General features: G+C 59.7%; 53 protein-coding genes and 3 tRNA genes (2 of these 56 cut by a window edge). 33 read left to right on the top strand and 23 right to left on the bottom strand.

Annotation, left to right across the window (positions count from 1 at the left end; translation table 11 throughout):
- From FBY12_RS03400 to FBY12_RS03360, 9 genes are all read left to right on the top strand, one after another.
- A protein-coding gene (locus FBY12_RS03400) for an autotransporter (RefSeq protein ID WP_145251193.1) crosses the window boundary here: on the top strand, positions 1–2,328 show its 3' portion. 111 nt of this gene lie to the left of the window's left edge; only the last 2,328 of its 2,439 coding nucleotides appear in the window; its start codon lies off the left edge, out of view; it ends in the stop codon at positions 2,326–2,328.
- Between the two features lie 161 nt (positions 2,329–2,489).
- Positions 2,490–3,554, top strand: coding sequence for a nitronate monooxygenase family protein (locus tag FBY12_RS03395; protein WP_145251190.1), 1,065 nt, complete (start codon positions 2,490–2,492; stop codon positions 3,552–3,554).
- Positions 3,555–3,855: 301 nt separating this feature from the next.
- Positions 3,856–4,623: a molybdate ABC transporter substrate-binding protein gene (modA, locus tag FBY12_RS03390; protein ID WP_145251187.1), complete on the top strand. Its 768-nt coding sequence runs from the start codon at positions 3,856–3,858 to the stop codon at positions 4,621–4,623.
- On the top strand, positions 4,624–5,304 hold the full coding sequence (gene modB / locus FBY12_RS03385; RefSeq protein ID WP_145251184.1) for a molybdate ABC transporter permease subunit: 681 nt from the start codon (positions 4,624–4,626) through the stop codon (positions 5,302–5,304).
- 3 nt (positions 5,305–5,307) lie between these two features.
- A complete protein-coding gene (modC, locus tag FBY12_RS03380) occupies positions 5,308–6,387 on the top strand; it encodes a molybdenum ABC transporter ATP-binding protein (RefSeq protein WP_145251181.1) in 1,080 nt (359 codons plus the stop codon).
- Positions 6,388–6,462: 75 nt separating this feature from the next.
- Positions 6,463–7,503 carry a DNA topoisomerase IB gene (locus FBY12_RS03375; protein ID WP_145251178.1) on the top strand — a complete coding sequence of 347 codons (1,041 nt, stop codon included), beginning with the start codon at positions 6,463–6,465 and terminating at the stop codon, positions 7,501–7,503.
- A 163-nt stretch (positions 7,504–7,666) separates the two neighbouring features.
- Positions 7,667–9,322 carry an ABC-F family ATP-binding cassette domain-containing protein gene (locus tag FBY12_RS03370; protein WP_145251175.1) on the top strand — a complete coding sequence of 552 codons (1,656 nt, stop codon included), beginning with the start codon at positions 7,667–7,669 and terminating at the stop codon, positions 9,320–9,322.
- Between the two features lie 72 nt (positions 9,323–9,394).
- A complete protein-coding gene (locus tag FBY12_RS03365) occupies positions 9,395–9,616 on the top strand; it encodes a hypothetical protein (RefSeq protein ID WP_145251172.1) in 222 nt (73 codons plus the stop codon).
- 109 nt (positions 9,617–9,725) lie between these two features.
- Entirely contained in the window at positions 9,726–9,956 is a 231-nt protein-coding gene (locus FBY12_RS03360; RefSeq protein WP_092269087.1) for a hypothetical protein, read from the top strand.
- Between the two features lie 33 nt (positions 9,957–9,989).
- On the opposite strand, the gene FBY12_RS03355 is transcribed toward FBY12_RS03360, so the two are convergent.
- The 5 genes from FBY12_RS03355 to FBY12_RS03335 form a co-directional block, all read right to left on the bottom strand.
- Complete coding sequence (locus FBY12_RS03355) at positions 9,990–10,208, bottom strand: hypothetical protein (RefSeq protein ID WP_092269090.1); 219 nt, start codon at positions 10,206–10,208, stop codon at positions 9,990–9,992.
- A 301-nt stretch (positions 10,209–10,509) separates the two neighbouring features.
- Positions 10,510–10,932, bottom strand: a complete 423-nt coding sequence (locus tag FBY12_RS03350) for a hypothetical protein (protein WP_145251169.1) — start codon at positions 10,930–10,932, stop codon at positions 10,510–10,512.
- 30 nt (positions 10,933–10,962) lie between these two features.
- Positions 10,963–11,049 (bottom strand) — tRNA-Leu (locus tag FBY12_RS03345).
- Positions 11,050–11,312: 263 nt separating this feature from the next.
- Positions 11,313–11,750 carry a DUF3757 domain-containing protein gene (locus tag FBY12_RS03340; protein ID WP_121730673.1) on the bottom strand — a complete coding sequence of 146 codons (438 nt, stop codon included), beginning with the start codon at positions 11,748–11,750 and terminating at the stop codon, positions 11,313–11,315.
- Between the two features lie 252 nt (positions 11,751–12,002).
- Positions 12,003–12,076: transfer RNA gene (locus tag FBY12_RS03335), tRNA-Cys, on the bottom strand.
- Between the two features lie 280 nt (positions 12,077–12,356).
- Between FBY12_RS03335 and FBY12_RS03330 the strand changes: the two genes are divergently transcribed.
- Complete coding sequence (locus FBY12_RS03330; RefSeq protein ID WP_145251163.1) at positions 12,357–13,202, top strand: GNAT family N-acetyltransferase; 846 nt, start codon at positions 12,357–12,359, stop codon at positions 13,200–13,202.
- A gap of 289 nt (positions 13,203–13,491) precedes the next feature.
- Here the strand turns inward: FBY12_RS03330 and FBY12_RS03325 are convergent, their stop codons facing one another.
- Positions 13,492–14,403 (bottom strand): AraC family transcriptional regulator, encoded by a 912-nt coding sequence (locus FBY12_RS03325; protein WP_178111710.1) that lies wholly within the window; start codon positions 14,401–14,403, stop codon positions 13,492–13,494.
- Between the two features lie 241 nt (positions 14,404–14,644).
- Between FBY12_RS03325 and FBY12_RS03320 the strand changes: the two genes are divergently transcribed.
- A complete protein-coding gene (locus tag FBY12_RS03320; RefSeq protein WP_145251160.1) occupies positions 14,645–15,418 on the top strand; it encodes an L-iditol 2-dehydrogenase in 774 nt (257 codons plus the stop codon).
- 79 nt (positions 15,419–15,497) lie between these two features.
- Positions 15,498–15,929 carry a hypothetical protein gene (locus FBY12_RS03315; RefSeq protein ID WP_101208790.1) on the top strand — a complete coding sequence of 144 codons (432 nt, stop codon included), beginning with the start codon at positions 15,498–15,500 and terminating at the stop codon, positions 15,927–15,929.
- A gap of 60 nt (positions 15,930–15,989) precedes the next feature.
- Here FBY12_RS03315 and FBY12_RS03310 read toward each other — a convergent pair whose 3' ends face one another.
- The 4 genes from FBY12_RS03310 to FBY12_RS03295 form a co-directional block, all read right to left on the bottom strand.
- Positions 15,990–16,643 carry a peroxiredoxin gene (locus FBY12_RS03310; protein WP_121730670.1) on the bottom strand — a complete coding sequence of 218 codons (654 nt, stop codon included), beginning with the start codon at positions 16,641–16,643 and terminating at the stop codon, positions 15,990–15,992.
- A gap of 105 nt (positions 16,644–16,748) precedes the next feature.
- Positions 16,749–17,591 (bottom strand): ammonia-dependent NAD(+) synthetase, encoded by an 843-nt coding sequence (nadE, locus tag FBY12_RS03305; RefSeq protein WP_145251157.1) that lies wholly within the window; start codon positions 17,589–17,591, stop codon positions 16,749–16,751.
- 1 nt (position 17,592) lies between these two features.
- Positions 17,593–18,822 carry a nicotinate phosphoribosyltransferase gene (gene pncB / locus FBY12_RS03300; RefSeq protein WP_145251154.1) on the bottom strand — a complete coding sequence of 410 codons (1,230 nt, stop codon included), beginning with the start codon at positions 18,820–18,822 and terminating at the stop codon, positions 17,593–17,595.
- 10 nt (positions 18,823–18,832) lie between these two features.
- A complete protein-coding gene (locus tag FBY12_RS03295) occupies positions 18,833–19,480 on the bottom strand; it encodes a nicotinamidase (protein ID WP_145251151.1) in 648 nt (215 codons plus the stop codon).
- Positions 19,481–19,656: 176 nt separating this feature from the next.
- Here FBY12_RS03295 and FBY12_RS03290 point away from each other — a divergent pair, with 176 nt between their 5' ends.
- The 3 genes from FBY12_RS03290 to FBY12_RS03280 all read left to right on the top strand — a co-directional run bounded on the left by FBY12_RS03290 (position 19,657) and on the right by FBY12_RS03280 (position 21,374).
- A complete protein-coding gene (locus FBY12_RS03290; RefSeq protein ID WP_145251148.1) occupies positions 19,657–20,211 on the top strand; it encodes an adenylyltransferase/cytidyltransferase family protein in 555 nt (184 codons plus the stop codon).
- Complete coding sequence (locus tag FBY12_RS03285; RefSeq protein ID WP_145251145.1) at positions 20,204–20,926, top strand: NUDIX hydrolase; 723 nt, start codon at positions 20,204–20,206, stop codon at positions 20,924–20,926. The genes FBY12_RS03290 and FBY12_RS03285 overlap by 8 nt, the downstream gene beginning before the upstream one ends.
- A gap of 193 nt (positions 20,927–21,119) precedes the next feature.
- Complete coding sequence (locus FBY12_RS03280) at positions 21,120–21,374, top strand: DUF6555 family protein (RefSeq protein ID WP_145251142.1); 255 nt, start codon at positions 21,120–21,122, stop codon at positions 21,372–21,374.
- 175 nt (positions 21,375–21,549) lie between these two features.
- On the opposite strand, the gene FBY12_RS03275 is transcribed toward FBY12_RS03280, so the two are convergent.
- Together FBY12_RS03275 and FBY12_RS03270 are read right to left on the bottom strand one after the other, a co-directional pair.
- The gene (locus FBY12_RS03275) at positions 21,550–22,479 is read right to left on the bottom strand and encodes a ZIP family metal transporter (RefSeq protein WP_145251139.1); all 930 of its coding nucleotides are present in this window, start codon (positions 22,477–22,479) and stop codon (positions 21,550–21,552) included.
- A gap of 261 nt (positions 22,480–22,740) precedes the next feature.
- The gene (locus FBY12_RS03270) at positions 22,741–23,625 is read right to left on the bottom strand and encodes a manganese catalase family protein (RefSeq protein WP_121730663.1); all 885 of its coding nucleotides are present in this window, start codon (positions 23,623–23,625) and stop codon (positions 22,741–22,743) included.
- Positions 23,626–23,991: 366 nt separating this feature from the next.
- Here FBY12_RS03270 and FBY12_RS03265 point away from each other — a divergent pair, with 366 nt between their 5' ends.
- Positions 23,992–26,118 (top strand): TonB-dependent receptor domain-containing protein, encoded by a 2,127-nt coding sequence (locus FBY12_RS03265; RefSeq protein WP_145251136.1) that lies wholly within the window; start codon positions 23,992–23,994, stop codon positions 26,116–26,118.
- A gap of 539 nt (positions 26,119–26,657) precedes the next feature.
- Positions 26,658–27,497 (top strand): glutathione-dependent disulfide-bond oxidoreductase, encoded by an 840-nt coding sequence (gene yghU, locus FBY12_RS03260; RefSeq protein WP_145251133.1) that lies wholly within the window; start codon positions 26,658–26,660, stop codon positions 27,495–27,497.
- Here the strand turns inward: yghU and FBY12_RS03255 are convergent.
- From FBY12_RS03255 to ligD, 3 genes are all read right to left on the bottom strand, one after another.
- Complete coding sequence (locus tag FBY12_RS03255) at positions 27,430–30,399, bottom strand: EAL domain-containing protein (RefSeq protein ID WP_145251130.1); 2,970 nt, start codon at positions 30,397–30,399, stop codon at positions 27,430–27,432. The genes yghU and FBY12_RS03255 overlap by 68 nt on opposite strands.
- A gap of 180 nt (positions 30,400–30,579) precedes the next feature.
- Positions 30,580–30,804 (bottom strand): DUF2188 domain-containing protein, encoded by a 225-nt coding sequence (locus FBY12_RS03250; protein WP_145251127.1) that lies wholly within the window; start codon positions 30,802–30,804, stop codon positions 30,580–30,582.
- 13 nt (positions 30,805–30,817) lie between these two features.
- Positions 30,818–33,373 carry a DNA ligase D gene (gene ligD / locus FBY12_RS03245; protein WP_145251124.1) on the bottom strand — a complete coding sequence of 852 codons (2,556 nt, stop codon included), beginning with the start codon at positions 33,371–33,373 and terminating at the stop codon, positions 30,818–30,820.
- 190 nt (positions 33,374–33,563) lie between these two features.
- Between ligD and FBY12_RS03240 the strand changes: the two genes are divergently transcribed.
- From FBY12_RS03240 to FBY12_RS03230, 3 genes are all read left to right on the top strand, one after another.
- Positions 33,564–34,742, top strand: coding sequence for a GGDEF domain-containing protein (locus tag FBY12_RS03240; RefSeq protein ID WP_145252298.1), 1,179 nt, complete (start codon positions 33,564–33,566; stop codon positions 34,740–34,742).
- 79 nt (positions 34,743–34,821) lie between these two features.
- Positions 34,822–35,322 (top strand): PaaI family thioesterase, encoded by a 501-nt coding sequence (locus FBY12_RS03235; protein ID WP_145251121.1) that lies wholly within the window; start codon positions 34,822–34,824, stop codon positions 35,320–35,322.
- A 55-nt stretch (positions 35,323–35,377) separates the two neighbouring features.
- Positions 35,378–37,798, top strand: coding sequence for a hypothetical protein (locus tag FBY12_RS03230; RefSeq protein ID WP_145251118.1), 2,421 nt, complete (start codon positions 35,378–35,380; stop codon positions 37,796–37,798).
- On the opposite strand, the gene uvsE is transcribed toward FBY12_RS03230, so the two are convergent.
- Positions 37,795–38,817: a UV DNA damage repair endonuclease UvsE gene (gene uvsE / locus FBY12_RS03225; protein WP_145251115.1), complete on the bottom strand. Its 1,023-nt coding sequence runs from the start codon at positions 38,815–38,817 to the stop codon at positions 37,795–37,797. The two genes, FBY12_RS03230 and uvsE, sit on opposite strands and share 4 nt — an antisense overlap.
- 98 nt (positions 38,818–38,915) lie before the next feature.
- Positions 38,916–39,524, bottom strand: coding sequence for a MarR family transcriptional regulator (locus FBY12_RS03220; protein ID WP_145251111.1), 609 nt, complete (start codon positions 39,522–39,524; stop codon positions 38,916–38,918).
- A gap of 70 nt (positions 39,525–39,594) precedes the next feature.
- Between FBY12_RS03220 and FBY12_RS03215 the strand changes: the two genes are divergently transcribed.
- The 4 genes from FBY12_RS03215 (at position 39,595) to ycaC (ending at position 41,680) form a co-directional block, all read left to right on the top strand.
- The gene (locus FBY12_RS03215) at positions 39,595–40,338 is read left to right on the top strand and encodes a hypothetical protein (protein ID WP_121730657.1); all 744 of its coding nucleotides are present in this window, start codon (positions 39,595–39,597) and stop codon (positions 40,336–40,338) included.
- Complete coding sequence (locus tag FBY12_RS03210) at positions 40,335–40,598, top strand: DUF2024 family protein (protein ID WP_145251108.1); 264 nt, start codon at positions 40,335–40,337, stop codon at positions 40,596–40,598. Before FBY12_RS03215 ends, FBY12_RS03210 begins: the two co-directional genes overlap by 4 nt.
- Before the next feature lies 1 nt (position 40,599).
- The gene (locus FBY12_RS03205) at positions 40,600–40,878 is read left to right on the top strand and encodes a Rho-binding antiterminator (RefSeq protein ID WP_145251105.1); all 279 of its coding nucleotides are present in this window, start codon (positions 40,600–40,602) and stop codon (positions 40,876–40,878) included.
- 169 nt (positions 40,879–41,047) lie between these two features.
- Positions 41,048–41,680 (top strand): isochorismate family cysteine hydrolase YcaC, encoded by a 633-nt coding sequence (gene ycaC, locus FBY12_RS03200; protein ID WP_092269171.1) that lies wholly within the window; start codon positions 41,048–41,050, stop codon positions 41,678–41,680.
- 117 nt (positions 41,681–41,797) lie between these two features.
- Here ycaC and FBY12_RS03195 read toward each other — a convergent pair.
- From FBY12_RS03195 to FBY12_RS03175, 5 genes are all read right to left on the bottom strand, one after another.
- A tRNA-Gly gene (locus tag FBY12_RS03195) sits at positions 41,798–41,873 on the bottom strand.
- Between the two features lie 63 nt (positions 41,874–41,936).
- Positions 41,937–42,497, bottom strand: coding sequence for a CDP-diacylglycerol--glycerol-3-phosphate 3-phosphatidyltransferase (gene pgsA / locus FBY12_RS03190; protein WP_092269174.1), 561 nt, complete (start codon positions 42,495–42,497; stop codon positions 41,937–41,939).
- Between the two features lie 33 nt (positions 42,498–42,530).
- The gene (gene uvrC, locus FBY12_RS03185) at positions 42,531–44,354 is read right to left on the bottom strand and encodes an excinuclease ABC subunit UvrC (protein WP_145251102.1); all 1,824 of its coding nucleotides are present in this window, start codon (positions 44,352–44,354) and stop codon (positions 42,531–42,533) included.
- 2 nt (positions 44,355–44,356) lie between these two features.
- Complete coding sequence (uvrY, locus tag FBY12_RS03180; RefSeq protein WP_082356623.1) at positions 44,357–44,998, bottom strand: UvrY/SirA/GacA family response regulator transcription factor; 642 nt, start codon at positions 44,996–44,998, stop codon at positions 44,357–44,359.
- A 104-nt stretch (positions 44,999–45,102) separates the two neighbouring features.
- Positions 45,103–45,570 (bottom strand): N-acetyltransferase, encoded by a 468-nt coding sequence (locus FBY12_RS03175; protein WP_145251099.1) that lies wholly within the window; start codon positions 45,568–45,570, stop codon positions 45,103–45,105.
- 161 nt (positions 45,571–45,731) lie between these two features.
- On the opposite strand from FBY12_RS03175, the gene FBY12_RS27765 reads away from it, so the two are divergent.
- The gene (locus FBY12_RS27765) at positions 45,732–45,860 is read left to right on the top strand and encodes a hypothetical protein (protein WP_256663252.1); all 129 of its coding nucleotides are present in this window, start codon (positions 45,732–45,734) and stop codon (positions 45,858–45,860) included.
- A gap of 338 nt (positions 45,861–46,198) precedes the next feature.
- Entirely contained in the window at positions 46,199–47,272 is a 1,074-nt protein-coding gene (locus tag FBY12_RS03170; protein WP_145251096.1) for a 3-deoxy-7-phosphoheptulonate synthase, read from the top strand.
- A gap of 58 nt (positions 47,273–47,330) precedes the next feature.
- On the opposite strand, the gene FBY12_RS03165 is transcribed toward FBY12_RS03170, so the two are convergent.
- Positions 47,331–48,368, bottom strand: a complete 1,038-nt coding sequence (locus tag FBY12_RS03165; protein ID WP_145251093.1) for a hypothetical protein — start codon at positions 48,366–48,368, stop codon at positions 47,331–47,333.
- A gap of 339 nt (positions 48,369–48,707) precedes the next feature.
- Between FBY12_RS03165 and FBY12_RS03160 the strand changes: the two genes are divergently transcribed.
- From FBY12_RS03160 to FBY12_RS03130, 7 genes are all read left to right on the top strand, one after another.
- Positions 48,708–49,589 carry a triacylglycerol lipase gene (locus FBY12_RS03160; protein WP_092269191.1) on the top strand — a complete coding sequence of 294 codons (882 nt, stop codon included), beginning with the start codon at positions 48,708–48,710 and terminating at the stop codon, positions 49,587–49,589.
- A gap of 113 nt (positions 49,590–49,702) precedes the next feature.
- On the top strand, positions 49,703–49,984 hold the full coding sequence (locus FBY12_RS03155; protein ID WP_092269195.1) for a peptidylprolyl isomerase: 282 nt from the start codon (positions 49,703–49,705) through the stop codon (positions 49,982–49,984).
- A 136-nt stretch (positions 49,985–50,120) separates the two neighbouring features.
- Complete coding sequence (locus FBY12_RS03150) at positions 50,121–51,989, top strand: extracellular solute-binding protein (protein WP_145251090.1); 1,869 nt, start codon at positions 50,121–50,123, stop codon at positions 51,987–51,989.
- On the top strand, positions 51,989–53,050 hold the full coding sequence (locus tag FBY12_RS03145; protein ID WP_101208747.1) for a microcin C ABC transporter permease YejB: 1,062 nt from the start codon (positions 51,989–51,991) through the stop codon (positions 53,048–53,050). The genes FBY12_RS03150 and FBY12_RS03145 overlap by 1 nt, the downstream gene beginning before the upstream one ends.
- On the top strand, positions 53,050–54,072 hold the full coding sequence (locus tag FBY12_RS03140; protein WP_101208748.1) for an ABC transporter permease: 1,023 nt from the start codon (positions 53,050–53,052) through the stop codon (positions 54,070–54,072). The genes FBY12_RS03145 and FBY12_RS03140 overlap by 1 nt, the downstream gene beginning before the upstream one ends.
- 14 nt (positions 54,073–54,086) lie before the next feature.
- Positions 54,087–55,661 (top strand): ABC transporter ATP-binding protein, encoded by a 1,575-nt coding sequence (locus tag FBY12_RS03135; protein WP_145251087.1) that lies wholly within the window; start codon positions 54,087–54,089, stop codon positions 55,659–55,661.
- A 138-nt stretch (positions 55,662–55,799) separates the two neighbouring features.
- Positions 55,800–56,313: the start of a sigma-54-dependent Fis family transcriptional regulator gene (locus tag FBY12_RS03130; protein ID WP_145251084.1), read on the top strand. Its footprint extends 902 nt past the window's final position; only the first 514 of its 1,416 coding nucleotides appear in the window; the start codon lies at positions 55,800–55,802; its stop codon lies beyond the right edge, outside the window.

The following is a 56,313-nucleotide window of genomic DNA, read 5'->3' as shown; positions in this document are numbered from 1 at the left end:
AGCTGGCCGCAGGTACTGAATGCTGGCAGCACCAAACTGACGATCTACCAGCCGCAACTCGACAGTTGGGACGGTTACACCTTGCAGGCGCGCGCCGCCGTCGAAGCCACCGGAGCTGACGGCAAAGCCACTTACGGCATCGTCCAATTCAGCGCACATACCTTGGTAGACAAAGCCACACGTTGGGTGGCGCTCGATCAGTACACCTTGATCAAAGCCGATTTTCCGTCCAGCGCGGCGCAGTCCGACAGTTGGATCGCGGCGCTGAAACAGGACGCGGCCAACCGCAAGAAAACCATTTCGCTGGATCAACTCGAAGCTGCCCTTGGCGTGCTGGCCGCCGAACAGAAATCCAGCGGTGAACCGATCGAAAACACCCCGCCGACCATCATCACCTCCGAAGTCCCGGCGCTGCTGGTGTACATCGATGGCGAGCCGGCGTATCGGCCGGTCGAGGGCACGGGGCTGCAACGCGTGATCAACACGCGACCGCTGTTGCTCAAGGATGCGCAGGGCAAACATTATCTGCATGTGTTCGATGGCTGGATGGTCGCTGATAGCCTGAACGGCCAGTACGCGCCACTGCGCTCGCAGACGGCGGATCTGGAAACGGCCAAAAAAGCCGCGATTCAGAGTCGGCAGGTTGACCTGCTGACCGGCCAAAGCGATCCAAAAGACAAAATTCCTACACTGGCCAAGCCGCCCTTCCCACAGATCCATGTCGCGACAACCCCTACCGAATTGATCGTCACCGACGGCGCGCCGCAATGGCAGCCGATCCAGGGCACGCAGCTGTTATACGTGACTAACACCACCGGGCACCTGTTCAAGGAAATCGGTGACCAGAACAGTTACGTACTGATCTCCGGGCGCTGGTTCAAAGCCGCCGATATGCAAGGGCCTTGGGCCTTTACGCCGGCAGATAAATTGCCCGCCGACTTCGCCAATATTCCCGACGACAGTGCCAAGGAAAACGTCAAAGCCTCGGTTGCCGGCACACCACAGGCGCGCGAGGCAGCAATTGCGGCGATTATCCCCCAGACCTCGGCGATCAATAAAAGCCAAGTGAACATGACTGCACCGCCATTCGATGGCGAGCCGCAACTGAAGGCAATCACCGGCACGCCGCTGCAATATGTGGTGAACACGCCAACGCCGATCATCCGGGTTGACGCCAAGAGCTGGTACGCGGTCGAGAACGGCGTCTGGTTCAGCGCAGCCTCGGTGCAGGGGCCGTGGACCGTGGCGACTGCGGTGCCGGCGGTGATCTATTCGATCCCGCCGAGTTCGCCGATGCACTACATCACCTACGTCAAAGTCTACGAGGCCAACGGCGATACGGTGGTGGTCGGTTATACGCCGGGCTATCAGGGTTCCACCGTGGACCCGGCCAGCGGCGTGGTGGTTTACGGCACCGGTTACCCGTATACGCCGTGGGTCGGCACGGTTTGGTATGGGCCGCCGGTGACTTACGGTTTTGGCGTGGCGATTCGCTATACGCCGTGGACCGGTTGGACGTTTGGTTTCGGTTTCGGCTGGAGTTGGGGCGGCAGTACTGTCGCCACGGGTTGGGGCTGGGGCGCCTACCCATGGTGGGGCAATTACGGCTGGGGGTATGCGTGGGGCCCGCGTCTGTACCCGGCGCCAATGCCGTGGGGCGGCGCGGCGTATGGTTACCATGGCGGCGCGGTGGCCTGGGGTCCGGGCGGTTGGGCGGGCAATACCGGCAACATTTATCGACAGTGGGGAGATCGCGCAACGGTCAGCCGTTATGGCGCCGGTTACAACGCCTGGACCGGCAATCGCTGGGCGGGTCAGGTCGGATCTTCCTACAACTCGCGCACCGGCATCGCTACTGCCGGCCAGCGCGGCGCGGTGCACAACGTCTACAGCGGAAATTACGCCGCCGCACGTAGTGGTGCCATCGCCGGGCCGGGAGGTGGCGCCATTGCCGGCGAAAAAGTCACCGCGGGCAATGTGCGCAACGGCGCTCAAGTCACGGCCAATCGTGGCGCGGTTTACAACCCGAACACCGGCAACACCACACAATACGGCGGCATCCGTGGACGCAACAGCGGCGCCGCGCGGGTCGGCGACAACGTTTACGCCGGGCATGACGGCAACGTCTACCGCAAGACCGACGATGGCTGGCAATCAATGGTCAAGGGTGGCGCGACGCGGGTTAATCCAGCCAATACTGCGCAGTTGCAGAACCTCAATCGCGAAGCAGCGGCGCGCTCATTCGGCAATCAGCGCTTCAACAATTTTCATGATTCGTCACGGGTGATGAATCGCTCGTTTGGCGGCGGCGGATTGCATCGGCGGTGAAGGATCAATGGCCTATCCACAAAAGCCGCGTTTCACAAAAGCTGCATTTCACAAAAACAGACGCCACCGTTCAGAAAAACCCACTGGCCTGAGACTGGCGATAGCTGTTACAAAAACGCCATAACCTCCCTGCCCCGTTTTGACGCCGGAGAAGCAAGCACATGAGCCAGTGGCCAGATACGCGCATTCTTGACCTGCTCGGGATCGAGCTGCCGATTATCCAGGCGCCAATGGCCGGCGCGACCGATTCCGCGATGGTCATTGCTGCGAGCAACGCTGGCGGCCTGGGTTCGATGCCTGCGGCGATGCTCAGCGTCGAGCAATTGCGCGAAGAGCTGAAAACCATTCGCCAGCAGAGCCAGCGCCCGTTCAACGTCAACTTCTTTTGCCATCAACCGCCGGCGCCGGACGAGCAAAAGGCTGACGCATGGAAAAATCTTCTGGAGCCCTACTACCGCGAATTGGGCGCCGATTTCGATGCGCCGACGCCGGTGTCCAATCGCGCGCCGTTCGATGCAGCGGCGTGCGCCGTGATCGAAGAGTTTCGCCCCGAAGTCGTCAGCTTCCACTTTGGCCTGCCGGAGAAGTCGCTGCTGGAACGGGTCAAAGCCACCGGCGCGAAAATTCTATCCTCGGCCACCACTGTCGAAGAGGCGGTGTGGCTGGAGCAGCACGGCTGCGATGCGATTATCGCCATGGGTTACGAGGCCGGCGGCCATCGCGGGATGTTTCTCAGCGATGACTTGAGCAGCCAGGTCGGCACGTTCGCGCTGTTGCCGCAGGTAGTCGATGCGGTGAAGGTGCCAGTGATCGCCGCTGGCGGGATCGGCGACGTGCGCGGGATTGTTGCAGCGTTTCACCTCGGCGCCTCGGCAGTGCAATTGGGCACGGCGTACCTGTTTACCCCGGAAGCCAGAATCAGCGCCGCGCACCACAAGGCGTTGCGCACGGCCAAAGAAAGCGAAACAGCGGTGACCAATCTCTTCACCGGGCGGCCGGCGCGGGGGATTCTCAACCGGGTGATGCGCGAGATCGGGCCGATGAGCGACAAGGCACCTGCGTTCCCATTGGCCGGTGGCGCGCTGCTGCCGCTGCGGGTGAAGGATCCGGCGGACTTCGCCAATCTTTGGGCTGGGCAGGCGTTCACATTAGGTATCGAGCTGACCACGGCAGAACTGACCCGGCGTTTCGCCGAAGAAGCATTGGCCAGACTGACCCACCACTAACCTCCTCACCCAACACATCACCTGTAGGAGTGAGCCTGCTCGCGATAGCGGACTGTCAAACAGCCAAGATGTCGGATGTCCCGACGCCATCGCGAGCAAGCTCAGCTCCCACCAAGCTCCTTCCCACCAAGTCCAGCTCCCACCAAGCTCGCAGCTACTAAGCTCAGTTCCCACCAAGCTCAGCTCCCCCCTAGCCCGCTCGCACATTGAGCACAAGTTAAAACCGGCAAGTTCCGTTTACAGACGTTTCGCTATATATTCCGCTATATAGCGTTTACCCCAATAACAACGGAGCCGTTTCATGACCATTCGTGCCTCACGTTTTGCCCCTACTTGCCTTGCCAGCCTGCTCGCGGTATTCGCGTTCGGCTCGGCCCAGGCCGATGAAGTCCAGGTCGCAGTAGCCGCCAACTTCACCGCGCCGATTCAGGCAATCGCCGCCGATTTCGAAAAAGACACTGGGCACAAACTGGTCGCAGCCTATGGCGCAACCGGGCAGTTCTACACCCAGATCAAAAACGGCGCGCCGTTCGAAGTGTTCCTCTCGGCGGATGACAGCACCCCGCAAAAACTCGAAAGCGAAGGCGAAATCGTCAAAGGCTCGCGCTTCACCTACGCCATCGGCACCCTGGCGCTGTGGTCGGCCAAAAAAGGTTACGTCGATGCCAAGGGCGAAGTGCTGACCAATAACCAGTACCAGCACTTGTCCATCGCCAACCCGAAAGCTGCGCCATACGGCTTGGCCGCTACTCAGGTGTTGGCCAAAAAAGGCCTGACCGACAAGGTCAAAAGTAAAATCGTCGAAGGCCAGAACATCACTCAGGCTTATCAATTTGTTTCCACCGGCAACGCCGAATTGGGTTTTGTAGCCTTGTCGCAGATCTACAAAGACGGCAAAGTCACCAGCGGCTCAGCCTGGATCGTTCCGGCCGAATTGCACGACCCAATCAAACAAGACGCGGTGATCCTCAACAAAGGCAAGGACAACCCGGCCGCCAAGGCACTGGTTGACTACCTCAAGGGGCCAAAAGCTGCGGCTGTCATCAAGTCCTACGGTTACCAACTCTAAATGACGCTGACGAGTGCCGATTTTTCCGCCATTTGGCTGACCCTGAAACTGGCGTCCCTGACGACTGTGATCCTGCTGGTCATCGGCACTCCGATTGCGCTGTGGCTGTCGCGCACCCGCTCGTGGTGGCGCGGCCCGGTCGGGGCCATCGTCGCCCTGCCGCTGGTATTGCCACCCACGGTAATCGGCTTCTATTTATTACTGGCGCTCGGACCGCATGGCTTCATCGGCCAGTTCACCCAAGCGCTGGGGCTCGGCACGCTGACTTTCAGTTTTGCCGGATTGGTAATCGGCTCGGTGCTGTATTCAATGCCGTTTGTGGTGCAGCCGCTGCAAAACGCGTTTTCCGCCATCGGCACCCGTCCGCTGGAAGTCGCCGCAACGCTGCGCGCCAATCCGTGGGACACATTTTTCAGCGTGATCCTGCCACTGGCGCGCCCCGGTTTCATCACCGCGGCGATCCTCGGTTTTGCCCACACGGTCGGCGAATTCGGCGTGGTGTTGATGATCGGCGGCAATATCCCGGACAAGACTCGTGTGGTTTCGGTGCAGATCTACGATCACGTCGAAGCCATGGAATACGCCCAGGCGCACTGGCTGGCCGGGGCGATGCTGGTGTTCTCATTCCTGGTGTTGCTGGCGCTGTATTCCAGCCGTAAAACCAAAACGGCCTGGACCTGATTGATGATTCTCACGCGCCTGAAACTCAGCTATTCCGGTTTCGCCCTCGACGTCGACCTGCAATTGCCCGGTCGCGGCGTCAGCGCGCTGTACGGCCATTCCGGCTCGGGCAAGACTACGTGCCTGCGCTGCATCGCCGGGCTGGAGCGCGCCGAAGTGGGCTTTATTCAGGTCAACGATGAAGTCTGGCAGGACAGCAGCCAGAATATTTTCGTCCCGCCGCATAAACGCGCGATTGGTTACGTATTTCAGGAAGCCAGCCTGTTCGCGCACTTATCGGTGCTGGCCAATCTCGAATTCGGCCTCAAGCGCATCGCCAAATCGCAGCGCCGCGTCGACATGGCTCACGCCACCGAACTGCTCGGAATCGGGCATCTGCTCGACCGGCATCCGCAGAATCTGTCCGGCGGCGAGCGCCAGCGCGTCGGCATCGCCCGTGCCCTGCTGACCAGTCCGAAGCTGCTGCTGATGGATGAACCGCTCGCCGCCCTCGACAGTCAGCGTAAAAACGAAATCCTGCCGTACCTGCAACGTCTGCACGATGAACTGGACATACCCGTGCTGTACGTCAGCCACTCGCAGGATGAAGTGGCGCGGCTGGCCGATCACCTCGTGCTGCTGAGCGACGGCAAAGCCCTGGCCAGCGGACCGATTGGCGAAACCCTGGCACGGCTCGACTTGCCGCTGGCCTTGGGCGACGACGCGGGCGTGGTGATCGAGGGGCATGTCAGCGCTTATGACGCCGCCTATCAATTGCTGACCCTGCGACTGCCGAATACCAAACTGAGCATCCGCGTCGCGCATTCGCCGATGGCCGACGGTCAGGCGCTGCGCTGCAAGGTTCAGGCGCGCGATGTCAGCCTTAGCCAGCACGGCGTCGAGCAAAGCAGCATTCTCAATCGCCTGCCGGTGACGGTGGTCAGCGAGCAACCGGCCGACAACGCGGCGCACGTGCTGATTCGCCTGGACGCTGGCGGCTCGCCGTTATTGGCGCGCATTACGCGGTATTCGCGCGATCAGTTGTGCATCCATCCCGGGCAGCAACTCTGGGCGCAAATCAAGGCCGTGGCCGTCCTCGCGTAAATCCGTCGGCACCAACCGCAATCGCGCGCGGTCAATCCTGTACATGCCTTCTTTTTGTTGCCCAGGACTACTGCCATGCCCGATACCGCGCTGACCGATGTGTTGCCACCCGATTTGCATTATGTCGATGACACCCAGCCCGGTATCACGCGCAAAATCCTGCGCGGCAAGTTCTGCTATTTCGATCCCTCGGGTCAGCGCATCAAGGATCCCGACGAAATCAAACGCATCAACGCCCTCGCCGTACCGCCCGCCTACACCAATGTGTGGATCAGCGCCGACCCGCGCGGCCATCTGCAAGCCACCGGGCGCGACGCGCGGGGCCGCAAGCAATACCGTTATCACGCGCGTTGGCGCGAGGTGCGTGATGCCGACAAATACTCGCGCCTGCGCGATTTCGGCATGGCCCTGCCGAAGCTGCGCAAACAACTGGAAGCCCTGCTGGAGGCACCCGGTTTCAGCCGTGACAAAGTCATGGCCACGGTGATTACCTTGCTCGACGCGACGTTGATCCGGGTCGGCAACACGCAATATGCCCGCGATAACCGCTCGTATGGATTGACCACGTTGCGCAACCAGCATGTCGAGGTCAACGGCAGCGCGATCCTGTTCCAGTTTCGCGGCAAGAGCGGCGTCGAACATCAGATCACCGTGAAAGACCGTCGCTTGGCGCGGATCATCAAGCGTTGCCTGGAAATCCCCGGGCAAAACCTGTTCCAGTACCTCGACGAAAACGGCGAGCGCCACACGGTCACGTCTTCCGACGTCAACGCGTACCTGCAAACCCTCACCGGCGGCGATTTCACCGCCAAGGATTACCGCACTTGGGCGGGCAGCGCGTTGGCGTTGTCGGTGCTGCGCGAGTTGCATTGGGAGCCGGAATCCGATGCCAAGCGGCATGTCGTGGAAATGGTCAAGAACGTCGCCAAACAGTTGGGCAACACCCCGGCCGTGTGCCGCAAATGCTACATCCACCCGGCGGTAGTCGATGGCTTCCTGCTGGGCTCGCTGGCCGAATTGCCACGCTCGCGAGTGCGCAAAGGCCTGCGAGCAGAGGAAGTCGGGCTGGCGATTTTCCTAGAGAAAATGGTCGAAGCCGCGGCAAAAGCTTCATAACCGCACTGTTCGAGGACTTGCTCGAACGCGAGTCCTCGTCTAGCCTGACGACCTTTCCTTCTCGCAGGACGACCGCCAACGTGAACAACTAAGCCTTCCAAAATGTTCCCGCGACAAGCCGCTACGGCGCTTGTTGGTTTTTCGACATTTTCCGGAGGTGCCGATGACTCACGTCTCGCGTCTGCCTGCTCTCGTCTCCCTGAACCAACTGGGTTTCCAGTTTGCCAACGGCGAGGCACTTTTCGATTCACTGAACCTCAGCTTCGACCGAGTCCCCAGCGCTATCGTCGGGCGCAACGGCGTCGGCAAAAGCGTGCTCGGACGCTTGATCGCCGGGCAACTCACACCCACCGCCGGCAGCCTGACTCGCCAGGCCAGCGTCGCTTATGTCGCGCAAACGTTTCCAATCATTGAAGGGCAAACCGTCGCCGAATCCACCGGTTGCGCCCCAGCGCTGCACGCCCTCGCGCGTGTGAATCTCGGGCACGCCTCCAGCGAGGATTTCGACACCTTGGCTGACCGTTGGGATTTGCCCGAGCGGCTGCGGCAGTTGCTGGACGAGGCTGGTCTTGCGGACATTGCTTTTGAGCAACTGACGCAACAGTTGAGCGGCGGCCAGCAAGCCCGCATCGCACTGATCGGCGCCCTGCTTGGGCAGGCGCAGCTGCTGGTGCTGGATGAGCCGACCAACCACCTCGACGCAGCAGGTCGGCGTTGGCTGATGCGCATGCTCGATATGTGGCGCGGCGGTTTGATCGTGATCAGCCATGACCGGGAACTGTTGAGCCGCATGCAGCGGATTGTCGAGATAACACCGCGTGGGGCGAGCGTGTTCAGCGGCGATTACTCGGCGTTTCAGCAGCAACGCACTGTCGAAAACGCTGCCGTGCAACGAGTCCTTGATCAGGCTCGCAGCCAACGCACCCGTGAGCGCAGCCGGCTGCAGCGTGAACACGACACAGTGCAGCGCCGCGCCGCGTCCACGCGCAAAAAGGCTGATGTGGCCAATGTCTCCGGTTTTGAACGCGCGCGGATAAAAGGCGCGGCGGCGGACGCCATGGGGCCGGTGCGCCAAACGCATCAATCGCGCAAAAACGCGCTTGATCAGCAGGTGCGACAGGCACACGCCAAGGTGTTGCCGGATGAATGCGTCGTGGTCAATCTGCCCGGCACCGAGGTACCGGCGACGCGTCAGGTGCTGACGCTGATCAACGCGCAATTACCCTGGCTCGCCGCCGACCAACCCGCCACGTATGTGAGCCTGAACATTTGTGGCCCGCTGAGGATTGCGGTCAGCGGTCCGAATGGCTGCGGCAAATCGACTTTGTTGCGAATGCTCGCGGGCGAACATCCGCCGAGCAGCGGTGAATGCATTGCGCATGTGCCGAGCGCGTTTCTCGATCAGCAATTGGCGTTGCTGGACGATCGGCGTGCAGTGGTCGAGCAATTGGGCTTGCTGGACACGCCGCTGGCGGAAGGCCTGTTGCGCAGTTATCTGGCGAATCTGCAACTCGACGCCAGCCGAGTCACCCGGCCCAGCGGTTCATTGAGTGGTGGTGAACGGCTGAAAGCGGCGCTCGCCATCGCCTTATGGCGCAAGGTGCCGGCGCAGTTGTTGTTGCTGGACGAACCGACCAATCATCTGGACCTGCAATCCATCGAGGCATTCGAGCACGCCTTGCGCAGCTTCCCCGGCGCGATCATCGCGGTGTCTCACGATCCGGCATTTCTCGCGGCGCTGGACCCGAGCCACACGCTGCAATGGAAGGCGTGTGGCTGGCAATTGCAGCCGGCCACGCGCAACCAACCGACGAACTGACCTGTGCATTTTTTGCACGATAGCCAAGGGCTTCTATAGTTGATGTGAACACGAATCAGCCACGGTGGTGCCATGGAAGACATTTTCGTCGTGAAGCGCTGCAACAAGATCATCATCCATGGCCGCCGCGCCGGAGAAGTCAGCCACACGCCGCCCGAAGCGACGGTCTGGTTTCGCATCGCCGACACCCGCACCCGTGGTTTTATCGGCGACGGTTTTGATCTGGAAGAAGACGCGCGACGTGAATGCCGGCAGCTTAACGCCAAGTCGCAAGTCACGGCCCGGCAAGGCTGAAACGCGGGTCTACACTTATTGGAGCTGAACGACCAGCAACGCCACCGGCAGAGCTCGCACATGCGGGCTTTTGTTGCATTGCCAGGTTTTCTCTCAACGGAGGTGTGTCATGTCCGAAAAAGAGTCCATCACCACCCTGCTCACCCTGCTTGACTCCCGTCAGGCGCGTCTCGCTGCAGCCTGCAAAGAAATTGCCGACTGGGTTGATCACCAGGGCGGGCACCCGACCGCGCTGAAAATCCGTGATCGCCTGAACGACATCGAAAAGGACACGCCGCTGATTCGCAGCACGCTGTCTTCGTTGCGTCCAGTTGAGCGACCACTGCCACGGTTCAGATAACTTGCCCGCCGCGCATCGCTCGACGGGCAGTATTCAGTTGGCCGGCGGCACCTCAAGCGGTTCGTCGCCGTCGCGACTATTAATAAACGCGTTCCAACGCACGTAAGCGTCGTGTTGGCGTTTGACTGCGTCCTCCCAAAGCGGGCCGGACACTGAGCGGGATGAAATTAATTGCATCATTTCTGATGTTGCAGCATCCAGATTCATCAAAAGCTCGTGTGATTTGATCCGGAAATCATCGACTGATGTCATTTATATCAACCCCATCTGACTTGCTCGCCGACGGCGAAGCAATTGCGTGTGATGGAATTGAGTCGGGAACATTTGAATGATTCCTGTTAGCCGATAACCGGTAGCGCGCCAGGTGAATCGCTTGAGCGCTCGCGGCCGGGACTTTTCTTGCACATCCCTTTCACATTGCGTTCACAACCCAAGCTCTACTGTGGAACCACTCCTTTTGATAAATCCCCTTGGCCCGCCCGCATGCGGGCTTTTTTTTGTCTGGATTTTGAGCAGCGAATTGAAACGCCGCAATTACCAGATGTAATTCAGTTCACTGCCAGAAACGCTTGGGCGGCTTCATGAATGAACACATCAGGCCAAGCGCTGCTCGTCCAGTCACGTCCTGTTCCATTGGGTCTTGAGCCAGGCGAATTTCTTTTTGATACTCCGGCGATTTTTCGGCGAGCAGTGCTTCTTCACCCACCTCGGCGGGTAACTGCATTTCAGGGTCATCGATGGCGTTCTGAATTGTGAATTCGATGCCTGGATAGACGTGAGTACATGCTCTCTGCGCTGCGACGAGCGTCACTGCCATTTCTCGTTCGGTCATTTCCTCTGCCGAGGAAGACGGGACAACACTTAAACCCATAACCGCGACGCCGAATCCAAAAACAGTCTTTTTCATCATTGAAATCAAAACTGGAGCTCCTTGCTGGTGATAAATCGCGAACCCGGAAACGACAAAGGCCTGCATGAGAAACCTCATGCAGGCCTTTGATAAATATGGTGCCCGAAGCCGGAATCGAACCGGCACGCCCTTACGAGCGGGGGATTTTAAGTCCCATGCGTCTACCAATTTCGCCATTCGGGCGGTAGCGCGGTGAAGCGGTCTGAGCGTCGCGACAGCTGTTTGGCTGGGCGACAGTTCTGACGCTGGTGCAGCGGAGGTGGAAATATATACATCCCTCCCCCGTGAAGCAAGTTCGCATATGCACTTTTCAAGACTAAATGCCTCAATGCGGCGCAAAGAAAAAGCTTGGTAGATCAAAGGACTACGAAATACGGCAGGGAAGAAGGTCGAAGTCGGCGCAGCAACAGAGTGAAAAGCTTGAATCGCCGCACCCGACCCCGTGCTCACTCCAGATAAAACGCGCAGCCCGCGGCTGCTTTACTGTTGCATTCAAGTATTGACGATGACGCAACGTCGGCAGATTTGCTCCACTGCGAGGCCATTTCGATCCACATCCCTTGTTGGAAGTTCTTGCCCAAGTCCAGACGCATTGCCAAGAATTGCCCTCCCGACAATTCATACATGCAGCTACTCAGAACCCCGAGGCCGTTGTATTCGTCCTTGGTCAGCACGAACAAGCCTTTGTGGAAGTTCTTGACCCGATCATTTTGGCCATCAACCACGGCTCCGATCCATTCAACGCCATCAGTACTCGCGGGCGCGGTAAAGATCCCTGCATTGTTGTGAATATCCTCTGGCAGCGGGCATGATTCCTCGCTGTCCGGCCACATTGAAATACGAAAATATTGACCTTGCGCAGTTGCGGAGATCGAAAGGAGCATCGATGACAAGCAAACAAGCCTCACAAATATCAATCTGAGCACAACTGCCGTCCGATCAGAAATGGGGAAGGAAGCTTAGATATCATTCGCAGGTTTTTTAATCTGTAGGACTTATCCGAAACTTCGTAGGAATCTACGCGGACTTGGATCGGAAGGTTCTCTGAACAATGCCAGACGATGTCGCGTTGGCGATACTTTCCAGCGCGCATAAAAAAAGCCCCGTAGATCATTGATCTACAGGGCTTTTAAAAGTGGAGGCCGAGGTCGGAATCGAACCGGCGTAGGCGGATTTGCAATCCGCTGCATAACCATTTTGCTACTCGGCCTCAAACATCGGATGTCAGTAGCACGACACCAGACGCATACAAACGTTGAGTTTCGAGACAATTCAATCACTCTCTAACTCTTTGAAAACATTGAGCTTTTTCAGCGGTCAGTGCTTTCGATGGCGTGAATTATGTACTGAATTGCCGAGGGTGGCAACCCCTTGATTTCAAAAAAAATTCTCTCGGGTTGAAGACAGCGCGGCAGGAAGGTTTTCATCCAGGCTTCGCACAGGCACCATCACTGCGGCCGTTCACGCCCATTCTTCAACGGAGATTTGCCATGTCCGCCACTGTTGTTTACCGCCCGATGACCGATGCCGATCTGCCGGCCGCCCTCGCCCTGTCCGAGCAATTGAAGTGGCCACATCGGCTGGACGACTGGGCGATGCTGCTGCGGCTCAGCCTCGGTTTTGTTGCGCTGGATGACGAGCGTCTGATGGGTACGGCATTCACCTGCCCTCAAGGTGATTACGCAACGATTGGCCTGGTGATTGTCAGCAGCGATTACCAGGGCAAGGGCATTGGCCGCGCGTTGATGGAACTGGTGCTGGACGCTTGTCAGACGCGAACGCCAATTCTCAACGCCACCCGCGCTGGTGCGCTGCTGTATGTCAGCCAGGGTTTTGTCGAGTTCGGGCAGATTGCGCAGCATCAGGGCTTGGCGCACGTCCCTGCCCTGCAACCATTAGTGGGCGCTAAAACCTGCCGCCCGTTGCGTGATGCCGATAAGGCGAATGTGCTGGAACTGGCGAATGCCGCGACAGGCATGGAGCGTGGCGCTGTGATCAATGAATTGCTCGGTATCGCCAAAGATTCGGTCGGCATCGAACACAATGGTCGTTTGTGCGCATTTGCGATGTTGCGGGTTTGTGGTCGTGGTTTGAGCATTGGTCCGGTGGTTGCGGAGAATCTCGATCAGGCTCGTCATTTGATTGGGGTTTTGCTCGCGCAGGTGCCGGGCGAGTTTGTGCGCGTTGATATTCCGGCCGATTGCGGGTTGGGTGATTGGCTGGAAACTGTCGGCCTGATGGCAGTTGATAGCGTTACGCAGATGGCTCACGGCGGCCCACCGCGATTAACCGGTGATGTGCGTCAGTTTGCGCTGGTGAGCCAGGCGATTGGTTGAGCACAGTAGCCCTTTGAAGTGGGCCTGCTGCGCAGTCCAACGCGAGCAAGCTCGCTCGCCACAGGATTTTTGCTGGCCACAGGACTTTTACTGGCAACTGGATTCTTGCTGGCTACAGGACTCTTGCTGGCAACTGGATTCTTGCTGGCTACAGGACTCTCGCTGGCAACTGGATTCTTGCTGGCTACAGGACTCTCGCTGGCAACTGGATTCTTGCTGGCTACAGCAATGGTATTTGCTCGACACAGGAACCTGACCTGCCCCAGGCATTTCGTTTGATTGGGCAGCTCTATAAACCTGCAGCCGCGCTTCCCCGCAGCCGCTGCCGATATTCGCTCGGGGTTTCGTGCATTTCGTGGCGGAAGTGCCGGTTGAAATTCGACAGATTCGCGTAGCCCACTTCAAAACAGATATTCGAGACGCTGAGGCCGCTCTGTGCGAGCAATCGGCAGGCGCGCTGCACGCGCAGTTTGCGGGTCAGGTCGACGAAAGTGTGGCCGGTCGAGCGTTTGAAGAATTTGGAGAACGCCGGATCGCTCATCTGCAGACGCTGGGCGATCACCGACAGGCGCAGTTCATCGCCAAGGTCGTTGAGGATGTAATCGAAAACGATGCTCATGCGCTCGGCAGTCAGGGCATCGAGCATCGGCGCGTAGTGCGGGCTGGCGAGGGTTTTGCGTTCGCGTTCGGGCGCTGCGGCCAGCACTTGCAGCAACGAAAGGAACAGGCATAGCCGCTCAAACCCCTGGCTCTGGCCGATCTGCTCAAGCAACTGCGCGGCTTTCGCACGCGTGTCCCCGTTGAACTCGACGCCTTGCGCCGCTTGGCGAAACAGACTTTGCAGCTCGCCGAGTTCAGGCACCAGATTGCGCAGTTGCATCATCGCCTGACCGTCGAACTGCAACACCACGTCGCGCCCGGCAATCAACTCGCCTTTGCCCAGGTCGCTGATCCAGTCGTGGGGCAATCCCGGACCGATCAGCGCGACGTGCCCCGCCTCGAACAGCCCAATGTAATCGCCCGCAAGCAAGCGACCGCTGCCCTCGCGGATCAGGTGAATTTCGAACTCGGGATGATGATTCCAGCGCGCCAGATCAAACGGATAGTCGTGCTGATACCAGCGAAAGCTGTGCTGCGGCTCGTTGAGAATCACTTCGAGCGCCGCTGGTTTTTCCGCCATGGTGCGGGTGGTCGAGCTCATCACGATCACGCCTTGGTTATTTTTGTGGTTCGGCAAGAATCCCACTGCTATGCGGGCCTTGGCTAGCTCGACATTCGGCGGCGACTGATACTTTTTTTCCTTCGGCCAGCGCGGTTAAAAAAGTACCAGTCAAGTGTAGGCCGCTGATTTGTGAGGCGCTGGTCGAGCTGCTGTAATCGGCTCGCCATTGCGGCTGACAACAATAAATTCCTGCTGCCGACGCTGCAGAGCGGAGAACACCATGAAACGTTTGCAAGGTAAAAGTACGCTGATCACCGGTTCGGCGCGCGGCATTGGTCGCGCCTTCGCCCAAGCCTATATCGACGAAGGCGCGACCGTGGCCATCGCTGATATCAACCTCGAACGTGCGCAAATCACCGCCGACGAACTGGGCCCGAATGCCTACGCCGTGGCAATGGACGTCACCGACCAGACCTCTATCGACGCCGCCATCGCCACGGTGGTCGGCAAGGTCGGCAAGCTCGACATCCTGATCAACAACGCCGCGCTGTTTGACCTCGCGCCCATCACCGAGATCACCCGCGACAGCTTTGATCGACTGTTCTCGATCAACGTCGCCGGTACGCTGTTCACCCTGCAGGCCGCCGCGCGGCAAATGATCGCCCAGGGGCATGGCGGCAAAATCATCAACATGGCCAGTCAGGCCGGGCGGCGCGGCGAAGCGTTGGTGGCGGTGTATTGCGCGAGCAAAGCAGCGGTGATCAGCCTGACCCAATCGGCCGGGCTGAACCTGATCAAGCACCGGATCAACGTCAACGCGATTGCTCCGGGCGTGGTCGATGGCGAGCACTGGGACGGCGTCGACGCGCTGTTCGCCAAGTACGAAAACCGCCCGCTCGGCGAGAAGAAAAAACTCGTCGGCGACGAAGTGCCGCTGGGGCGCATGGCGACGGCGCAAGACCTGGTCGGGATGGCGATTTTCCTCGCTTCGGCGGAAAGCGATTACATCGTCGCGCAGACCTATAACGTCGATGGCGGCAACTGGATGAGCTGATCGAGTACCCGCGCAGCCGGTTCGGCTGGTATTGTGCAGCGCTGTGAAAATACGCCGCATGACTGTGAGGGAATTGACGTTGAGTAATGATGAAAAGTTGACTGGCGACCTGTTCGAAGTCGATAAGCGCCTGGGCCTCAAACCCGTGGTCGACTTCAACAACTATCTGCGGATGGCCTTCGGTGACGGCCAATGCACGTGCATCCGTTGCGTCGAAACTGCCGGGGACCAGACCGACTACGAGTATCAGCACACCTTCAACCTCGACGGCCAGGTGCTCAACCGCCGCTTCGCTTCCACCGCCGGCAGCGACGTTTTAATGGTGTTGAAGAAGGCCTGGCTGTCGTATTCCAAAGCGGAGCTGGAGGTTTATGGCAACCTGGCCCTCGACACGGTCAAGGAATTCGTCGAGCCACAGCTGCACAAACGCTTGCAACCGTTGTTCCTCGCCAGCGGTCTGGTCAAGGACGTCGACGGTAACCTGCAATTGCAACAACAACTGGCTGCCTGACTCGGCACCGGGGGACACCAAAATGCCCCCGATGCTGCCAGTTGCGAATCCCTGAACGGATTACTTGGGCTGGGCCACGGTGCGCAGATAAGGTTTCACCGTGGTGAAACCTTCGGGGTATTTCTTGCGTGCGTCCTCATCGGAAACCGAAGTCGGGATGATCACGTCGTCGCCCGGACGCCAGTTAACCGGGGTCGCCACCGTGTGTTTGGCGTTCAGTTGCAGCGCGTCGAGCAAACGTAATACTTCGTCAAAATTGCGCCCGGCGCTCATTGGGTAAATGAGCATTGCCTTGACCTTCTTGTCCGGGCCGATGATGAACACCGAGCGCACCGTCGCGTTGTCCACGGCAGTGCGCGCGCCGCCGCTGGCGTTCGGATGGATCATGTCGTAGAGCTTGGCGACAACCAGATTCTCGTCGCCGATCATCGGGTAATTGACCGCGTGGCCCTGGGTCTCTTCGATGTCTTTGGCCCAGCTGGCGTGGTTGCTGACCGGGTCGACGCTGAGCCCGACGACCTTGGTGTTGCGCTTGTCGAACTCCGGTTTGAGCCCGGCCATATAGCCCAGTTCAGTGGTGCAGACCGGGGTGAAGTCCTTCGGATGGGAAAACAGAATCGCCCATTTATCGCCGATCCATTGGTGGAAATTCAGTGTGCCTTCAGTGCTTTCAACGGTGAAGTCCGGTGCCTCGTCGCCAATACGGATTGCCATGATGATCTCCTTACGGTGAGGTCGTGGGGGAGCCCAACAGCCTTCGCCAACGGCGTTGAACCTGTCAACGCGAGACAGTATAGGAGACGGTTTGCGACCTGCCGGTTACTCGCAACCTGCGGTAACAGGAACCCTTGGCAAGGCGCGTTTGTGTGCGGTTTTGCTGTAGGCATTTTCGATAATCTGCCGCGCCTGCGCCGACACCGTTTCGCCCATCAGGTAAGCGTCGATCTCCTCATAAGTGCAGCCATACGCCGCTTCATCGAGCTTGCCCGGCGCCAGTTCTTCGAGGTCGGCGGTCGGTGGTTTGCGCACTAAATGCGCCGGGGCTTGCAGGGCATCGGCGAGCAGGCGCACCTGGGTTTTGGTTAAGCCCGACAGCGGCGCCAGATCGCAGGCGCCATCGCCGAATTTGGTGAAGAACCCCATCAGCGCTTCGGCGCCGTGGTCGGTGCCGACGACTAGCCCGCCGCTGAAATTGGCGATCGCATATTGCGCGAGCATCCGCGCCCGCGCCTTGACGTTGCCCTTGGCGAAATCCAGCAATTGGGCCGAAGGCTGCAAGCCGTCGATGGCGATGTTGGCCATCAAGCCGTCGACGCACGCGGCGATATTGGCGGTGGTGATCAGGTCCGGGCCGATGAAGTCGAGTGACGCCTGAGCATCTTGTTCATCGGCCTGGGTTTTGTAGGGCAGGCGCACGGCAATAAACCGCGCCTGATAGTGTTCGTCGCGCAATTGCTCGACCGCCATTTGGCACAAGCGCCCGGCGGTCAGCGAATCGACGCCGCCGCTGATCCCCAGCACCAAAGCCTTGCAACCGGACTCGCGCAACACCTGTTTGATGAAGTCGATGCGCCGGGCGATTTCTGCGCTTTCGCCTCCCTTTTTCAACTGACGATCGATGCCCAATTCCCGGGCAATAATGCCTTGCTGTTGTGTGCTCATCTCAGGCTCCCAGTTGCGGATTGATCAGCGTGACGTTGAACACTTGCGCCGCGTAGCGCAGGAACGAGGCGTCTTCGCAGACGTTTTTGATCGGGTCATCGGAGAACTTCACCACCGGTTCGCCGTGCACGCGCACCAGTTTCATGACGATGCTCAGTGGTTCGACGCCTTCAACGTCGCACGCCAGGCTGGTGCCCATGCCGAAGCCGAATTTGGCCTTGCCGCGAACGTGGCGCAGGATCGGCAGGCATTTTTCAAAGTTGAGACCGTCGGAGAACATCAGGTCCTTGGTTCGCGGGTCGATGCCCAGCTCTTTATAACGGCCCAGCACTTTGTCGGCCCAGACGATCGGGTCACCGGAATCCTGACGCAGACCGTCGTAAAGCTTGGCGAAGTACAGGTCAAAATCCTTGAGGAAAAAGTCGGTGCTGATGCAGTCGGTCAGCGCGATCCCCAAGCGGCCACGGTACTCGTGCACCCAGTTTTCCAGCGCGGCGTTCTGGCTCTCGCGCAACCGCCCGAGTTGCTGGTGCACCATCAGCCATTGGTGGGCCATGGTGCCGATCAGTGGCAAGTCGAATTCGTATGCCAGGTGCGCGTTGCTGGTGCCGACGAACACACCGGGGAAGTCGCTGCGCATCACGTTCACCACTTCGCGCTGAGCGCGGAATGACAGACGCCGCCGGGTCGAGAAGTCCGAAACGCGCAACTCGGCGAGTTCTTCGCGGCTGGCGTTTTTCTCCAGCCATTCAAACTTCTGATAGAGCTGGCGCGTGACGTCGGCCAGTTCGACTTCAGGGTATTTGTCGCGGTTGCGCAACTCGCTGACCATCGCCAATACCGGTTGCTCGAACATGATGCAGTGCAGCATCGGCCCGCGAACACGGATGTTCAGTTGACCGTCGACTTCCGCGACGTGGATGTAACGCAGATTGAAGCGGAACAAACCGAGGAATTGTTCGAAGTCCGGCGTCAGGTATTCGCGGAAGCGTTTGTTGAACAGAAACCGCTGCTCGCCCTCGCGCAATTGCAGGCCGGCGAGCTTCTCCAGTTCTTCGCGCAACTGCGGGATCAGGTGCCCGAGGCGTTCTTTGGAGCGGACGATGAACTGGTATTCCACCTCGACGTTCGGGTGCTGGTGCAGCACCGCTTGCATCATGGTGAAGGTGTAGTAATCGGTGTCCAGAAGGCTCTGGATCACGCCGTTGTCGCGGTCGAATGCACTGTCCATGTCATTTTCCTTATGCGTTTGCCAACGTGGCGGTTTCTTCGCGAGTCGCGGTAACCGCGATGCCCGCGTGTTGCATTTGCTCAATGGCCTGGGTGGCGCCCTCCTCGCTGATCGCCCGGCACGCCGGCAGGTGCACGATCACTTTGAAACCGGCGGCGGCGAGTTGCAGCGCTGTGGTCTTGACGCAGAAATCCAGGGCCAGACCACCAACGATGACTTGCTGCACTTGCTGGCTTTTCAGGTATTCGATGACGCCGGTCGAGAGCTTGCCGTGCAGGTCGTGATAGCAGGCGCCATACGGGTGAAGGTCCGGCTCGACACCCTTCCACACGAAGTAGTCGTAGTCATATGGGCTGGGCAATTCGTCGAGCAATTTGAAGCCTTCGGTGCCGGGGATGCAGTGGCTGACCCAGGTCATATCAGCATGTTCGAGGCCGGTTGGTTGAAGCATCTGCGCGTGTTCGGCGACCACCCACGGTGCGTGCGGCGAATGGGCGTCCTTGCTCCCGACCCGCAGACTGGCGAGGGCGGCGATGAAGTTCAGTTCGCCGCCGATCTGATCGCCGCCAGCCACGGGCAGCTCATCCGGGCACAGCGGCGTAAAACTTTTTTGTGCATCGACATCGAAGGAAGCGGTTTTGACGGTTGGGCTGGTCATGGCGTGCTCTCCTGTTCTTGGAGTCAAAGGTACATGTCGTGTACTTTCATGGCAAGCGAGTTTTTAAAAAAGATTTTCGAACGGCTCGTTCTACCTAAACCCTGCGACTTCGCTATTTGGCGCGAACGGATTTTGATGCTAGGGTACACGTCATGTACCTAGCAGGAGATTCAGGCATGTTCGAGTTAGCCTTGTACGGCGGCGCGTTCAACCCGCCACACGCCGGTCACGCCCAAGTGATGATTGAAGCCGCCGCACGAGCCAAGCGCGTGCTGGTCGCGCCAAGCTTTCGCCACCCCTATGGCAAACGCATGGCGGATTACCCGTTGCGGCTGAGCTGGCTGGAATCGATTGTCAAGCACGTGCGGCCGCTGTGCCGTGGCGACATTGCGGTCAGCCGCGTCGAACAGCAGGTTGCACGCGAGATTGACGGGCCGACCTACAGCTACACCCTGCTCGCCCACCTCGCCGAGAGCCTGGCGCTGGACGGTAAACAGATTGCCTTGGTGGTTGGCGAAGACATTGCGCAGTTGCTGCCGAGCTTCTATCGCGGCGAGGAATTACTGGAGCGCTTTTCGATCATGTGCATCGAGGAAACCATTCATGTGCGCAGCACCGCGATTCGCCAACGTCTGGCGTTGGGCGAGGCTCTGCCCAGCCAATGGATGGCGCCGGGGATGAACCCGGTAAACTACGACCTCTACGCCGCTCACGGAAACTCCCATGCCTGACCGCACCGCGCTGCCCACTGAAACGTTGCCCCGCGCCTACTTGCACACCATCGACCTGTGCGTGTTGCGCTACTGCCGCGACAATCACGCCTTGCAAATCCTGCTCAATCGCCGCGAAGCCGAGCCGTTCGCCGGCCACTGGGCGCTGCCCGGCATCGTCGTCAACGGCGGCGTCGAAGACCTGACATTGGCCGACGCGGTCGAGCGGTTGCGCCAGTCGAGCAAGGTCGGCATGCCGTTGGCGTGGATCGAACAAGTTGGCACGGTCGGCGATGCGTTTCGCGACCCACGCTGCTGGTCGTCATCGACGTTTTACCTGGCGATCGTCAGCGAGCCGGTACAGCTCGCTGAGCATCAGCGCTTTTTCCCGTTGCAGGACGTCGCCGATGCCTCGACCAAATTGCCGTTCGATCACAACCAACTGGTCGCCGCCGTGCAGGAGCGCCTGCTGTCGAAATCGCTCTACAGCAGCCTGCCGCTGATGTTCCTCGGTAACGAGTTCAGCGCGCCGGAAGCGGTGAATATTTTCTCGCTGGTGCTGGAGCGTCCGGTGCTCAAAACCAGTATTCGCCAACGCCTGTTGAAGATGACCGAGGCCGGCCATCTGCAGGAAACCGGGCGCAAGAAAAGCGGCGACGGCGGCCGCCCGCAAGCCACCGTCGAGAACCTGAAACCTGCGAGCCTTTATCTGTTTGACCGGTGTTTTCTCGAGTGACGATTGATCAGTGTGCGGCGAGCGTTTGAACGGCAGCATAGCGCTCAGTCGGAGCGCATTCGAGCCCTTGAAAACCGCACAAATCAGCCCGATTTTCCTTCCGCAAATCAAAAGGTAACGTCGGCCGTCAATTGCTTTGAATTTTTTTCTGACGCGACCACTCCTTTATCTATGAGCAAAAGGAGGGGGACTCATGAACACCGGTCTTTACGTCATTGAGTACAAACTGCACGGCAAAACCAAGTCGTTCATTATCCGCGCCAAGGTAATGAACAATGGCGATGCCTGGCACTGGGCTAGTTGTGATGCCGGCATCGCGCCGATACCCAAACCCGGTCGACCGCCGCTCAAGGTTGTGTCCAAACCCCAGGCTGAAAAGTACGGGGTGACTGAGGTCAAGTGGCGTGAATCGGCAACGTTGACGTGGTCGGAGGTGACGACATTGTAAGCCTAACCGCCACGGCTCCCGTAGGAGCGAGGCTTGCCCGCGAAGGCGTCTGCACGTTCAACATCACCGTTGACTGTTGAATAGCCTTCGCGGGCAAGCCTCGCTCCTACAGGGGGCTTTCATTCATGCAATAAAACGGCGCCGGCAAATTTGCCGGCGCCGTTTTATTGCATCCTCAGCCCAACGCGGTATCGAGGAACATCATCACCCCGAAACCGAGCATCAAACCGAGCGTTGCCGGCATCTCGTGGCCGTTGCGATGGGTCTCCGGAATCACTTCATGCGACACCACAAAAATCATCGCCCCGGCCGCCAGGCCCAACGCAACCGGATAACCCAGGGCAAAACTGCTGGAGATGCCCAGGCCGATGACCGCGCCCAGTGGCTCCATCAATCCCGAGCCAATCGCGATCAGCGCCGCGCGCCAGGTCGAGATGCCGGTGACGCGCAAGGCGAGTGCCACGGCGAGACCTTCGGGGATGTCCTGAATCGCAATCGCGGTGGTCAGCGGCAGGCCGACTTTCATGTCGCCATTGGCGAAACTCACGCCAATCGCCATGCCTTCGGGCAGGTTGTGCAAAGTGATCGCCAGCACGAACAGCCAGACGCGATTGAAGCGCTGCGCTTCCGGACCTTTGCGCCCGCTCTTCTCGTGCTCATGCGGAACAAAGCGCTCCAGCCCGACCATCAGCGCCACACCCAATGCCAATCCAAACACCACGACACAGGCTGCGAGCAGTTTGTTGCCGGCAATCGACTGCGCCGCGTCGATGCCGGGCAGGATCAGCGAGAACGAACTGGCGGCGAGCATCATCCCGGCAGCGAAGCCGAGCATGATGTCCTGCGTGCGGGCACTGATGTCGCGCAATACCACGGCGGCGACGGCGCCGAGGGCAGTCGCGCCGAAACCGGAAAAACCACCGAGCAAGGCGTAATTCAGGTTGGCGCGGTTGTCGCCCGTGAACGCGCTATAACCGCTGATCAGCAACAGAACCGTGACGCCCACCAAAGTCGCCCAGAACAGGATGGCCAACCAGTTGCCGCTCTTGCCGGGGTCAAGCCCGGCGTGCCAGGACGTTCTAGTGGGCGAAGAAGGGTCGGACATAAAAACCTCTATTTGCCATTGGAGCGTTTGCCGTTTGCCCTCGGTGCCGCCGCGTGAATCTGCCGCGAGAGCCGTGACGCCTCTCGCTCGAAAGCCATAGCGGTGGAGCTGAACAGACGCGAAAAGCCCTCGAACGATTCTGCCGAGGACATCTTTGTAGTAGAGACCATTTGATTCACCTCAATTGTTCAATCTGCTTTCGTTAAATGGAGTTTTTCAGCAAAAAAAAACCGCACGCCAAAGTGGCGTGCGGTCGTCCCGTCAGGCATCCGCCCGTTGTTGCAATCCTGCACCCAGATCCGCGCCCGTGACCGGGTCGCTGTCAGGGTCGGACATGGTGCGCATTTTCATGTCCAACAGCAGTTCTTCGTCCTCGGCGCTCAACTGCACGCTGGCCGAGCCATCGCCGCCGTCCACTGCCGGTTGCGGGTCTTCGACATATTCCCAATCTTCGCCCTGATTCCATGGACCGCGTGTGCTGCCCTCGCCCTGCGACAGGTTGAAGTAGACGTTGGTGAACTCCGGCATGCCCGGAAGCTTGCCTTGGGGGAAGTTCGGCTGGATCGCGTGCAAGGCTTTTTCGAAGGACAGTTGATGGGCGATTTCACGGGTCATCAGGAAACCGAGCGCTTCTTTCACGCCGGGATCATCGGTGACGTTCATCAGTCGCTCATAGACGATTTTCGCCCGCGCCTCGGCAGCGATGTTCGAGCGGAAATCTGCAGTCGGCTCGCCGATGGTATCGACGTAAGCGGCTGACCACGGCACGCCGGCCGAGTTGGTCAGTGGCGCGCCGGCGCCGTACAGCAGGCTGGTGATGTGCGAATCGTTACCGGCGCCGTTGATCGCGCGGTACAACTCGCCCTCTTCTTCCACGCCTTCGGCCAGTCGACCCTTGGCGCCCTTGTTGAGCATTACGATGATCGAACCGACGATCTCCAGGTGGCTGAGCTCTTCGGTGGCGATGTCCATCAGCAGGTCTTTCCTGCCTGGATCATCTTCGGCCAGCGCCTGGGTGAAGTAGCGTGAAGCGGCGGCAAGTTCGCCTTGGGCGCCGCCGAATTGTTCCAGTAAAAGGTTCGCCAACCCAGGGTTGGGTTGAGCTACGCGTACGGTGTATTGGAGTCGCTTGTTGTGTAAAAACATGATGGATCTCCTCAGGCCTTAAAGGCTGCGTAACTCATTCGCCGGTTGACTGAATGCGCCGCCCACAAACATCTGAAGCTGGGGCCATCGGGAAAATTTTATAAAGATTGAAGGCTCGCGACAGGCGGCATCGAACGCGGCAAATCGGCGCTTTTCCGTGCCAGTCGTCGGTGATTGGCGAAACACTTCAAACTTTGGATTGCTCGCTGATCTCAACCGCTGTCACGCCAATTCGGGGCGATCTGCAAAGGGCTGGGCGCAAAAGGCAAAATTGCCATGTGCTCTGCTCGTTCTTACTTACGTCGCAGTGTTCACTGCCGGTTTATATGCCTTTTTTCTTCCTTTGTAATGCCTGGAGTTCCCTCGATGCCGTCGCCCAAATCCCTGCCCGTTGCGTTGCTCGGGATAGCCCTCGCCTGCCCGGCCATGGCTGCGGCCGAAGGCCTGGAATTGGGGCAAGTGCTGATTCAAGGTGAGCAGCAAAGTGGCGAAGATCAGAGCATTACAGAGGCTGAGACACGGCTCGCCGAGGTGCCCGGTGCGACCAATGTCGTGGACCTGCGCCGCCCGTTGCAGGGCCGAGTCGCGAGTAATCAGGACGTGTTGGCCTATCAACCGGGCGTGTATGCGCAGTCGGCGGGCAACGAAGGCGTGAAGATTTCGATTCGCGGCTCGGGGATCAACCGCGCACCGGGCGCGCACGCGTCAGGGCTGTACGCGATGCTCGACGGTTTGCCGCTGACCGGCCCCGGCGGCACGCCTTATGAATTGCTCGAACCGCTGTGGCTTGATCACGTCGAAGTGCTGCGTGGCGCCAACGGTTTCGACCGTGGCGCGCTGGCCCTCGGCGGCGCTATCGATTACGTCAGCCACACCGGTTACGACGCACCGAAGTTGCAAGTGCGCTACGCCACCGGCAGCCACGGCTATCAGCAGCGCCAGCTCAGTTCCGGGCAAGTGCTCGGCGACCTCGATTACTACGTTGCCCTCACCGATGCGCGCGCCGATGGTTATCAGGATCACACCGCGAGCGAAAGCCAAGGGCTGATCGCCAACGTCGGTTATCGCTTCAATCCGAACCTCGAAACGCGTTTTTACCTGCGTTATCGCGAAACCGATAACGACCTCGCCGGCCGCGTGACCAAGCATTCCATCGAGCACAACCCGCGCGCGGCGAATCCGGCCTACGTGTCGCGCGACGACAGCCGCAAGCAACCGGGCAGCACTTTCTTCGGCAACAAGACCACGTATTACATCGACGACGATTCGAGCCTCCAGACCGGCCTGGTCTATCACGACTATCCGATGGATTTGCGCGAAGGCCCGAACCGCTTGAAAGTCGCCTACAGCGACGTCAGTGGCACCTTCGATTACAAGCGCCGCGACAGCCTCTGGGGCATGGAAAGCCGCAGTACGCTGGGGCTGCGCGTGACCAAACACTTGCCGAATGACGGCGCCAGCGAATTGGTGCGCATCCCCGGCGGCAACACCGCCGGTTACCCGCCGGGCACGCACATGCGCAATTTCACGTATCAGGGCTCGGACACCGTGCTGCACGTCGGCAACGATCTGGAACTCGCCGATGACCTGTGGCTGACCACCGGCCTCGCGGCGATCTATACCCGCCGCGAAAGCGCCGTGACTTACCCCGAGGGCGGCGGCAAGACCAGCATGGGCGACTGGGATTACGCACCACGTTTGGGCCTGCGCTATCAAGTGACGCCGGACCTGCAAGTGTTCGGAAATCTCAGCCGTTCGGTCGAAGGGCCGCACCCGTGGTCGCTGATCTACAGCGCCGACCAGCGCTTCCCGGCAGGCAGCGGCGCGGCCACCGGCACCCAGCGCGACCCGATCAAACTGCAAAACCAGACCGCCACCACCCTCGAACTTGGCGGCCGAGGCGACAGCGCGTTCGGCCAGTGGAGTCTGGCCTGGTATTACGCGCAAGTGCGCCACGAATTGCTCTCGGTATTGCCCGACGCCAACGCCGTCACGCCTTACGAACTCAACGCCAGCCCGACCGTGCATCAAGGCGTTGAAGCGAGCCTGCAAAGCACCTTGTGGTCGGCGGACAATGGCGACCGATTGAGCCTGCGCCAGAGCTACACCTTCAGCGATTTCCATTACCGCGACGACGAGCGTTTCGGCGACAACCGTCTGCCCGGCCTGCCGATGCACTACTACCAGGGCGAATTGCGCTACGACTGGCGCCAGGGTTTCTTCGCGGCGCTGAACACGCAATGGGTGTCGAAAACCGCGGTCGATTACGCCAACAGTTATTACGCCGATCCTTATGCGACGTTCGGTGCAACCCTCGGTTACAACGCGCCCAAGGATGACTGGCAAACCTGGCTCGACCTGCGCAACCTGACCAACAAACACTACGCCGCCACCGTCACGCCGGGCTACGACGACAAAGGCCTCGACGCCGCCCGCTCGACGCCGGGCGAAGGCATGGCAATGTACTTCGGCGTGTCGTGGAGTTTGCGTTAACCCCCAAGTGATCGCGCCACTTTTAGGGTTGCGCCCCATCATCGGCAACGCCGCGCACCCTGTAGCAGCTGGCGAAGCCTGCGTCCGGCGGCGCAGCCGTCGTAAATCCGAACCGCGAGATTTAACTGATACACCGCGATAGCTGATCTGGCGACGGCTTCGCCGCCGAACGCAGGCTGCGCCAGCTGCTACAAAGGGATGGGGTTGTTGGCGAAGGACGGGGTTATCGGCGGATGACGTCTTAAGGCATGCCGTGCGGGAGAGTAAATCTTCATCGGCAGCGCCGCGCACCCTGTAGCAGCTGGCGCAGCCTGCGTCCGGCGGCGCAGCCGTCGTAAACCCGGACCGCGAGATTTAATTGAAACACCGCGGTGGCCGATATCACGACGGCTTCGCCGCCGAACGCAGGCTGCGCCAGCTGCTACAAAGGGACGGGGTTATCGAGAAAGCAGCGGGTTATCGGCGGTTGACGTTTTTGGGCATGCCGCGTAAGAAAGCCTATTCGCGATTAGCGCAATCACCGAATGGGGGTTTTTCTCATGAGCAAAGCGTCATACGTCCCGCCCAAGGTCTGGAAAAACACTGCGCCATCCGGCGGCCAGTTCGCTAGCATCAATCGGCCGATTGCCGGGCCGACTCACGACAAACAACTGCCAGTCGGCGAACACCCGTTGCAGCTCTACTCGCTGGCCACGCCGAACGGGGTCAAGGTCACCATTCTGCTGGAAGAGTTGCTCGCACTCGGCCACAGCGGCGCCGAATACGATGCCTGGCTGATCCGGATTAACGAAGGCGATCAGTTCTCCAGCGGCTTCGTCGATATCAACCCGAACTCGAAGATCCCCGCACTGCTCGACCGCAGCGTCGAGCCGGCGATTCGAGTGTTCGAGTCGGGCTCCATCCTGCTCTATCTCGCGGAAAAATTCGGCGCATTCCTGCCGAGCGATCCCGCCGGACGCACTGAAACCCTGAACTGGCTGTTCTGGCAAATGGGCGCTGCGCCGTACCTGGGCGGTGGTTTCGGGCACTTCTACGCCTACGCCCCGGAGAAGTTCGAGTACGCGATCAATCGCTTCACCATGGAAGCCAAACGGCAACTGGACGTGCTGGATCGGCGCCTCGCCGAGAGTCCGTATCTGGCCGGCGATGAGTACAGCATTGCCGACATCGCCGTGTGGCCGTGGTACGGGCAGATAGTGCGCGACAACGTTTATTCAGCCGCCGAATTCCTCTCTGCGCAGGAATACACCCACGTGCAGCGCTGGGCCGAGGACATCGCCAATCGTCCAGCGGTGATTCGTGGGCAGCGCGTCAACCGGACGTGGGGCGACGAGGCGAGCCAAGTGCCGGAGCGGCATCAGGCTGCTGATCTGGACTGACGATCAGAGCACTTGCCTGCAAAGCCTCCAGGCCCATCGGCTTGGCGAAGAAATAACCCTGGGCCTGCCCCGCACCCATTTCGCGCAGCAGGACCAGCGTCGCTTCATCCTCGACACCTTCGGCGACTACGCTGAGATCGAGCGATTCCGCCATGCGCACAATCGCCCGGACAATCGCGCGGCTGCGCGAACTGCTGGTCAGTTCGAGGATGAACGACTTGTCGATCTTCAACCCGCTGAAGCGGTATTGGTGCACGTAACTCAGGGACGAGAACCCGGCGCCGAAGTCATCCAGCACCACCGACATACCGTTGTCGGCCAATTGCTGCATGGTCAGCCGGGCGATGGCCGGTTCCGCGACCAGCGCGCCTTCGGTCAGCTCCAGGCAAATCCGCGACGGCGCGACTTGGTGCAACGCCAACAAGGCCAGCACATCCGTGGCGAAATCCGGCCGGGTCATGCTGTAGCTCGAGCAATTGACGTGCACCGGCGGCCAGTTCGCGTGTTCCGGTTGCGCGAGGATCGCGGCGATGCTGTTGAGCATGTACAAATCCAGCCGGCCGATCAGACGCAAGCCTTCGACATCCGGCAAAAACTCGCCCGGCGCGATAATCCGCCCGCCCGGTTGATGCCAACGAATCAACGCCTCCAGCGCAACCAACTCGCCAGTGTCGACGCTGACAATCGGCTGGAAATACGGCAGCAGTTCATCACTGCGTTTCAGCGCGTTACGCAACGCCCCTTCGCGCTCGACCTGATCGGAGACTTCGCGGCGCACTTCCTGATTGAACACCGCGTAACTGTCGCGCCCGGCGCTTTTGACCCGATACATCGCCGCATCGGCGTCGCGCAGCAAGTCTGCCGGCTCGTGGTGAAACTGGCTGTCGGCGCTGACAATGCCGATGCTGCAAGAGGAAAACACCTCGTGGCCATTGATGAAAAACGGCAGGTCAAACGCCAGCAAAATACGCTCGGCGATATCGATCACCGCTTCCAGCGGCGCACCCGGCGCCAGCACCGAAAACTCGTCGCCGCCCAACCGGGCGAGCATGTCGGTGTCGCGCAGACAGCCGCGCAGACGGTTGGCGGCTTGCATCAACAGCAGATCGCCAAAGTGGTGGCCGAGGCTGTCGTTGACCATTTTGAAACGGTCGAGGTCGATGAACATCACCGCCAGATTGCCGCCCTCGCTGCCAAAGAGCTCCCATGCCTGATTCAGATGCTGTTGCAGGTAAGTGCGGTTCGGCAGACCGGTCAGCGCATCGTGGGAGTTTTCGTGTTGCAGCTTGGCGTTGGCGTGATCGAGCTCGCGAGTACGGTCCTGCACCCGCGCCTCGAGTTTGAGATTGGCGGCGTGAATCGCTTCGGCGGCGGTGCGCCGCGACAACGCGGTGTCGATGTGTCGCGAAACAAAGGTCAGCAGTTCCTGATCGCGCTGGGTATAACGCACCGGCGAGGTATAGCTCTGCACCGCCAGCACGCCGCGCACCACGTCACCGTCGAACAACGGAATGCCCAGCCACGAATACGAACGCACCGACTCATGGGCCAATTCGATTTCGCCGGTTGCGGACAATCGCTCGGCCTCGTCGGTGTCAATCAGGCACGGGCGGCGCTGGCGGATCACATACTCGGTCAAGCCGCGACGGCCACGCCGAGCGACCGGGCGAACGACCTGCCGTTCATCAACGTAATAAGGAAAGGTCACTTCGCTGGTCGCGTCGTCGAACAGCGCGATGTAGAAGTTTTGCGCGAACAACAAGTCGCCAACGATGCCATGCAGGGTTTGAAACAGCTCAGCCATGTCGCCGGGCTGGCTCGACAGTTCGGCAATCTGGAACAGCGCACTTTGCAGGTGCTCGGCGCGCTCGCGGTCGAGCACTTCCTGACGCAAGGCATCGTTCAGCGCTGACAGCTCCAGAGTGCGGCGCATCACCGTTTCTTCGAGGTCGGCGCGGTGCAGAATACGGTCCAGCGCCATCGCCACGTGGCGCGCAACCACCAGAAACAACGCGCGATCTTCGGCGCTGTAAATCCGCGACACCTCGTAGACCTGCATCGCGAGCATGCCAAACACGTCGTCCGAGGCATTTTTCAGCGGCGCGCCCATCCAGAACTCCGGACAGTCACCCACGCAATAAAAACGCCCCTCAGCCTCCGCCGCGTGAATCCCGGCGGCGTCGATCAGCAACGGATGGCCGGAGGTCAACACTTGCGCGGTCAGCGACAGGTGCTCGGGGTCGAGGAATTCGTAGTTTTCCGATTCCAGCGCTTCAACGTCGATGGTGTCGACGTAATACGGGTAATCCATCTTGCGCGTGTGCGGATCGTAGAGGACGAGATAGAAATTTTCCGCGTCGATCAGGCTGGCCAGCAGTTGATGGACGCCGACCAGAAACACCGAGCGGTCGCGAGTCGAACTGGCCAGATAAGTGATTTCGTACAGCACCCGCTGAGTAATCTGCGCCCGCGCCAAGGTGTCGGTTTGCACTTGGACGCCCAGACGTTGTGCGAATTCGGCCAGCGCCGGGTCGGCGGCTTCACTCACCGGCGCAAGCAGCCAGCCGAGCACGGTTTCGCCACGGCCGGTGGGCCAGCGGTGCAGGCCTCGGGTCTGGCAAAACTGTGAAAATTCTTCGTTGCTGATGGTCGATGGCCATTGCGCCTGCGCATCGCCCTGCCCGACCAAGTGCAAATGTTCCCCGGCGCGATAAACCACCCACGCCGTGCTGTGAGCGCCATTGCGCGCGGCTTCCAGCAAGTTGTCGATGCTGTTGATATTGTCGCCACTGTCAGCGTTGGCCATGCCGGTTGTGTCCGGGTTCTCTTTCAATTGAGAGGCGACAGCGTCGCAATCGTTCGATTGCCGCGAGGCGTCGGCGGTCAATGGAAGAAAACTCATCAGCACTCCCTGGGGCCAAAAACTGGCGAGACTTTTTATTAATTGCTAGCAATGTGCCAGTGGACTTCTCGTTTAAAGCTTATAGCGGGTTTTTTCAATATTTTTATTCACTTAAGTTCAACCAAGAGACGGATAACCCGGCCACTCGCCTCGGCCGGGAATCTTCTGCTCCATCGATTTCTAGCCTTTGCTGCTCGACGGGTCGGCGCTGCGCGGGTAGGTGCGTTCCTCCTGAATGGTGCCGTCCTCCTTGTGAATCTTCAGCGAAGCGGTTTTGCCCTTGAAAAACGCCGCCGACATTTCGATCAGCTCGGATTTGGTCTCGGCGGTCTTCAACACTTTGTCGTCGCCCTCCTTCTTCAACTGCCAGCCTTTGCCCGATATCGCGATGTGATAGTTGTCCATGGTGTTTTCCTTGTTATTTAGAAACGGGTTTCAAACCGATTTTGCGGCGCATTTCGTTAGTGATCGTCTGTCGGGTTTTCGCGTAATCGGCCCATGGGTCCTCCCCCAGTTCGCCCAGACGTTCGTGCAAGTTGTGGATGTTCCAGACGTTGGCGCCTTTGATTTCGGCGACTTCCTCGCGAAAAATCGGCACGGACACCGGTAAACCTTCGCGCGTACGCGCCGCATAGGCATTGATGGTAGTCGCGCCTTTTGCATTGCGCAGGTAATCGATGAAGATCCGCCCAACCCGGTTTTTCGGCCCCGACACCGCCGAAAAGCGCTGCGGAATCAGCTTGGCCATGTACTTGACGATGCCGTGGCTGAAATCCTTGACCGAGTCCCAACTGTCCTTGGGCGTCAGCGGCACCACCAGATGAATGCCTTTGCCGCCGCTGGTTTTGACGAACGAAGTCAGGCCCAGCTCATCGAGAATAGTCAGGGTCAGCGTGGTTGCCTCGACCATGCTTTTCCACGGCAGCGCCGGGTCCGGGTCGAGGTCGAGGACGAAGCGATCGGGGCGTTCCAGGTCCGGCGCCCGAGCGTTCCACGAATGAAATTCGATGGTGCTCATCTGCACCGCGCCGACCAGCGCTTCGGCGTTATTGATCAGCATCACGGTTTCGCCGTCGACCGATTCGATGCCGGGAATCGCCAGGCGCTCGGCGTTCTTTTGGAAGAACAACTCGCCGGCAACGCCTTCGGGCGCGCGCACCAGCGCGATCGGCCGGTTTTTCAGGGTTGGCAAAATCCAGTCGGCGACGCTGACGTAGTATTCCGCCAATTGCATCTTGGTCGAGCCGCTGCTGGCGTCGATCACACGGTCAGGGTGAGTGATGCGGATCTTCCCAGGCGTCGGTGTGGCAGATTTTTTCGGTTTTTTCTCAGGCGCTGGCGTGCTCGGTTCGCTCACGTCTTTGGGCGTTTCTTCGGTGATGTCCTTGGCCGGTTTGTCGCTGCGCAGGCCATGGAACACCGAATGGCGCACCGAGCCGTCCTTGGTGATTTCCGCGTAAGCCACTTCCGCGAGCAACTCGGGTTTGAGCCAATGCACGCCTTTGGCCTCGAATCCGGTCGGCGGATTGACCACCGCAGGCTTCTTGACTTCGAGTGGCGTCAGTTGCGCGTGAATCGACTTCAACGTCCGCTCGTTAAACCCGGTGCCGACCTTGCCGGCGTAGCGCAACTCGCCGCTGTCCTTGTCGTGCAAGCCGAGCAGCAGCGCGCCGAACAGCGTCCGCGCGCCTTTCGGTTCGGTATAGCCGACCACCACGAATTCCTGACGCTGCTGGCATTTGAGTTTGATCCAGTCATCGGAACGCCGCGAAACATAAGGGCTGCCGACCCGCTTGCCGATCAAGCCTTCCATGTTCATCTGGCAGGCGCTGGCCAGCAGGTCACTGGCGTCTTCGCCGAAGTCTTCGGAGAACCTGAGGATTTCGTCCTCGCTGCGTTCCAGCACTTTCGCCAGCGCTGAACGCCGTTCTTCAACCGGCACTTCGCGCAGGTCGACGCCGTTGAGGTACGGCATGTCGAACAGGTAAAACACAATCGCGCCGCTTTTGCCGGACTCGAAAGCGTTCTGCAATAACTGAAAACTCGGCACACCGTTTTCGTCAGCGGCGACCACTTCGCCATCCAGCCACGCCGACTCCAACCCCAGGCTGGCCAGCGCTTGTGCTTGTGCTGGCAACTTGGCGGTCCAGTCATGGCCGTTGCGGGTGAATAACTGGACGGTGCCGTTTTCAATCCGCGCCAACATGCGGTAGCCGTCGAACTTGATCTCGTAACGCCAATCGCCGGACGGCGCCGACTCGACCAACGTCGCCAATTGCGGTTTCAGCGTTGCTGGCAGCGGCGCTTTCTTGGCCCCGGTCAACGTGCCGGAACCTTTGCGTTTGCGCGGCGCCGGGACTTGTTCGACCGGTTTCGCCTCGGCGGTTTTGCCCTTGCGCTTTTTCGGGATGAGCGTGCGCTCGCTGAGCACCGAATCGGGCTGCGCCTTGACCACGTCAAACTCGGCTTCGGGTTTCGCCGCAGCATCCTGATGTTTGATCAGAAACCACGGTTTCTGTTTGCCTTCCTGATGCGTACGCACCAGGTTCCAGATGCCGCCGAGTTTCTCGCCTTCGAGTTCGAACTTGAGTTTGCCTTTTTTAAGCGATTCAACCGGATCGCCAATCGGTTTCCAGATCCCCCGGTCCCAGACGATCACATCGCCGGCGCCGTAATGGCCTTGCGGAATGCTGCCCTCGAACGAGGCGTAATCGAGCGGATGATCTTCGACTTCCATGGCCAGACGCTTGACCTGCGGATCGAGACTCGGGCCTTTGGGCACGGCCCAGCTCTTCAGCGTGCCGTCGATTTCCAGGCGAAAGTCGTAATGCAGGCGCGATGCGTCGTGCTTTTGAATGCAAAACTGCAGCGCCTGCGCCTTCGCGGTCCGGCGCTTGCGTTTTACCGCGCCCGACGGCTCCGGCGTGGCGTCGAAGTCGCGTTTTTTGTTGTAGTCGTCCAGCGCATCGCTCATGCCCAAACCCTCGCTCAATCCTGTTGAGAGGCAAGCGCTGCGCGACTAGTTCCGAGTATTCGATCAGCCGCCGGGCAGTAGGCTGACACGCTGCGACGAAGCGATCATCGGCACCCCGCCAATCTGGGCGAAACGGACCCGACCGCTTACAATCGTGCTCCTTTTTGCCATCATGCAGGCCCGCCTGGAAATGCCGCTCGACCCGCCCACGTTGTTGACACTTTCGGTCGCGCTCGCCGCAGCCGCCGCGCTGTACCTGGCGATCGAATGGCGCAGCGTGCGCCAGCCTTCGTTGCTGTTCTGGAGCGCCGGTTTTGCCACGATCAGCGTCGGCTCGACCCTCGCACTGCTGCGCATCAACGGCTTTCTGTTTATTGGCATCTGGTTCGCCAACGGCCTGCTGGTGACCGCACACTTCCTGTTTTTGCTCGGCGTCGCGCGCTTCACGCAAACGCAGTTGTCGCGCGGCTGGTCGCTGATATTCGTCGCGTGGCTGGCGATGCTGCTGGTGCCGGACGGCGCAATCTGGTCGAAAGTGATGCTGGTTGCCAACTCGCTGCTGGTCGCGCTATCGACGCTGCGCGCCAGTTTCATGCTGCGCCCGCATGGCAAGTCGCTGAGCATCGGCGCGGTGCAGTTGCGCTATGTGCTGCTGATCCACGGCAGCTTCTATGTCGCCAAGGCGTTGACTGTGGTGATCCCCGGCACGCTGATCGATCTGGCGGCATTTCGTGGCGAGATCATTCAGATTTCGCTGGTCGAAGGCGCGATGGCGATCATGCTGATCGCGCTGTCGATGACTGGCACCGAGCGCTATCGACGTGAAAAACAGATCGCTCGGCTGGCCGCGCGCGACCCGCTGACTGCGCTGTACAACCGCCGCGCCCTGGAACGGCGAGCGCCGCGCTTGTTGCAGGACGTCGCGCCGGCACGTCCCGGCGCATTAATGATGATCGATATCGACAATTTCAAACTGGTCAACGATCTGTACGGCCATGCGGCCGGCGACCGCTTGCTGGTGGCGCTGAGCGAGATGATAAGCGCGGTCCTACCCGACGATGCCCTGCCCGCGCGGCTGGGTGGCGACGAATTCATCATTTTGCTGACTAACGCCTCGCACGAACGCGTCATCAGTCTCGGCAACACACTGCGCGAGCAGTTTCAGAACATCGCCTCGCAGACCTTCGCCACCCCGGAACCGGTGACGCTAAGCATCGGCGCCAACCTGTTCGATCAGCCGCCGAGCAGCCTCGCGGCGCTGATCGAACTGGGTGATGCGGCGCTGTATGCGTCCAAACGTGGCGGCCGCGACAGCATTCGGCTGATTGACGCAACCGTCGCGCGGGGTGAAGGGCAGAACGTCAGTTAACGCCTGGCGAGGTCCGGGGTTAGAATCTGCCTGCTTCTGGTTCGCATGTCTGGCCCACCCACTTCAGGACGACCTCGTCATGGCTCATCCCCACTCCGAAAAACCTCTGCAAGACCTCGCCGCGCCCGACGGCGTTTGTTACGGCTGCGGCGGGCGCAATCCACAGGGGTTGCACGTCAAAAGTGTCTGGCATGCGGACGGCGTGCACGTGGTCGCCGAGCATGTGCCGGAGGCCAAATATTGCGGTTGGCCGGATCTGGTCTACGGTGGCTTGATCGCCATGCTCGTCGATTGCCATTCCAACTGGACCGCCATGGCGTATCACTACCGCGCCGAACAGCGCGCAGCCGACAGCCTGCCGCGCATCGATTGCGTCACCGGCAACCTCGGCATCAAGTTCATCAAACCGACGCCAATGGGCGTCACGCTGACCTTACGGGCGAAAGTCGAGGGCGACGTCGGGCGCAAGACCCGGGTGATCTGCGAGGTCTACGCCGGCGAAGTGCTGACCGCCATTGGCGACTCGACCTTCGTGCGTGTGGACACCGGGCAACTGGCCAACGCCGCGCATGGGCGCTGAACCTGCGCTGATCTGACCCGCTGAAGTCCCTTCATTTTTCGTTATCGAGGTAACGGTGCCCTACTCTTCCGAGCAACCTGCTGACGAAAAAAGCCTGCCGCGACTGTTGCTCGATCTGCTCTGGCAAATCGCCGTGCTGCTGGTGCCGATTTTCCTGGTCGCGGTCATCCCGTTGCTGTGGGCGGTCGGTGTGGTGCTGGGCTGCGCGGCGTGCATGTGGCTGGCGGCGCGCTTCGGCTGGAAAGCCACCGGGCGCGGTTTGGCGCGGTTAATGACCTCCGCCGCGATTGGCTTGGGGTTCAACGTTGGCCGGGCGTTGCCGCAATATTGGGATATCGCCGGGGCGGCGCTGGTGATGTTTGGCGGACTGGCGTGCGTCAGTCATCTGGAACGGCGTTTTGGCTTTGCCGAAGACAAACGCGCCAAGTCATCGCCGCACGGCCACTCGTCCGGCGGCGCCAGTGCCTGGGGCGGCGGCGAGCCACGGCAGACGCCCGAGGGCGAGCCGATCCGTGTGTTCAATGACAGCGAAATCGCCATGGGCGGGCCGGTGCTCTGCGATTACCTGTTTCCCGATGGCGTGCTGTTGCAGGGGCTTGGCTCATCGGCGCGGTTCTCCACGGACGGGCGTTATTTCGCCGCGCCTGTGCCTTCGCGGCAGGCGTGGGGTTTGGTGATTCTGGATCGGCAGGCGCGCCAGCTCTACCAGTGTTCTTGCGATGAATTCTGGGAACTGGATGATTTCAGCGACGGCGTTCTGGTGGGGCGCTACAGCCCGCTGGTCGACAACGGCGCCCGGGAAATCAGCCTGGAGAATCTGTTGGCGACTGCCGAAAAGGTCAGTCTGGTGCCGGTTGCCGACCTGTGGCTGGAGCCCGGCGCGTGGCAGCACAACCTCGCGCCCGACGCGCTAGAGCATGTTTCCCCGGATGGCCAGCTGCGCGTGGAGGCGTTCAAGGTGTTGCCCGCCAGCCTGCGCGAATTGCCGCAACCGTGCGAGGCGCTGAGCCATCCCGACTATCGCGTCAGCGTCAACGGCGCAGCGACGGCGTTATTGATCAATGCCGACACCGCGATCATCTGGAGCCGCGACAGCCGCTCGTTCGCTTGCCGCGCGCGCTCCGGCGACACGCTCGGCTATTGGCTCTGGCACGTTGACCGAGGCTGGCAAATGTTGCCCGAACCGTGGATCGGCGCCGACGACGAGCCTTCGCTCGGCTGGACCGAACCGCTGGAACTGGATGAGTTTTACCTGCGGGTTTCCTCTTATCTCGACTATCCGCAGCCTGATCACGGCCGCTACGGCTACGGTTTGTACAGCATTCACAGCGACTGCGATTCGCAGGTCGGGCATGACGCTGCCGGGCGGATTCAGGTTGCCGAGCGGCGCCTGACCCGCGTGCAACTGGCCGTGCCGTTAAGTGGCGACGGCCAGCGCGGTGCGACGCTGGTCGAGTCGGCGCTGGTGAGCGGCGCAACTCGTGCGCAATTCACTGGGCAAGCGGATGGCGGTTATTCCTGCACGATTGGCGAATGGCAGTTGCCGGGCGTTTGGCAGCTCGATCATCGGGTGTGTGACGCGGGACGCTACATCGCGTTGATCCCGTTTGCCGTTGACGGCGGTGTGGTGGTCGCCGATACCGAGCAACGACAATTGCTCAACAGCCCGGCGTTATTGGCGGCGCGCTTGCTGGATTTTCGGGGACCAATTGTCGCCGTCGCGGTGATTCGCGGACGGCTGGCTCAGGCTCGCGAAAGCACCGCGCTGCAGCGCTTTGATCAAGCGCCACCGGAGGCCGGCGAGGTGCCTGAGTTCTGTCGATATCGAGAAGATTCGCGGTTGTACTTTGAATGGTGTGAACTGCAGGTCAGCGCTCATGGGCTGAATGTTCTGCCCAATTGGCGCGAAGTGACGCAGCCGCAAGTGGCGATTGCCGATGGCGATTTCGTCCAGCCAGCCCCGAACGGTGAAGATGCGGCATGGCTGTTTGGCTGTGAAACCGAATACGCCGACAGTTGGCTGCGCGTACACAGTCCGCGCTTGGGCGGTTATTTGCTCACGGCATCGGGCTGCGCGGTCAATGATCTTGCGCCGGCGATGATCTGGTCCGCGGACGCGCGTTATCTGGCGCTGACGCGGCTGCACCTCGATGTCGACGGGGCAATGGCCTGGCAATTGTTGTTGCTGGATGTGCAGGAACACACCTTGCGCCAATCACCGCAGTGGTTGCGCAATCGGCCGCAGTTTGAAGGTTTTACCGGGGAGGCGTTGAAGGTGCGCCTGTTTCAACACGACTGGGCCGCCGAGGGTGACCGCGATCGCGGCTCGCTCAATGTGATCAAGTTGCGCGATGTGCTGGCGCTTGCCGCCGAACCGTTGCTGCCAAGCGGCGGGCTGTGGCTGACCAAGGATCAGTTGGCCAACGCGCCTGCGTGGCAAGCACTCGATAAAGCGGCGCTGGAGCCGTGGCGCTAGTTGCGCAGGTATTGCTCGTAGAATTCCTGCGTCGCCAGGTTCTTGTGTTTGGCTTCGAACATCACGTCGAAACGGTCGAGAAACTGCACCACGTATTCGTTGGTCCAGCGGTTCCACATGCGGTCGCTGTGCGCGTAGAGATCGCGCTTGGACACCACTTGAGTCACCGCGTCCATTTCCAATTTGATCTCGGCGCCGAAGCCCAATTCCTGCAATTGCTCCTTGGGTTGCGAGTAATGCATGGTCGGGCGCACGCCGCGCCAACTGTCGACGATGCGCGATACACGCTTGGAATCTGCCGCAATGTAATCGTTTTCGTGAATCCAGCAATGGTGGACGTCGAGCACCACGGGCGCCAGATCGGCGAGCGCCAGGCAGTCGTCGACGCCGTAGGTTTTTTCGTCGTTTTCGAAGGTGATGCAATTGCGCGCCACTTGCGAGAGCCGTGGCCACACCGCACGAATGCCTTCGCGCCCTAGTCGGCCGGCAATGTGGATGTTGCATTTGAAATCCTGGAACTGCACGCCGTAACCCATCATGCGAATCATGTCGGCGTGGTATTCGAATTCGGCCAGGCTGTTTTCCACCACGTCCGGACGATCCGAGCCCAACACGCAGTACTGGCCGGGGTGCATCGACAGGCGAATCCCGGCACTTCGCGCCAGCGCACCAATCGCCGCAAAGCCTTCACTCAGCTTCAGCATAATTTCCGGTTGCTGGTAGAACGCGCTGATCTGCGGATGACTGTAGAACGGCAACAAATCACTGCTCAGGCGCAGCATGCGCAGCGGCGCCGGCAACTCGGCGACGTACGCCAACAACTTCAGTTGGGCCGCGAGGTTGTGCTCGACGATCTCGATCAACCGTTGCTGCGCGACGTGAACTTCGACGCTGTTCATCCAGCGCAACGTCGTAGTACGCGGGTTGAGTGCCGATTCGATCACCTTCAACTCCGCCAGCGCGAGGCTGCGTTGCGGGTGGCGATACTGGCAGGCGAAACCGATTCGGGGCGACGACATGGGGATCCTTGGAGTGTTGGCGCTGATGGTCTTGTGACTGCGCGCCAGCGGCGACGGTTCGATCGACTTGCGCGGCTATGTCAACGTCAATATCAATGTCAGGCGATTTTTTCCGGTTGCTTGAATTCGCGGCAGATCAGGTCCACCTCGCGGACGCTCAGCGGCTCTTTGGTCAGTTTGCAGAACGGACCCTCCGCCGACACCTGATGAAAACGGCAGGAATGGCACAAACCAAAACCGGGCACATCCTGGCCGCGCTGGATGGTGCGCAATAACTCGAGAAGCAGGGTCTCCAGATCGGCGGCGTGGCTGCCCATTTGCCGGGTTGCCGTCACCAGAAATTCTGGCGGCATCACCGCGCCGATCAGTTCGCGGGCGCTGTCGGTCAATTCCAGGTGCACGCTGCGCTTGTCCCGGACGTCCTGAACCTTGGTCAGCAAGCCTTTGGCTTCCAGCGCTTTCAGCGACTGCGACACCGTGCCTTTGGTCAACCCCAGATAGTCGGTGACCGCCAGCGGCGTATTCGAATAACGATTGCAGCGCGCCAGGTACATCAGCGCGCTGAGCTGGATTGGCTGCAATTCGGCGAGCAACGGATGCTCGCGGAACCACACGCGGGTCAGGCTTGAAAGGCGTTCCAACAGGTCAAATAACACAGGGCATGTCCAGATTAATCGGGCCGATAGATAGTATCGAATAAAAACCATATTGACAAAAATCGCTGCTCCCTTAGGCTTGTGGTGTCGGATCAATACCAACTCACCTTTGGAAGCCACCATGAAAACTGCATTGGCCATCGCCGTCAGCGCCCTCCTCACCTCGCAAGCCTGGGCCCACGAAAGCAATCACATTCACAGCGCACCGGGCAAAACCGACGCCGCTTTCGACCTGGTGCAAACCCGGGTTTTCAAGGACGGCAGCGACCTGGTCTTCGAGCAATTGGTTGACGGCAAGGCTGGCAGCCGCGTACCGACCGCCAAGGGCTCGTTTGCCGGCGCCGAAGTCTACAGCTACGTCTGGCCGACCAGCCTCGACAGCGGCGCGGTCGGTTTCGACGCCAAGTCCGGCATTCTGGCGCTCGCCCTGACCTCGCACCCGGACTTCGACGACACGCCGCAAGCCGACGAAAACCACGACGGCAAAAAGGACAACGACGGCGGCCTCTGGCACTCGCACTGGGTGGTCTTGAGCAAGGATGAGAGCTGCGGCCCCGGCGGCCTGAAAGTGCGCGACATCCCCAAAGACGCGAAACCGAAACTGCCCGCGACCTGGCCCGGCGCGCCGATCTACATCGACTCGCCCGGTTACACGCTCAGCGTCAAGGAAAACGCCGCGCAGATTCGTGTGCCGCTGGCCGCAGTCGGTTTTCCGCAAAGCTTCAATTTCGATGGCGTGACCGCCGCGCTCAAGGTCAACGCCGACCTGCACAACCCGCTGTTGTGCGTCAGCAGCGTCTATGACATTGCCTCAGGCGACCTGTCGTTGCCGGGCACCTGGAAACTGGAGGGCCAGCAAAAATGACCATCAAAGTATTCGACACCCACGTGCGCACCAAAACCGGCCGCTACCTGCACTTCGATGTGCTGATCGAAGGCAACGACGCCGAGAAAGCCCAGGCGCACGCCCGTCAGTATCTCCTGGAAAAAGGCCTCAACGACGAGGACATTGCCCAGAGCGAATGCCGCTTCTGCCACGTCGAACCCGGTAACCCGGTGGTGGCGCAAGCGATCAGCCAACAGGGTTATTACATTCTTGAACTGCAAGGTTGTCAGGAGGATTGAAATGCACACCTATCAGCCGTTGAACTGTGATCTGCACGACTTTCTGGAAATCGCCTGCCTGCGCGGCTACGTGTTGAACGTCGAACGGGTTGACGGTCAACGGCTGATCGCCCGGGCCGTGACCACCCGCACCGCGCCGAGCAAGGAGGAATTCATGGTGTTTGAGCAGGATGGTCACTCAGTGGAGGTGCGCCTCGATCAACTGCTGGCAATCACTCCGCTGGACGATCATGCAGAATTTGGCCGAATCGTTTTCAGTGAAGCCGTTTGCCGCTTTTGAGCTGGAGCGTTGGTATTGTCCTTTTTGAGTTGACAGTCAAACCGTTTCCAGGCGCTTTTTCATCTCGAGGTAGATCTTTAATCTGGGCCCATGTTGAACGAAGCGACTGACCCAGCTCAGCCCTACGGACGACGCCCTACCCCTACCTACCTCGATAAAGGATTTCATCATGAGCAACGCCACTTACAACCGCCTGAACAAAGACGACGCTGTAGTGTTGATGATCGACCACCAGACCGGTCTGATCTCGTTGGTACAGGACTTTTCGCCGAACGAGTTCAAGAACAACGTGCTGGCCCTGGCCGACGTTGCCAAGTTCTTCGAACTGCCGACCATTCTCACCACCAGTTTCGAACAAGGCCCCAACGGCCCGCTGGTCCCGGAGCTGAAAGAAATGTTCCCGGATGCGCCGTACATCGCCCGTCCTGGCCAGATCAACGCCTGGGATAACGAAGACTTCGTCAAAGCAATCAAGGCAACTGGCCGCAAGCAGCTGATCATTGCCGGCGTCGTGACCGATGTCTGCGTGACCTTCCCGACACTGTCGGCACTGGCTGAGGGGTTTGAAGTGTTCGTAGTCACCGACTCTTCCGGCACCTTCAATACCACCGTGCAGCAAGCCGCCTGGAACCGCATGACTCAGGCCGGCGCCCAGATGATGAACTGGTTCTCGGTAGCCTGTGAGTTGCAGGTCGACTGGCGCAACGATATCGAAGGCCTGGGCAATCTGCTGTCGCAGCGCATCCCGAACTACCGCAACCTGATGAACAGCTACTCGGCACTGGCAGCTCGCCAGGCGTAAGTCAGCAGAATCGCAAAAGCCCGCTTTTTTAGCGGGCTTTTTGTTGTTTGCGAATTAAGCCAAGTAGAAAAACATGCAAAAAAAAGCGCCACTCAATGAGTGGCGCTTTTTAATATTTGGAGCGGGAAACGAGACTCGAACTCGCGACCCCGACCTTGGCAAGGTCGTGCTCTACCAACTGAGCTATTCCCGCGTCTTGGTGTGGCGCATTCTATAGAATCCAGAAGCCCCGTCAACCCCTTGATTCAAAAAAGTTTTATTTCTTTTCGACGTCGGTCTTCAGATGCGGCCAGGCAGCCCGCAGATACTGGACCATCGACCACAATGTCAGGCCTGCCGAGATCAGCAGCAACGCGTAACCGAACAATACCCAGAACGTAAAGTCCGACGGGTTGGCCAGCAGGATCACCAGCGCGAGCATTTGCGCGGCGGTTTTCCATTTGCCCAGGTTCGATACCGCAACGTGAGCACGGGCACCGAGTTCGGCCATCCACTCGCGCAGCGCCGAGACGACGATCTCGCGACCGATAATCACCGCTGCCGGCAGCGTCAGCCACAGGTTGCCGTGTTCTTGCACCAGCAACACCAGCGCGACGGCGACCATCAGTTTGTCGGCCACCGGATCGAGAAACGCTCCGAATGGTGTGCTTTGTTCCAGGCGGCGGGCCAGGTATCCGTCGAGCCAGTCAGTGGCAGCGGCGAAAGCGAAGACCGAACTGGAGGCCAGGTAGCTCCATTGGTAAGGCAGATAGAACAGCAGAATGAAGATCGGGATAAGCAGGACGCGTAGAACGGTAATCAGATTAGGGATATTCATCGGCACAACTGGCTACGAGGTGAGTTGGGCATTCTACTCGCTGTGCAGGTTTGCATAAATCGACTCAGCGAGCTTTTTACTGATCCCGGGTGCTTTGGCGATCTCTTCGATGCTGGCACGAGACAGCTCCTGCAATCCACCAAAATGTTTCAGCAAATCGCGGCGACGTGTCGGCCCAACCCCCGCAACGCCTTCCAGCGTTGACGTCCGGCGGGTTTTGCCACGTCGGGCGCGATGCCCGGTAATGGCGAAACGGTGAGCTTCGTCGCGAATCTGCTGGATCAAATGCAACGCGGGGGAATCACCGCGCAACGTGAATTCATGTGCGGCGTCGTTCAAATACAAGGTTTCAAAACCGGCCTTGCGCGTCGCACCTTTGGCCACGCCCAACAAAATCAGGTCCGGCACCGCGAGTTCATTGAGCACGTCGCGCGCCATCGACAGCTGACCTTTGCCGCCGTCCACCAGCAAAATGTCGGGCAACTTGCCCTCGCCGTCCTTGAGTTTACTGAAACGCCGGGTCAGGGCCTGGTGCATTGCCGCGTAATCATCGCCGGGCGTCACGCCTTCGATGTTGTAGCGGCGGTAATCGGACTTGATCGGCCCTTCCGGCCCGAACACCACGCAAGACGCCACGGTGGCTTCGCCGCTGGAGTGGCTGATGTCGTAGCATTCGAGGCGTTGCGGCGGCTCGTCGAGGTTCAGTACTTCGGCCAACGCATCGAAACGAGCGGCAACATGCTGACGATTGGCCAGACGTGCGCCCAATGCCTGCTCGGCGTTGGTGACCGCCAACTGCTGCCAGCGCGCCCGGGTGCCACGCACCCGATGGCTGATGGACAGTTCGCGACCGCGCAGTTCGTGAATGGCCTCGATCAGCACCGGAAAATCTTCGTGAACCACGTTGACGATCAGTTCGGCGGGCAAATCCCGTTCGGGACTGCTGATGAAGTACTGGCCCAGAAATGCCGCCATGACTTCGGAAACGTCTTCTTCAATACCGACTTGCGGGAAGAAGTTCTTGCTGCCCAGCACCCGCCCGCCGCGCACGCTGATCAAGTGCACGCAGGCGCCGCCCGGGTTGACGAACGCGGCGATCACGTCGATGTCACCGGAGCCGCCCTCCATGCTCTGCTGGTCCTGGACCCGCCGCAGCAAGGAAATCTGGTCGCGCAATTCGGCTGCGCGCTCGAACTCGAGGTTGATCGCCGCCTCTTCCATTCCAGCCGACAACTCGTCCGTCAGCGCATTGCTGCGGCCTTCGAGGAACATCACCGAATGTCGCACGTCCTCGGCATACACCTCTGGCTCTACCAGCCCGACACATGGTGCCTTGCAACGTTTGATCTGATATTGCAGGCAGGGGCGCGTGCGATTTTTGTAGTAGCTGTCTTCGCACTGGCGGACGAAAAAAGTCTTCTGCAACAGACTGAGGCTTTCACGAATGGCGCCGGCGCTGGGATAAGGCCCGAAATACTTGCCTTTGGCTTTTTTCGCGCCACGGTGGATGCTCAGCCGCGGAAACTGGCCGTCCGACAAAAATACGTACGGATAGGATTTATCGTCGCGCAGCAGGATGTTGTACGGCGGCCGCCATTCCTTGATCAACGTCTGCTCTAGCAGCAACGCTTCAGTTTCATTGGACGTGATCGTGGTTTCGACTTGGGCAATACGCCCAACCAGCGCCGCTGTTTTAGGCGCGAGACCGCTTTTGCGGAAATAACTCGCCAGACGCTTCTTGAGGTTTTTGGCTTTGCCGACGTAAAGCAGGCGCGCGTCGCTGTCGAACATGCGGTAGACGCCTGGGCGTCCGCTCACTGTCGACAGGAATGCACTCGGATCGAAGACTTCAGTCATTTTCAGAGATTGGCATCAACCATGCCGTGACGAACCGCCAACAGTGTCAGTTCTACATCGCTGCTGATCGAAAGCTTCTCGAAAATGCGGTAACGGTAGGTATTCACGGTTTTCGGTGACAGACAGAGTTTGTCGGAGATGATCTGGACCTTTTGGCAACCGACAATCATCAGGGCGATCTGGATCTCGCGCTCGGACAATGCGTCGAAAGGTGAATCATTGGTTGGCTGGAACGACTTGATCGCCAGTTGCTGGGCAATCTGCGGGCTGATGTAGCGCTGGCCGGCAAATACCAGGCGAATCGCCTGGACCATCTCCGGCAAACCGGCGCCCTTGGTCAGGTAACCCGCCGCCCCAGCTTGCAGCAAGCGGGTCGGAAACGGGTCTTCTTCGCACACAGTGACCGCGACGACTTTGATGTCCGGGTGACTGCGCAGCAGTTTTCGCGTGGCTTCAAGACCGCCGATCCCGGGCATCTTGACGTCCATCAGAACCACATCGGGTTTCAACTCACGCGCCTTGAGCAGGGATTCCTCTCCCGACTCGGCCTGACCGACTACTTGCAGGCCATCGATGTCAGCCAGCATTCGTGTAATGCCTGTACGAACGAGATCATGGTCATCGACTACTAGCACCCTAATCAAGCAGACACCTCGCGATATGGTCGTATTGAGTTGCCGGACACCTTAGCAAAAAGCGACAGGCAGACCTAGCGGAAAGCGGCATATAAAAAGTTTCAATTCGTCTTTCAGGGCTTGCCATCCGTGTGTTTCAGCGAAGAGCAGGCCCCGACATCACGCTGCATTCTGAGGAAACACTCATCCTCGCCGACCACCTCCAGGCCTTTGCGCCGATAAATTGCCTGCGCCGGATTGTTTTTGAATACGGTCAGGCGCAATGCAGGTTTTCGCTCGGCGCGGGCCTTGGCCAGAACCTGATCGATCACCCAGGAACCGGCGCCCTGCCCGCGAAAGGCTTCGCTGATTTGCAATTCGCGGATGTACAACGCCTTGGCATCACGACTCAGGCTGACGAATCCGCTGCAGAGGTCGCCCTGCATGATCATCCAGTTTTCGCGCCCCGCCCAAGCGACATCGAAAGCTTCGTCCTGCCAGAGCAAATCGTACTGAATGTAATAGCGCAGCATGTTTTGACAGGTCAGGTCGCGTGCGAATCCCAGGTCCGAAGAAGTCGCCGGCCGTAATGCGTAAGTCATGCAGAGCCCCGAAACAGTGACCGATTCGGCCGAGCCCCGAGTGTGTCACAACCCTGCGAGCACTCAAGCGATAGAAATTGCCGCGCGGCGCCGATAGCATTTTCTGATTGAATCCGCCTGCCGCCCTCTAGTAAGCTCGGCGCATTCATCGGAGACAGACCATGTCCAACACCCTCTCACAGCTTCGTACCGTCAGCGCCCTGCGCTCGGTGGCGGCTGCCCGGGTGAATGACGTTTGTGCTCCGGTCAGCTTTTATTTTGGGTATTGGTTTAGCCACTGGCGCGCCTGATACCCACACGGCGCCCACTTTAAACGGGTCGCCACCAGAGAATTCTCAACCCCCGGTCGGCTTCCCGACCGGGGGTTTTGTTTTTTCAGCCGTACAAAAATTCAGCGACACCTACCAGACAACTTGAGGATTTACCCAATGAACTACGCCACTTATTACCGTCACGACAGTTTTTCCGCCTGGCGATTTACCAGCCTCCGCTCGGGACAGCCTGCCGCCTCCGATCGGTCACCCACAGGTGGCAAGCACACACACGCAGCCAATCCGGCCAATTGTCGAACACCCCAGTAGGGCCGAGCACGCGGGAATGAACCCGCCGCCAGCCCAGGAATTTGCATATGAACTCGTCCGTCTCCGCTTTGCCACTGTCCACCTTGAGCCCGGCCAATGAAGCACTGACCTTGCGTCTGCCCAGCTCATTGCAGCTCAAACAGCAATTACCCCTCAACACTGCCCTGACCCAGCAAGTCGCCGCGCACCGCCAAGCCGTTCGCGCGATTCTCAACGGTGAAGACTCCCGTTTGCTGGTAATCGTCGGCCCTTGTTCGATCCACGACCCGCAGTCCGCACTGGAATACGCCGCCAACCTCGCCCGACTGGCCGCTGAGGTCAGCGACGAAATGCTGCTGGTGATGCGCGCCTACGTCGAAAAACCCCGCACAACGGTTGGCTGGAAAGGCCTGGCCTACGATCCGCACCTCGATGGCAGCGACGACATGGCCGCCGGCCTTACCCTGTCGCGGGAACTGATGCGCGAAATGCTCCAGCTCGGTTTGCCAATTGCCACCGAATTGCTGCAGCCCATGGCCGCCGGGTACTTCGACGATTTGCTGAGCTGGGTTGCCATTGGCGCACGAACCACCGAATCGCAGATTCACCGCGAGATGGCCAGCGGCTTGAGCATGCCGGTCGGTTTCAAGAATGGCACCGACGGTGGCGTCACCGTCGCCAGCGACGCCATGCGTTCAGCGGCCCATCCGCACCGGCATTTCGGCGTGGACAGCCAAGGGCATCCGGCGATCATTCAAACCCCAGGCAACCCCGACACCCATCTGGTGCTGCGCGGCGGCCATCACGGCCCCAACTACGACCGCGACAGCGTCGCCCGGATCAACCACGACCTGACCAAACTGAAAATTCCAGCACGGATCATGGTCGACTGCAGCCACGCCAACAGCGGTAAAAACCCGCTGCGCCAGCCTGAGGTGTTCAACGATGTCCTCGAACAACGCTTGCACGGTGATCGCTCGCTGATCGGCATGATGATCGAAAGCCACCTGTTCGAAGGCTGCCAGCCGTTGAGCCCGTCGTTGCAGTACGGCGTATCGGTGACCGACGGTTGCCTGGGCTGGATCGGCACCGAGCAGTTGCTGCGCGAGGCCGCCCAGCGATTGCGCGCACAAAAGCGTTAACTGACGCCGCTTCCAGTCTTCAATTGGAGACTGGAAGCGGCTGCAACCCAGCAATCGCTCAGCCTTGCACCTGTACCAGAGCCGCTTCCGAAACCTGCGTCATGTCATCCAGGCGTTCAATCGAATAGCTGACTCGTACCGACGAGCCCTGATGCTCTCGCCAGAACCGATAGGGAACGACAAACACCAGCGGCTCGCCGGCCATCTCTTGTGAGATATCGCGCTCGTCGCGGTGACTGAAATGGCTGCCGTCGATTTTCAGGTAGACCAACTCGCCCTCCTCGGTCTTCGGATCGTCAATCACGATGGTCACGCCATCAATCGAGTCTTGCAGGTCCAGCCAGCCTTCCTCGGCTTCCAGTATCACCGGAGCCAGCAGCGGCGCGCGTTGCAGCGGCCCGATAGACAATTGCGTCGGCTCCGAGTAATGCGGCGCCTGGCCGTGTTGTTCAATGCAATACCTGATCGTCACCGACTTACCCAGGACCGGCGCAATGAACTCGGGATTGACCCAGAACGACAGCGCCTGGCCAACGGCGAACGCTTCGATTTTCAGGCGGTCGCTGAAACTGGTCTGTGGCGTCGCGCCTTCCCAAAAGAGTACAGCGCGATCTCCCGCCGCCATCCGCGCATACGGTCGAATCGTCACCCGCGCACCTTCAGTCACCCGGTCCGGATCGAGCGTGCCGCTGACCGCATCATTGATCACAATCGGCAGCAACCCGCTGGGCGTATCGCCCACGTTCAACTGCAAACGCCGGGACTGCACCGACTCGGGCAGGCAGCGGCTGGTGAGCGTGTAGTAAACCTCCAGAGAACCGCCATCAATTGCGCCAAGGTGCTGACCGGCGACGGAAAAAATCACCTCCCGGCCCACTTGGCGCTGGCTGACAAAATGCGTCGCCTCGTGTTGATAAGCCAGGCCTTCGGCGTCCAGCCCCGACCAGTGCAGCACCAATCTGTCACCGCTGGCCATGCCCGGATAAGGCAGGACCCTGACAATGGCTTTTTTAAGCGCCGGATCAAGGACCTGGTTTTCAGCTTTCTGTACCTGTGGAGCTGCCAGCCTTCCTGCTTGTGCTTCAAGTGTGCTCATTCATCTACTCCAGTCCTTGGTATACGTGCCGTCCCGCAGGGCGGCATCGAACGAGGCCCATTTAAGCTCAACGTTTTGCTGGCGGATGTCAGGGGATCGCTCTACGGAGGCCAGGCAAATGCTGTCCGTTCGGTAGGCCACTGGTGCGAATTCCGTTTATCCACGCAAAAAGATGTCGAAATGTTCCGAAACAGGCTTCACCCAGATCGGAAACGTCATACCTTTTCTATTCCGTTTTCCTGCAATCACCGCGGCTTTTTCGTACATCGCCTACCCGCTGGAGTGTTTTAGAGTGGCCGTCTGCTCACCTCCCTGAACTTCTGCGAAAAAGGTACGAACATGCAACGGAATGCGACAACTCAACACCCAATCCTTCTGGTACATGGTCTTTTTGGCTTCGACCGTATCGGCAAAGTCGAATTGTTCCAGGACGTCAAGCAAGCCCTGCGCAGCCACGGCGCCAGGGTCTTCGTCCCACACCTGTCGGCTACCCATAGCAACGAGGTACGCGGCGAACAGTTGTTGGCGCAGATCGATCGCGTTTTACAAGGAACCGGCGCACGTCAGGTCAACCTGATTGGCCACAGCCAAGGTGCATTGGCCGCCCGTTACGCCGCAGCCATCGCGCCAGATTGCGTGGCGTCGGTGACCTCCGTCAGCGGCCCGAACCACGGTTCGGAACTGGCGGACTCATTGCGCATGGCGCTTAAGCCTGGGCGTTTACCGGAGAAGGTGGCCAAGCAGATCGCAACGTTATTTGCAGACTTTCTGTCGCTGCTCAGCGGCAACCATCAGATGCCGCAAAACGCCGTGGCCGCGCTCAACGCGCTGACCACCGAAGGCGTCGGTGCCTTCAATGACAAATACCCGCAAGGCCTGCCGAAAACCTGGGGCGGCAAGGGTAAAGAGCTGGTCAATGGTGTGCGTTATTACTCGTGGAGCGGCATTTTGCCGGAATCGATTATTGATGAAGGCCTCGGTGCTTTCGACCCGGCCCACGCATTCCTGCGGGCCTTTTCCGAATACTTCACCACCGAAGCCGGGCAAAACGACGGGCTGGTCGGTCGCTTCAGCTCGCACTTGGGCAAGGTGATTCGTTCGGATTATCCGATGGACCATCTGGACAGCCTGATGCACACGCCGGGACGTAGCCGCAAAGGCGTCGACCCGATCGAGCTGTATCTGCTGCATGCCGAGCGTCTTAGAAAAGTCGGGCTCTGATCCGGCGCCCCGGTTTGCTCCGCTGGCCAGCTTCGGATGGAACTTTGAGAAGAAATAGACCACTGAATCCGGTAGGCTCCGCACTTTACTGAACATTGACTGGAGAATTTCCCATGCCTAAAGCCACTGCCCGTCACATCCTCGTTGCCAGCGAAGACAAGTGCAACGAACTGAAAACGCAAATCGAAGGTGGCGCTGATTTCGCCGAAGTTGCCAAGGCCAACTCCACTTGCCCATCCAGCCGTCAGGGCGGTGATCTGGGTTCGTTCGGTCCAGGCCAGATGGTCAAGGAATTCGACACCGTGGTTTTCAGCGCGCCAATCAACGTCGTGCAAGGCCCGGTTAAAACCCAGTTCGGTTATCACCTGCTGGAAGTGACCAGCCGCCAGGACTGATCTGACGCTTGAGTTTTGTGCACAGCGGCCCGCCTTTTGGTGGGCCGTTGTGTTTGCGATGCGTGATTCGGCTGGCGAGGGACGCGCCGCTAGCGTACAAATTGTGCTTATCGATCACCCGGCTCTAAGGCTGACAATGCGACTGGCTTTCCCTACTTTGATATTCACTGCCGCGGCCCTGCTATTGAGCGCCGTTGGTGTGAATGCAGCACCGCAACATGCATTGACCGTGTACGGCGAACCGGCGAAATATCCTGCCGGCTTCAGTCACTTTGCCTACACCAATCCGCAGGCGCCCAAGGGCGGCACCATGCGCCGCTCCGCAATCGAGATCGGTCACTTCGATCACATCCTTCCTTATATAGACAAAGGCATCGGCGTTAACCAGATCGATGGTTTGCTCTATTCGCCGCTGGCCCAGCGATCCCAGGACGAGCCCTACACGGTGTACGGCCTGGTGGCGCAGCAGATCGAGCGCTCCGAAGATGGCTTGTCGCTGCGTTTCTACCTGAATCCAAAAGCGCGTTTCGCCGATGGCAAGCCGATCACCGCTGAAGACGTGCGTTACACCTTCGACCTGCTGATGACCCAGGGCAGCCTGCGCTATCGCACGCAATTCGCCGACGTCAAAGAAGTGGTAATCGAGTCGCCGCTGGTGGTCCGTTTCGACTTCAAAAGCAACGAAAACCGCACCCTGCCGCTCGACGTCGCGACGTTGCCGGTGTTCCCCGAGCATTGGTGGAAAACCCGCGATTTCGCCAGTGGCGGCGGTTACGAGCCGCCGTTGGGCAGCGGCCCTTATCGTGTTGGCAAGGTCGATTCCGGGCGCAGCATTACCTTTGAGCGCAATGCCGACTGGTGGGGCAAAGACCTGCCGGTCAGCCGTGGCTTGTACAACTTCGATCACTTCAGCATCGAGTATTTCGGCGATACCGACGTCGCCCGCCAAGTGCTGCGCGGCGGCGCCTACGACTACAACCGCGAATTTTCCGCGACCGGTTATTCGATTGGCTATGAAGGACCGGCGCTCAGCGACGGTCGCTTGCGCAAGGCGCATCTGGCGACCGACGCGCCGCAAGCCGCCCAAGGCTTTGTGTTCAATCTGCAAAACCCGCTGTTCGAAGACCGCCGCGTGCGCCAGGCGCTGGCGATGCTCTGGGACTTCGAATGGAGCAACCGGCAGATGATGCGCAACTTGTACATCCGCCAGCAGAGCTTCTTCTCCAACACCGACCTCGCCGCGCGGAAACTGCCGGACGAGGCCGAGTTAAAAATTCTTGAACCGCTGCGCGGGCAGGTTCCTGACGAAGTGTTTACTAAAGTTTTCGAAGCACCGAAAACCGATGGCAGCGGGGTGATTCGTGACAAACAGTTGCAGGCGCTGGAGCTGCTCGAACAGGCCGGCTGGAAACCCGACGGCGATCAACTGGTGAATGCCCAAGGCAAGCCGCTAAGTTTCACCTTCCTCACCAGCCAGAACGGCCTCGACCGCTTGCTCCTGCCGTACAAACGCACGCTGAAACAGATCGGCATCGACCTGAACATCCGCCGCATCGACTCCTCGCAATACGTCAACCGCCTGATGTCACGCGACTACGACATGATCATCACCGGCTACCCGGTCACCACCTCCCCCGGCAGCGAACTGGTGAATTATTTTGGTTCTTCGTCGGCCAACGATCCCGGCGCCAACAACTACATGGTGCTCAAGGACCCGGCTGTCGACAGCTTGATCAACGGCCTGATTCGCGCCGACACCCAGGCCGACATGCTGCATTACGCCCACGCGCTGGACCGGGTGTTGCAATGGAATTACTACTGGATTCCGAACTATTACCCGCCGGGCAGTTCGACCGTGTGGTGGAACCGTTTCGGTATTCCCAACGTGCAAGCGAGCAATGACGAAGCCATCGAAAGTTGGTGGCAAGTGAGTTCGACGCCGCTGACCAACGAGCAGATGACCGCCGAATTGATCAAACGCGGGCAATCCGGAGGGGCGCACTGATGTGGGCTTACATACTGCGGCGTTTGCTGCTGATCATTCCGACGCTGGTGATCATTCTGTTGGTCAACTTTGTGATCGTCCAAGCGGCGCCCGGTGGTCCGGTGGAACAGGCGATTGCGCACCTGCAAGGCATCGGCGGCGCCAGTGTCGGCGGCGGTTCGGGCGAGACCCTGCACGGCAATTCGCGCGCCAGTCGCGGGTTGGACCCGCAGTTGATCAAAGAAATCGAAAAACAGTACGGCTTCGATAAACCGGCCCCGGAACGCCTGTGGCTGATGCTCAAAAGCTATGCGCAACTGGACTTCGGCAAGAGCTTTTTCCGCGGCGCGACGGTGACTGACCTGATCCTCGAAAAAATGCCAGTGACCATTTCCCTTGGGCTCTGGGCGACGCTGATCACTTATCTGGTGTCGATCCCGCTGGGCATCCGCAAAGCGGTGCACCACGGCAGCCATTTCGACATCTGGAGCAGCACCGCGATCATCATTGGCTACGCGATGCCGGCATTCCTCTTTGCGATGTTTTTGATCGTAGTCTTCGCCGGCGGCACGTCGCTGAACTGGTTCCCGGTGCGCGGTCTGGTGTCGGACAATTTCGAATCGCTGTCGACCGTGGGCAAAATCGCCGACTACTTCTGGCATTTGGTATTGCCGGTCACGGCGCTGGTGATCGGCGGCTTCGCGACGTTGACCATCCTCACCAAAAACTCCTTCCTCAATGAAATCACCCGCCAGTACGTAGTCACCGCGCGTGCCAAAGGCTTGAGCGAGCGCCGCGTGCTCTACGGCCACGTGTTTCGCAACGCGATGTTGCTGGTGGTTTCGGGCATCCCGCAGGCATTTATCAGCGTGTTTTTTGCCGGTTCGCTATTGATCGAAGTGATCTTCTCCCTCGACGGCCTCGGCCGCATGAGTTACGAAGCGGCGGTATCGCGGGACTATCCCGTGGTGTTCGGTTCGTTGTTCATCTTCACGTTGTTCGGACTGCTGATAAAACTGGTCGGCGACCTCTGCTACACGCTGGTCGACCCACGCATCGACTTCGCCGCGAGGAACGCCTGATGTTCAAGCTCTCGCCGCTGGGCCGACGCCGTTTCGAACGTTTCAAGAAAAACCGCCGCGGCTGGTGGTCGCTGTGGCTGTTTATCGGCCTGTTCCTGCTGACCCTCGGCGGCGAACTGATTGCCAACGACAAGCCGTTGATCGTCAGTTATCAGGACTCGCTGTACTTCCCGGCGTTCAAGCGCCACACAGAACAGGAATTCGGCGGGCAACTGCCGTTCCAGGCCGATTACCGCAGCGATTACGTGCAGAAGCTGATCAAGCAGGATGGCGGCTGGCTGCTGTTTCCGCCGATCCCGTTCAGTGACGACACGCCGAACTATGACCTCAACAAACCGGCTCCGAGCCCACCGTCGGAGGTCAACTGGCTGGGCACCGACGACCAGGCGCGCGACGTGCTGGCGCGGGTTATTTTCGGTGCGCGGGTGTCGATTCTGTTTGCGCTGATGCTGACGTTTGTCAGTGCGCTGATCGGCATCGCCGCCGGTGCGCTGCAAGGTTATTACGGCGGCTGGGTGGATTTGCTCGGGCAGCGTTTGCTCGAAGTCTGGTCGGGGCTGCCGGTGCTTTATCTGCTGATCATCCTCTCGGGTTTCGTCGAACCGAATTTCTGGTGGTTGCTGGGGATCATGGCGCTGTTTTCCTGGTTGGCGCTGGTCGATGTGGTGCGCGCCGAGTTCTTGCGCGGACGCAACCTGGAATACGTCAAAGCCGCACGCGCGCTCGGCCTCAGCGACCGGAAAGTGATCGTCCGGCACATCCTGCCCAACGCGATGAACGCGACCCTGAGTTATCTGCCGTTCATTTTGACCGGGGCGATATCGACGCTGACGGCGCTGGATTTCCTCGGTTTCGGCATGCCGGCCGGCAGCGCTTCGCTGGGCGAACTGATCGCCCAGGGCAAGCAAAACCTGCAAGCGCCGTGGCTGGGACTGACCGCATTTTTCACCCTGGCGCTGATTCTTTCTTTATTAGTGTTCATCGGCGAGGCGTTGCGTGACGCCTTCGACCCAAGATCATGAAGCGGACACTGGACATGACTGAAAACCTCATCGAAATCCGTGACCTCAACGTCGCCTTCAGCGGCCAGACCGTGGTGCGTAACCTGTGCCTGGACATCCGCCCCGGCGAGTGCCTGGCGCTGGTCGGCGAGTCGGGGTCGGGAAAATCGGTGACCGCGCATTCGATCCTGCAACTGCTGCCCGAAGAAGGCACCGTGACCACTGGCAGCATTCGTTATCGCGGTCAGGAACTGGTCGGCGCCGATGCCAAGGTCTTGCGTCAGTTGCGCGGCGACCGCATCGCGATGATTTTCCAGGAGCCGATGACCTCGCTGAATCCGCTGCACAGCATCGAAAAGCAGATCGGCGAAACCTTGCTGGTGCACAAGGGCCTGGCGGGCAAAGCGGCGCAGGCGCGGATTCTCGAGTTGCTTGGACTGGTCGGCATTCAACATCCCAAGGAACGTCTCAAGGCGTATCCGCATCAGTTGTCCGGCGGCCAACGGCAACGGGTGATGATCGCCATGGCTTTGGCTTGCGAACCGGAATTGCTGATCGCCGACGAGCCAACCACCGCGCTCGACGTCACGGTGCAACGCAAAATTCTGCTGCTGCTCAAATCCCTGCAACAACGCCTCGGCATGTCGCTGTTATTGATCAGCCACGACCTCAATCTGGTGCGCAGCATCGCCCAGCGGGTGTGCGTGATGAAGGCCGGGGAAATTGTCGAGCAAGCACCGTGCGAAACGCTGTTTACCGAGCCGAAACATCCTTACAGCTGCGTGCTGCTCAACGCCGAACCGGAGGGTGAAGCGCTGCCGCGCGATGAGCGCGAGAACGTGCTGGAGGTCGACGACTTGCGAGTCAAATTCGCCATGGGCGGCGGTTTGTTTCAGCGCAAGACCTATTTGCACGCGGTGGATGGCATCAGCCTCAACGTGCAGCGCGGCAAGACCTTGGGCATCGTCGGTGAGTCCGGTTCGGGCAAGTCGACGCTGGGTCAGGCGATCCTGCGGTTGCTCGATTCCGAAGGCAGCATTCGCTTTCAGGGCGAGGCGCTGGACGGTTTGACGCAAAAGCAGCTGCGACCGTGGCGCAAGAAAATGCAGGTGGTGTTCCAGGATCCTTTCGGCAGTTTGAGCCCGCGCATGTCGGTGGCGCAGATCATCAGCGAAGGCCTGGAAGTGCACAGCCAGTTGAGCGCCGAACAGTGCAAGGCTGAAGTGATTCGCGCACTTGAGGAGGTCGGCCTCGACCCGCAGAGTCGCCATCGTTACCCGCACGAGTTTTCCGGTGGCCAGCGCCAACGCATCGCCATCGCCCGCGCGCTGGTGCTGAAACCGGCGCTGATCCTGCTCGACGAGCCGACCTCGGCGCTCGACCGCACGGTGCAAAAACAAGTGGTCGCCCTGCTCCGCGATCTGCAGGAAAAGCATGGGCTGACCTACCTGTTTATCAGCCACGACCTGGCGGTGGTGCGCGCGCTGGCGCACGACATGATCGTGATCAAGGACGGCAAAGTCGTCGAAAGCGGCGCCAGCCATGACGTGTTCGATGCGCCGCAGCATCCGTACACCAAGGAACTGCTGGCGGCGGCGCATTTGGTGTAAGGCCTTGTAACCGAGGTGCGGCCATCGCGAGCAGGCTCGCTCCCACAGGGGATCTGTGGCGTTCACAAATCCAATGTGGGAGCGAGCTTGCTCGCGATAGCGCCCTGAAAACCACCACACATTCCGGACCTGACCAACATGAACACCAGCGAAAGCCTCAAGGACTACCAGCGCGTTCGTCTGCTGGCGATCCGTTCGTTGTTCGAGATCATCGAGCAGTCGAGCGAAGGCACGGTGATTGTCGACCGCGACGCCAACATCGTCTGGATGAACGAGCGCTACGCCCGGCGTTTTGGTCTGGAGTCCGCGGAAGTGGCAATCGGCAAATCCTGTGAAAGCGTGATCCCCGGCAGTTTGTTGCGCGAAGTGGTGCGCACCGGCCGGCCGATCCTGCTGGACATGCAGGACACGCCCAAGGAACCGTTGATTGTGATGCGCCTGCCGATCCACGACGATGCCGGCGCGGTGATTGGCGCTATCGGTTTTGCCCTGTTCGATGAATTACGCAGCCTGTCGCCGATGCTCAAGCGCTACCTGAGCATGCAGGAAGAACTGGCCTCGACCCGTTCGCTGCTGCGTGCGCGCCAGACCAAATACAACTTTGCCCATTTCATCGGCACCAGCGCCGCCAGCCTTGAGGTCAAGCGCCGTG

Origin of the sequence: Pseudomonas sp. SJZ131, from assembly GCF_007828705.1 — a bacterium.
Taxonomy (GTDB): domain Bacteria; phylum Pseudomonadota; class Gammaproteobacteria; order Pseudomonadales; family Pseudomonadaceae; genus Aquipseudomonas; species Aquipseudomonas prosekii.
The sequence above is the reverse complement of the archived record's forward strand: the minus strand, read 5'-3'. Positions and strand labels throughout refer to the sequence as shown.

Bases quoted from the DNA above. Each gene is read 5' to 3' on its own strand.
- FBY12_RS03360 (WP_092269087.1), top strand. From the start codon at position 9,726: ATGTCCGAAAAAGAGTCCATCACCACCCTGCTCACCCTGCTTGACTCC.
- FBY12_RS03155 (WP_092269195.1), top strand. From the start codon at position 49,703: ATGCCTAAAGCCACTGCCCGTCACATCCTCGTTGCCAGCGAAGACAAG.
- FBY12_RS03250 (WP_145251127.1), bottom strand. From the start codon at position 30,804: ATGGACAACTATCACATCGCGATATCGGGCAAAGGCTGGCAGTTGAAG.
- FBY12_RS03220 (WP_145251111.1), bottom strand. From the start codon at position 39,524: ATGGTTTTTATTCGATACTATCTATCGGCCCGATTAATCTGGACATGC.
- modB (WP_145251184.1), top strand. From the start codon at position 4,624: ATGACGCTGACGAGTGCCGATTTTTCCGCCATTTGGCTGACCCTGAAA.
- FBY12_RS03215 (WP_121730657.1), top strand. From the start codon at position 39,595: ATGAAAACTGCATTGGCCATCGCCGTCAGCGCCCTCCTCACCTCGCAA.
- FBY12_RS03280 (WP_145251142.1), top strand. From the start codon at position 21,120: ATGAACACCGGTCTTTACGTCATTGAGTACAAACTGCACGGCAAAACC.
- FBY12_RS03370 (WP_145251175.1), top strand. From the start codon at position 7,667: ATGACTCACGTCTCGCGTCTGCCTGCTCTCGTCTCCCTGAACCAACTG.
- FBY12_RS03140 (WP_101208748.1), top strand. From the start codon at position 53,050: ATGTTCAAGCTCTCGCCGCTGGGCCGACGCCGTTTCGAACGTTTCAAG.
- FBY12_RS03210 (WP_145251108.1), top strand. From the start codon at position 40,335: ATGACCATCAAAGTATTCGACACCCACGTGCGCACCAAAACCGGCCGC.
- FBY12_RS03375 (WP_145251178.1), top strand. From the start codon at position 6,463: ATGCCCGATACCGCGCTGACCGATGTGTTGCCACCCGATTTGCATTAT.
- modC (WP_145251181.1), top strand. From the start codon at position 5,308: ATGATTCTCACGCGCCTGAAACTCAGCTATTCCGGTTTCGCCCTCGAC.
- FBY12_RS03145 (WP_101208747.1), top strand. From the start codon at position 51,989: ATGTGGGCTTACATACTGCGGCGTTTGCTGCTGATCATTCCGACGCTG.
- FBY12_RS27765 (WP_256663252.1), top strand. From the start codon at position 45,732: ATGTCCAACACCCTCTCACAGCTTCGTACCGTCAGCGCCCTGCGCTCG.
- FBY12_RS03270 (WP_121730663.1), bottom strand. From the start codon at position 23,625: ATGTTTTTACACAACAAGCGACTCCAATACACCGTACGCGTAGCTCAA.
- FBY12_RS03320 (WP_145251160.1), top strand. From the start codon at position 14,645: ATGAAACGTTTGCAAGGTAAAAGTACGCTGATCACCGGTTCGGCGCGC.
- FBY12_RS03255 (WP_145251130.1), bottom strand. From the start codon at position 30,399: ATGAGTTTTCTTCCATTGACCGCCGACGCCTCGCGGCAATCGAACGAT.
- FBY12_RS03170 (WP_145251096.1), top strand. From the start codon at position 46,199: ATGAACTCGTCCGTCTCCGCTTTGCCACTGTCCACCTTGAGCCCGGCC.
- FBY12_RS03135 (WP_145251087.1), top strand. From the start codon at position 54,087: ATGACTGAAAACCTCATCGAAATCCGTGACCTCAACGTCGCCTTCAGC.
- FBY12_RS03330 (WP_145251163.1), top strand. From the start codon at position 12,357: ATGTCCGCCACTGTTGTTTACCGCCCGATGACCGATGCCGATCTGCCG.
- FBY12_RS03325 (WP_178111710.1), bottom strand. From the start codon at position 14,403: ATGAGCTCGACCACCCGCACCATGGCGGAAAAACCAGCGGCGCTCGAA.
- FBY12_RS03340 (WP_121730673.1), bottom strand. From the start codon at position 11,750: ATGCTCCTTTCGATCTCCGCAACTGCGCAAGGTCAATATTTTCGTATT.
- FBY12_RS03365 (WP_145251172.1), top strand. From the start codon at position 9,395: ATGGAAGACATTTTCGTCGTGAAGCGCTGCAACAAGATCATCATCCAT.
- FBY12_RS03240 (WP_145252298.1), top strand. From the start codon at position 33,564: ATGCCGCTCGACCCGCCCACGTTGTTGACACTTTCGGTCGCGCTCGCC.
- FBY12_RS03395 (WP_145251190.1), top strand. From the start codon at position 2,490: ATGAGCCAGTGGCCAGATACGCGCATTCTTGACCTGCTCGGGATCGAG.
- FBY12_RS03285 (WP_145251145.1), top strand. From the start codon at position 20,204: ATGCCTGACCGCACCGCGCTGCCCACTGAAACGTTGCCCCGCGCCTAC.
- FBY12_RS03205 (WP_145251105.1), top strand. From the start codon at position 40,600: ATGCACACCTATCAGCCGTTGAACTGTGATCTGCACGACTTTCTGGAA.
- FBY12_RS03235 (WP_145251121.1), top strand. From the start codon at position 34,822: ATGGCTCATCCCCACTCCGAAAAACCTCTGCAAGACCTCGCCGCGCCC.
- modA (WP_145251187.1), top strand. From the start codon at position 3,856: ATGACCATTCGTGCCTCACGTTTTGCCCCTACTTGCCTTGCCAGCCTG.
- FBY12_RS03165 (WP_145251093.1), bottom strand. From the start codon at position 48,368: ATGAGCACACTTGAAGCACAAGCAGGAAGGCTGGCAGCTCCACAGGTA.
- FBY12_RS03160 (WP_092269191.1), top strand. From the start codon at position 48,708: ATGCAACGGAATGCGACAACTCAACACCCAATCCTTCTGGTACATGGT.
- FBY12_RS03310 (WP_121730670.1), bottom strand. From the start codon at position 16,643: ATGGCAATCCGTATTGGCGACGAGGCACCGGACTTCACCGTTGAAAGC.
- FBY12_RS03290 (WP_145251148.1), top strand. From the start codon at position 19,657: ATGTTCGAGTTAGCCTTGTACGGCGGCGCGTTCAACCCGCCACACGCC.
- FBY12_RS03295 (WP_145251151.1), bottom strand. From the start codon at position 19,480: ATGACCAGCCCAACCGTCAAAACCGCTTCCTTCGATGTCGATGCACAA.
- ycaC (WP_092269171.1), top strand. From the start codon at position 41,048: ATGAGCAACGCCACTTACAACCGCCTGAACAAAGACGACGCTGTAGTG.
- pncB (WP_145251154.1), bottom strand. From the start codon at position 18,822: ATGGACAGTGCATTCGACCGCGACAACGGCGTGATCCAGAGCCTTCTG.
- FBY12_RS03150 (WP_145251090.1), top strand. From the start codon at position 50,121: ATGCGACTGGCTTTCCCTACTTTGATATTCACTGCCGCGGCCCTGCTA.
- FBY12_RS03275 (WP_145251139.1), bottom strand. From the start codon at position 22,479: ATGTCCGACCCTTCTTCGCCCACTAGAACGTCCTGGCACGCCGGGCTT.
- ligD (WP_145251124.1), bottom strand. From the start codon at position 33,373: ATGAGCGATGCGCTGGACGACTACAACAAAAAACGCGACTTCGACGCC.
- FBY12_RS03350 (WP_145251169.1), bottom strand. From the start codon at position 10,932: ATGCAGGCCTTTGTCGTTTCCGGGTTCGCGATTTATCACCAGCAAGGA.
- FBY12_RS03355 (WP_092269090.1), bottom strand. From the start codon at position 10,208: ATGACATCAGTCGATGATTTCCGGATCAAATCACACGAGCTTTTGATG.
- pgsA (WP_092269174.1), bottom strand. From the start codon at position 42,497: ATGAATATCCCTAATCTGATTACCGTTCTACGCGTCCTGCTTATCCCG.
- uvsE (WP_145251115.1), bottom strand. From the start codon at position 38,817: ATGTCGTCGCCCCGAATCGGTTTCGCCTGCCAGTATCGCCACCCGCAA.
- FBY12_RS03265 (WP_145251136.1), top strand. From the start codon at position 23,992: ATGCCGTCGCCCAAATCCCTGCCCGTTGCGTTGCTCGGGATAGCCCTC.
- uvrC (WP_145251102.1), bottom strand. From the start codon at position 44,354: ATGACTGAAGTCTTCGATCCGAGTGCATTCCTGTCGACAGTGAGCGGA.
- FBY12_RS03175 (WP_145251099.1), bottom strand. From the start codon at position 45,570: ATGACTTACGCATTACGGCCGGCGACTTCTTCGGACCTGGGATTCGCA.
- nadE (WP_145251157.1), bottom strand. From the start codon at position 17,591: ATGAGCACACAACAGCAAGGCATTATTGCCCGGGAATTGGGCATCGAT.
- yghU (WP_145251133.1), top strand. From the start codon at position 26,658: ATGAGCAAAGCGTCATACGTCCCGCCCAAGGTCTGGAAAAACACTGCG.